This is a genomic window from Agrobacterium sp. DSM 25558, from assembly GCF_900100825.1.
Lineage (GTDB): Bacteria > Pseudomonadota > Alphaproteobacteria > Rhizobiales > Rhizobiaceae > Agrobacterium.
The window spans coordinates 1-57,119 of sequence record NZ_FMUD01000024.1 but is presented as its reverse complement, the minus strand read 5'-3'; the positions used below and the strand labels follow the sequence as shown (position 1 = coordinate 57,119).

Here is a 57,119-nt window from a genome sequence, read left to right as displayed (position 1 = left end):
TTACCGCCAAAAACCAAAAAAACCCGGCATTCCTGCCGGGCTTCAACTAGAAGAGAAAGTCGTCAGGGGTTAGCCATCAATCTGCAGATTGACTGCCTTTGGTCCCTTGCCGCGACGATCCGGTTCAGTGTCGAAGCTCACTTTCTGGTTTTCTGAAAGGGCGGACAGGCCAGAAGCCTGTACGGCAGAGATGTGAACAAAAATATCGGCGCCACCATTGTCTGGCTTGATGAAGCCGAAGCCTTTGTCGGTATTGAAGAATTTAACGGTGCCAGTCTCGGCCATGCATCAGGTCCTTTTCGCTCTGCCTGTGTTCAGCTCCAGGCAGCATTACAGTTTTGCCCGCAAGGGCGTACGGCAGGCAGTTTTTGAAAATTGAGAAAGTGGTCCATCGCGTGGAAAGCTTTTGACGTTCTGCTCAACGTTATTTTGTCCCCGCCGCTCGGAGTATCAGGTCCCCGATGCATTTGTTTATAGGCCTTCCCATGCTCGCAACTTGCCCGAACCGCAACAGATTGCTGTGTTTATTTTGAATTGGCAAGCAAAAGTTTTCACGCTTTTTTCACGCTTCGCAGGGGTGCTGCAAAACGTTTGGGGCATGGCAGGCAGAATTTTTCTCGCGGTCCCGCAGTTGGGAAACGAAAACATCGCTGACAATGATATTTTACGGCTATTTTCGCGTGAAAAGGGTAGAAGTGCGGTCGATATAAAAAGGTGAGAACGCTATATATCGGCTGTTACACGGCCGTTGCGCCTCTTGGAGAGTTCCGGAACCAGTTCCACCAGCAGTATAGCAGCAAAAATGATGGCGCAGCCAATATAGCCTGCGGCTGGAATCGTTTCCTGGAGAAATATAGCAGCAAACAGCGCCCCGAACAGGGCTTCCGACGACAAAAAGATCGCCGCCTGCGGTGCTGTCGTATAGCGCTGCCCGATGACCTGAAGCACGAAAGCCAGACCCGACGACACCAGCCCGACATAGAGGATTTCGGTGATGGAGGAGGCGATGGCTTGGTAGTTGATCGGTTCGACTAACAACCCAATCAACATGGAAAGCACGGCGCAGACCGCAAACTGCGTGCAGGAAAGTGCCAGCGGCCGGTTGCTCTGCATGACGTAGCGACCGGCTAACGTGATCTGGATGGCCCAGAAAAAGGCGCAGATAATGCTCAGTATGTCGCCATTCGTCAGGCGCGAGATGGCACCGCCAGACAGCAGATAGATACCGACAAGCATCATCAACGCGCCCGGCCACACCACCCAGTGTGGGTGGCGGCGGTAGATGGTGACGGCAATGACTGGCACGAAGATGACGTAAAGCGCGGTCAGGAAGCTGGAATTGGTGACTGAGGTCGTCAGCAGGCCAACCTGCTGCGTGGTCGCACCCATGAACAGCGCCAGGCCGACGAGAATGAAAGCTCTGAACTCGCTCCGGCTGGGTGCCGCCTTCATGCGGCGTGTTTCCCTCATCGCAAATGGTAAGACAGCCAGCGCCGCGATGGCAAAGCGCAGCCCGACAAACCAGAAGGGGCCGATCGTATCCATTGCCGTCGATTGCGCGACGAAGCCGCCGCCCCAGATCGCGGCTGCGAGCAAGAGAACGAGATTGGCCTGAATGCGTGTCATGGGATCACCAAATGCAAAAGGCTGCGTTTTGCGCAACCTTCATGACCGAGTCTGTGTTGGATTTGGCGAAATGCCGATTTCGCGTTGCTCTACCAGCAAAGCAGCGGTGCGGCAAGGCAGGTGAAAGGGCGGGGACGCTTGATCAGTCGCGGCGATGACGCGATGAGGATTCCTGGATGCTGTTCATGGTCAGAACGACGCCGCCGATTGCCATGGTCACGAAGCCGGTCACGACAAGAACGATGACGAAAATACGGTCGGAGGCTTTCGAAATAGGAGCCGATGCTATGGAAGACGTTTGGATGTAGTCCACGGCTTCCTCGGCATGGGCGGAGGTTACCAATCCTGCGGCCATGGTGATGATGACGACGAGCGCCGCCAGGGCCATCCATGCCGAAAAAAGCATCCGTTGTGTTCTCAGCCGGTCCGCCGATTTCCGATCATTGAGAAACATTGTCCCGGTCCCTTTTCCGTCTTTCTCGCCAGCTTTTGTGGTGTGTCGCGACGCATTATTCCTGCTTTGCGCGACACGCATAAAAGGGGCTCTGAAGTGGACGTCTTGTGGACCGAATTCAGACAGTCCGGCGTATTTATTGTGGCGATACCAAGGCAACGGTTAACGGGGATTAAACGTCCGTCAAATACCGCGTTTTCCGAAGGCACGAACGGGCTTTAGGCCGCGTGGTTCAAGTATCGGCATAACACACGCTGGCCCATCTGCCGGGGGCCTGAAAAGGCTGGAGCGGGGCGCTCCTAGCAGCTCTGGAAAACGCTGGTTGAAGCTTGTGGGTGCCAGCTCTGGTTTCGCCAGCGCATAGCCCTGCATCAGGGCAACGCCGAGATCCAGGCACAGTTCGATTTCCCGCTCGTCCTCCAGCGCTTCGAACACGGGTTCGATGCCCTCACGCGCAAATTGTTCGACGATCACGCGGATGAGGGCGGCACCTGCAGAGTTTTTGATGAAGTGGCGCGCCCAGGCGGCTTCGAACTTGACGTAGTCAGGCTTGATGAGCTTGACGCGCTCGATGTCGGAATCGCCTGCGCCGTAATCGGCAATCGCCACGCGAAAACCCATGGCCCGCATGTGGCCGGCAAAATCAGCCACCAGCCGTGTATCGGAGGCATTCTTTTCAGCGATTTCGCAGACGATCCGGTCCGGCGACATGCCCGCCTCATGGGCGGAAAGCCGCATGCGCTCCACTTCCTGTCGCATCTTGTCGGGGGTGCGGAAAAGGCCGGGATGAAAGTTGACGAAAATGCGCGCGCGCGACCGTTCCAGCGCGCCGGTGTTGAGAATGTGGATGGTGCGCAAAATGCTGTCGATCGCCTCGATGTCATCGGGGCGCACCTGCGCAAAAAGTTGTGCGGGTGAAACCAGCTCCGAGCCTTGATAGGGCCGGACCAGACCTTCGAACGAGTCGATATCGAAGCGTCCATCCGACAAACGGCGGAAAATCGGCTGAAGCGCGGATTTGAGCGAATAGGGCGCGTAGGTCGTAGACCACGAGCCATCGTCTTCACGCACGAGATTCGAAAAAATGCTTTTCGGTGCCATGGCGTCGTATCCGGAAATAACCCCAACCTCTGGAGCATAGCATGCAAAACGTTAAGAGCCAGTTAAGCATATGTTAAAATATACCGAAGGTACCATTTTCGTGGCATCTACCCTTGAAACCCGGTACGTCTTTCGACATACCACTTGGCGCAGAAGGCGACAGTCGCAAACTTCTGCCGATGTCAATTTCAATAGGACCGATAAAAATGGCCTTCCTTGCCGACATTCTCTCCCGTGTAAAGCCCTCCGCTACCATCGCCGTTTCCCAGAAAGCCCGTGAATTGCAGGCTCAGGGTCGCGATGTGATTGGCCTTGGCGCAGGCGAGCCGGATTTCGATACGCCCGACAATATCAAGGAAGCAGCCATTGCCGCGATCAACGCAGGCAAAACGAAATACACGCCGGTTTCGGGCATCCCCGAACTGCGCAAGGCAATCGCCGAAAAGTTCAAGCGCGAAAACGGTCTGGACTACAAGCCGGAGCAGACGATTGTCGGCACGGGTGGAAAGCAGATTCTTTTCAACGCCTTCATGGCAACGCTTAACCCCGGCGACGAAGTTGTTATTCCAACACCTTACTGGGTCAGCTACCCGGAAATGGTGTCGATTTGCGGCGGTACACCGGTTTTCGTGCACACGACGCTGGAAGGCAAGTTCAAGCTGACGGCAGAGGCGCTGGAAAAGGCGATCACGCCGAAGACCAAGTGGTTCCTGTTCAACTCGCCGTCCAACCCATCGGGCGCTGCCTACAGCCACGACGAGTTGAAGGCTTTGACGGATGTTCTGGTCAAGCACCCGCATGTCTGGGTTCTGACCGACGACATGTATGAGCACCTGACCTATGGCGACTTCAAGTTCGTGACGCCTGTCGAAGTGGAGCCTTCGCTCTATGACCGCACGCTGACCATGAATGGCGTCTCCAAGGCCTATGCGATGACCGGCTGGCGCATCGGCTATGCGGCAGGTCCTTTGCAGCTCATCAAGGCCATGGACATGATCCAGGGTCAGCAGACCTCTGGTGCGACATCCATCGCGCAGTGGGCAGCTGTCGAAGCTTTGAACGGCACGCAGGACTTCATCCCGGCCAACAAGAAAATCTTCGAAGGCCGTCGTGATCTGGTCGTGTCGATGCTAAACCAGGCCAAGGGCATCAATTGCCCGATGCCGGAAGGCGCGTTCTACGTTTACCCATCCTGCGCCGGCCTCATCGGCAAGACGGCACCATCGGGCAAGGTCATCGAAACGGATGAGGACTTCGTGACCGAGCTTCTGGAAACGGAAGGCGTAGCCGTCGTCCACGGTTCCGCCTTCGGCCTCGGCCCCAACTTCCGCATTTCCTATGCGACATCGGAAAAACTGCTGGAAGAAGCCTGCAACCGCATCCAGCGCTTCTGCGCAAATTGCCGCTGATCATTGATCGAACGAAGAAAAGCCCGGCAGCGATGCCGGGCTTTTTTGTTTTATAGACCCAAGAACAACAGCATCAAGAACGTCGCGAAAAGGATGAAATGCGTCATCCCCTCGATGGCATTCGTCTCTCCGTCATTCAGGTTGATCGCTGCCACAATCAGGGTGATGAAGACCATGACCGTTTGCACCGGCGTCATGGCCATGATGAAGGGTTGGCCGGTATAGAGCGCAATGCCTTCCATGACCGGCACGGTTAGAATGACGGTGGAGAGCGAAGCGCCCATGGCGATGTTGACCACGGACTGCATGCGGTTGCGCAGTGCAGAGCGCATCGCGGTCATGATCTCAGGTGCCGCCGAGATGGTGGCGACGACGACGGCCATCAGGGCAACAGGTGCGCCGCTGCCTTCCAGCCCGAAGCTTAGGAAAGCCGACATGAATTCCGCGAGAACACCGATCAGCACCACGCCAACAAGGATCACGCCGATGGAGTAGGACGCGGGACGGTCTTCTTCGTCATCGGCATTCTGTTCGGCGGCTGTCTTTTTTCGCTCCGTGCGGGGATAGCTGTAGCTGAAGAAATAGCTGTGCGGGCCCACCTGCATTTTGAGGAACAGAGCGTAAAGGGCAATCATAGCGCCGATGGTGAACATGGAATAATAGTGCCATTTCGCCTCTGGAATGAATTCTGGCACGATCATGGAGATGCCCATGGCGGTCAGTATCATCACGCCATAGGTACGGGCGGAATCGTCATTATAGGGCTGCTCGCCGTGGCGAAGCCCGCCCAGCAGTGCCGCTATGCCGAGGATACCGTTGATGTCGATCATGACGGCGGAATAGATCGTATCGCGCACCAGGGTGGGGGAGGTGGATTCCTGCATGATGATGGCGAGGATCAGCACTTCCACCGCCACTGCTGACAGCGTCAGGATCATCGTACCATAGGGATCTCCCACCTTGTGGGCCAGAATTTCGGCATGATGCGCCACCCGCATCGACACCAGAATGATGACGCCGATCAATGCTGCCGCGACGATGAAGGATATGGTCTTGCCCTGAGCCATCAGCGCATGCTCGGCCATATAGGCGGCAATGGCGACCGGCACCGCCGCGAGCAACATGCGCTCCTGTTTCAGCGTTGATGCAACTGACATATTCGCCCTTCCGTGTCGTGAGATGTTTATTTTTGCAGCGTTAGACCAATATGCGGGGTTTGCACATTGGGCATTTTGGTAGGATAGTGGATTCAAGGACATGGCAATACTGCCGCGACCCCGTCCTTCAAATGCGCGTTTGCGGCAAAGGTTGCCACCGTCCGTCCATGTATCAGGAGGAAGTGTGCATGACCAAAGTGGTGTATGAGATTGTGGAGCATGATGGCGGCTGGGCTTACCGTATGGACGGTGCCTATTCGGAGACATTCCCCACGCATTCCGATGCCCTCCAAGCCGCGCGCATCGCCGCCGCCGAACAGCAGGTCGGCGACGAAGACACGGAAATCAACTATCAGGATGAAGCCGGTCGTTGGCACGAGGAATACAGTCAGGGCGGTGATAGACCGGAAGCGGAAGTGGTGGATAGCTACGAGGAGCAGCAACCGAACCGTAACGCTGTCTGACTAGGGGCAAAGCGTCACTTCTTGCTGACCAGCGCGTCGCCGTCCGTCGTCCGCAGAAAACCTTTCAGCCCGTCCACAAGCGCGTTGAAGACGGCGCGGCAGCGCGGTGATGTTCGCAGGTTTTCATGCATCGCCACCCATGTGTGCAGTGGTATTTCCAGTTCCGGCAAAACGTGCATGAGGTTTGCGTCACGGCGACCAATGCCGACCTGACACATTCCCACGCCCGCACCCGCCCGTATCATGGAAAGTTGAGCGAGGTTGCTGTCGGCGCGAATGGCGAATGGAATATTCTCCGCATCTGGAATGCTCGGATTGTCTTTTCTCATCCGCTGAAGGATAGCTCTTATAAAGGGTGTTTTCCTGTCGAAGCCGATGAGACGGTGATTGATGAGATCGTCTTTGGACAGCGGAGTACCCATTTTCTGTAGGTAGCCGCTGCTCGCATAAAAGCCGACCTTGAAATTGCCGATGTAGCGCATGACGATTGCATCCTGAACCGGCTCGGTCATACGGATGGCGATATCGGCTTCCCGTCGCAGCAGATCCTCCAGCGTATCGGATAACGAAAGCTCGATCTCGAGCTTTGGATATAACTCCTGAAGTGATGCGATGATCGGCGGAAGGATTTCGACGCCAATGATATCGGACGCGCTGATGCGCACGGCGCCCTCGATCTTTCCGACTTCACCCGAAGCGGCGCGCATGAGGGCGGAGGCGGTTGCCGCCAGATTTTCCGCATAGGGCTTCAACGCAATTGCGGCATCCGTCGGCACGAGCCCGTGCGGGGAGCGAATGAAGAGCTGAAAACCCATGCTTTCTTCCAGCGCGCCAATGTGGCGACCCACCGTCGGCTGTGTGATGCCGAGTTCGCGTGCTGCGGCAGACAACGATCCGTCGCGCAGGACGTTGAGGAAGGTGCGGTAATAATCCCAGCTGATCTCGCGTTCTCTGATCATCGATTTCCGTATAGCCGATCAACACATTTAGACAATTTCGTATAGGGTGTGTCTCGCTCATACTCCAGTCACGAATTCACATGGAGTTTTAGAAATGACAGGCATTCAAGAGACGATCAAGCCATTGGCGCTGGTTCTTGGCGCGCGCGGCGGCATTGGCAGAAATGTCATGGACATGCTTTTGCGCAGAGGCTGGCGCGTCCGTGCGCTTGTGCGGGCCAAGATGCCTGCATCTACCAATTCCTCACAGGAATGGGTGCTGGGTGATGTCATGAATGCTGCCGATGTCACGAAAGCCGCCAAGGGCGCTTCTCTCATCGTGCATGCGGTCAATCCAGCGGGCTATAGAAATTGGGAAACGCTGGTTCTGCCCATGCTGGACAGCACGATTGCTGCCGCAAAAGCAGTGGGTGCACGGATATTGCTGCCGGGAACGGTTTATAATTTCGGGCCGGATGCTTTTTCCTCTCCAACCGAGGACAGCCCGCAAAATGCTGTGACCCGCAAGGGCGGCATTCGCGTCGAGATGGAGCGTCGGCTGCGCGCTGCCGCTACCCTGGAAACCCCGGTGCTGATCGTTCGTGCCGGTGACTTCTTTGGTCCGGGTGCGAATAGCAGCTGGTTCAGTCAAGGGCTTGTCACGCCGGGCAAAAAGATCACGCGGGTTTCCAATCCCAATTCGTCGGGCGTTGGCCATCAGTGGGCTTACCTGCCGGATGTCGCAGAAACCATGGGGCGACTGCTGGACCGTGCCGACGCGCTTGAACCCTTTGCAGTCTACCACATGGATGGATTTTGGGACGGTAATGGGCGAGGCATGTCATCAGCAATAGAGCGGGTGGTGGGGCACAAGGTCAAGGTAAAGCAGACGCCGTGGTGGTTGTTTAAGCTGGCCTCGCCGTTCGTCCCAATGTTTCGAGAGGTTGCCGAAATGCGCTATCTGTGGAAGACGCCGATCAGAATGAGCAATAAAAAGCTCACCGGATTTCTTGGGGTCGAGTCGCAAACACCCATTGATGAAGCCGTACGTGCGACACTCATTTCTCTAAAATGCTTTGAGCCGGAAATGACCAGCACGAAACCACAAGTCGTATCTCATGCATGATATGCAGTGAGAAAAGCCGCGCACCCACATGAGTGCGCGGCCTTTTCGTTTTATGCCAAAGCGGGATAGTCGGTGTAACCCTCTGCGCCACCACCATAAAATGTCTGCTGGTTTGGCTCGTTGAGAGCCGCGTTTTCCTTCAGACGCTGCACGAGGTCCGGATTGGAAATAAAGGCTTTGCCGAATGCGACCGCATCGACCTTGCCGCTTTCGGTGGCGGCAATCGCGCTTTCGCGGTCGTAACCGTTGTTGGCAATCCACAGGCCTTTGCCACCGGCATTGGTGTAGGCAGCTTTCAGCGCATCATAATCGAATGGCTTGTCGCCCTGCTTGAAATCACGCGGACCGCCTGTCGCACCTTCGATGACGTGGATGAAGGCAAGGCCACGGCTGCCAAGTTCGCGTGCGACATATTCGAACAAAGGCTGAGGCTCTGCTTCGAAAATATCGTTGGCTGGTGTGACGGGAGACAGGCGAATGCCGGTGCGGCCAGCGCCGATTTCCTTCGTCACAGTGTCCACGACTTCCAGCAGGAAGCGAGCACGGTTTTCAATCGAGCCCCCGTAAGCGTCCGTGCGCTGGTTGGTGCCGGACTTCAGGAACTGGTCGATCAGGTAGCCGTTGGCTGCATGGATTTCCACGCCATCAAAACCGGCATCGATCGCGGCCCGCGCGCCGGTGCGATAATCCTCGAGAATGACGGGGATTTCCTGTAGCGAAATTTCCCGTGGCTCGGATGTTTCTGCGAAGCTGCCCGTGCCATCATCATTGATGATGTAGGTCTTGGAGTTGGCCTTTATGGGAGAGGGAGCAACGGGCTGGCCGCCATGCGGCTGAAGCGATGTGTGCGAGATACGGCCAACATGCCAGATCTGCGCGACGATCTTGCCGCCAGCCTTGTGAACGCCGTCGGTCACCGCTTTCCAGCCATCGATGGCTTCCTGCTTGTACAGGCCGGGAACGTCGGCGTAACCCTGGCCTTGCTGCGATACAGGCGTGCCTTCCGTGACGATGAGGCCAGCAGTGGCGCGTTGTTCATAATAGGCAGCGTTCAGATTGTTGGGAATAGCACCGGGTGAACGGTTGCGGGTGAGAGGTGCCATAACGATGCGGTTTGCCAGTGCGATGTCGCCTGCCTGTGCCGGTTCGAACAGTTTTGTCATGGGGTTGGCTTTCTCTTCTGGTTGATAGAGAGCGCTTGGGAGGCGCTTATTTTAAATCCAAGCATCGGCCCGAAAACCGCTTCACACTTTTCGGGCCGATGCTCTAAAGCTTCTGGTTCAGATAGGCGAGAAACGCCGCGATATTGTCCTCGTCGCGCTCATAAAAATTCCATTGCCCGACCTTTCGCGACCGTACCAGGCCCGCAGCCTGCAATGCGGCGAGGTGGGAGGATACCGTCGATTGGGAAAGACCGCTGATCTCGAACTGATGCGCGCACACGCCCATGGTAAACGGGTGTGCCTGATTGAAATGCTGGTCCGGCTCTTTCAGCCATTCCAGAAATTTCAACCGCACCGGATGAGCAATGGCCTTCAGGGCGTCTTCGTGGTTCATGTCGTTTCCGTATATCTGTCCATAACGATATTTATATCGACAGTTATCGATATCAAGGGGAGGAGCAAATTTTGATTGTGCCACTGGCAAAAAAAAGGCCGCTGGATTGCTCCGCGGCCTGACAGTTTTGAAGGTCGAAACCTCCAGAGGGGAACAGCTGACCGACGCAAAAGCATCCGCACCAGCTATCTTCAATATGGAAATCTAAGCCGCTCTTAACAAGGGCGTTTTGTTTAATAAACGTCCGGTCGCAGAAAAAATATTGCGGGCAAAAAAAGAGGGCCACCGGATTGCTCCAGGGCCCTTATAAGTGTGAAGGTTATAAAAACCTCCAGAGGGGAACAGCTGACGCGGCGGAACTGGGAGGAAAAGCCGCCGTGTGCATCAGCTGTGTGCGATATGTTGCTTTTTTGGGCAGCAAACAACTCTTTTTTGTGCAGGCCAGCCATGCGTCCGGTGCATCGCTATCATTTGCAGTCATATTTATTTCGCAAATCTTCCTACCGCGACGCGAATCGGATGATCGTGCTGCTTTGGCTAAGTTGTTGTTGCGGTTTATATGTTAGTGAATTTTTCCGCTGCGTATGACATCAGAAATTCCAGTTGCGCGCTTTTGCGACCACGAAGTCTCGGAAAACTTTCAGCTTCGCTGCATTCTTCAACTCGTCGGGATAGCAAAAATACGTATCGAACGAGGGGATATCGGCGGGCAGGGACAACTGTATAAGGCCCGGGTCGCGCCCGACAATATAGTCAGGCAGGCAGGCGATGCCGATTCCCAGCAGGCAGGCCCGCTTGATGGAGGTCTGGCTGTTGATCTGCAGATGTGCGGTGCGGGTGTTATCGGACGAGCGTCCGGCGTTTTCCAGCCAGTTCACGTCGAGAAGATAATTGGGTGCCGGCTCGCCAAACGATATGACCTTGTGATTATCGAGGTCCTCGATCGACTGGGGCTCTCCGTAACGATTGATATAGGAGGGGGCCGCATAGACGTGCATGTGCACGGTGAACAGCTTGCGCTGGATGAGATCCGATTGCTGCGGCTGGCGCAGACGGATGGCACAGTCCGCATGGCGCATGTTCACGTCGATTTCTTCATTATCGAGAATGAGCTGGATCGACATGTCAGGATAAAGCTGAAGGAATTCCTGCACCTTGTCCGTCAGCCAGCCTTGGCCGAGGCCGACAGTAGTGGTGACGCGCAGCTTGCCGCTCGGCTTTTCCGTCGTTTCCGTCAACTGCATCTTGACGGTTTCGAGCTTCAGCAAAACGTCATGCGCTGTTCTGTACAGCAACTCGCCCTGTTCCGTCAGGATGAGGCCGCGCGCATGGCGGTGGAACAGCTTGACGCCGACATCCTGCTCCAGCGCGCTGACCTGGCGGCTGATGGCCGACTGGGACAAATGCAGCTTATCTGCAGCGTGGGTGAAGGAACCAGCTTCGGCAGCCGCATGAAAGATGCGCAGTTTGTCCCAGTCCAATGGCAGAGGCATGCGGTGTTTAGCCCTTCTTATTCAGCGGCAATGGCAAGCGGGGCTTGCGCTGCGAGAAAACGTTCCACCTCAAGAGCGGCCATGCAACCCATGCCGGCGGCAGTTATGGCCTGCCTATATGTATCATCCGTCACATCGCCTGCCGCAAAAATTCCCTCGACATCGGTCGCCGTCGAATCGGGTGCAGTCCACATATAGCCGTTCGGCTTCAACTTTACCTTGTCTTTAAACAGTTCCACCGCAGGCGCATGGCCGATGGCCACGAATACACCGTGGATCGGCATGTCGGTGATCTCACCGGTATTGGTATTGCGGATTTTCGCACCGGTTACCGAAGGCGGCATGGGGTGCTTGGCAGGCGTGCCGGTAATCTCGGCGATCTCGCTGTTCCAGATGATGTTGACATTGTCCTTCGCGAAAATACGTTCCTGAAGGATCTTTTCTGAGCGGAAGCTGTCACGGCGGTGCACGACCGTAACTGACTTGGCGATGTTGGACAGGTAAAGCGCTTCTTCCACCGCCGAATTACCGCCGCCAACGACGATCACGTCTCTGTTGCGATAGAAAAAGCCATCGCATGTCGCGCAGGCGGAAACACCGAAGCCTTGAAACTGCTGCTCGCTCTCTATGCCCAGCCACTTGGCTTTCGCGCCCGTGCATATGATCAATGTATCCGCAGTCCAGACCGCGCCGGAATCGGTTTTGACGGTAAAGGGCCGCCGCGTCGTCTCGACATCCGTCACCAGATCGTTGACGATTTCAGCGCCGACATGGGTTGCCTGCTTCAGCATCTGGTCCATCAGGAATGGCCCCTGGATTGGGTCGGCATAACCAGGGTAGTTTTCCACATCGGTGGTGATCATTAACTGGCCGCCCTGTTCCATGCCGGCAATGAGAACGGGCTCCAGCATGGCGCGCGCCGCATAAATCGCGGCGGTGTAGCCGGCGGGGCCGGAGCCGATGATCAGGACCTTGGTATGGCGGGCAGACATGGAACGTTCCTTTCAAACAGGGGCTGCCAGACATCCGAGCCCAACATACTGGCTCCATCACGATGCGCCCCTTCACTGCCAAGTATTTAAGAGTGTCCAGAGACGATATTCAAGGGCAGCCTTGCATTACCAACAGGGCATAAGGCCATGTACACGTAATTTTGTGTCGCGGCGCGGCAGGATTATTGCGAATCCCGTCGTGAAGAGTAGAAGGAAGCATCAAACTGAACAAGGAAGAGCAGAGTGGCCAGCGTTGACCTCGATGCCATCGATCTAAAAATACTGCGTGAACTGCAGCGCGACGGACGGATGACCAATGTCGATCTCGCAGACCGCGTCGGTATCTCCGCACCCCCCTGCCTGCGACGCGTGCGCAAGCTGGAAGAGGCAGGCATCATCGAAGGCTATCACGCCATGCTGAACGCCCCAAAGCTCGGCTTCGACCTCGTGGCTTTCTGCATGGTGGGGCTGAAGCGCCAGTCCGAAACCAACCTGAAAGCCTTCGCCGCCGCCACAGACCGCTGGCCCCTGGTACGCCAAGCCTGGATGGTCTCCGGTGACAGCGATTACCTGCTGCACTGCGTCGCCGAAAACCTGACCCAGTTCCAGGACTTCGTCATCGAAGTGCTCACGGCGGATGAGCACGTGGATACCGTGCGAACCATGCTGACGATCAGGCAGGTGAAGCGGGCAGGGCTGGTTGGGGTTTAATAGACGTCCCTTATTCTATTCATTGATTTTCAGTTGCCGGGAAAAAATATGGACCTCGACATCACCATCGTAGCAGGCCGCCGTCCTGAGCTTTTGCAGCGGACGCTTGAAAGCTTTTCTCAAAACGCATTCAAATTTCACAACGTCGTCAACGTCTACGCCAATATCGATCCCATTTTTGGCACGGAAGAAGATGAGGCGCGCTGCATCGCTCTGCTTCACCAACATTTCGCGTCACCCGTCATCTACACACCAGAAGCCGCAGGGTTCGGTGCTGCCGTAAAGCGACTGTGGCAGGGTACGACTGCCGACTACGTCTTCCATCTGGAAGACGACTGGATTGCCCTCGACACACTGGACGAGCGGGTAGAGGCAAATTTCAGCGATACCGTGAAGCAAGTATCTTTCCACAGCGCCAGCCAGAATTGGGACATTAGTAAAAGAGGGCATCTGCACCGTGGAAAGCGCTATTGGAAGTTCGCCGGAATAAGAGTGCCGCGAAGCTCCTTCACCAAATTCACCACGTCGCCTTCCATCATCGATGGCACGGTCGCACGCTGCAGCGCAGAACTGATGAACCCGGCCTTCGACCCCGAAAAGCAGTTCTATTCCAACGTGAATAAGGCGTTGGAAACCTACATCGCCAGCTTCGACAACTACATCTTTTCCCCCGCCGGTATTCCTGTGGTAGAAGACACCGGTCGTGACTGGCGCGACCAGCGCGGCATTCAGAAAAAGATCATCAATGCTGCAAGTTCTTGGGTGAGTGAGTAGCTGAAAACGCCGAAGCGATCATAGAAGTATAGAATGGCACAGCTTGATATAGTCGTTGTAAATCTGGCGCGCTCCGTTGAGCGCAGAACAGCCATGACGGCGCTCTTGGACCCGCTTGGACTGCCCTACGGCTTTTTCGAAGCCGTGGATGGAAAAGCCGGGAAACATCCCCTGTTTGATCGCTTCGATCCGCGCATGGCCGAGATTCGTCGCGGATTTACACTGACGCCTAGTGAACTGGGATGTTATGCCAGCCATCACCTGCTTTGGGAACGTTGCGTCGCCGAAAATAGATCGCTGCTGATTTTCGAAGACGATATCGCATTGAACGACAACTTTCTTGCCGCTTATCAAGCAGCCCTAGAGAATATCGACAAATATGGGCTCCTACGCTTCTCCGGGCACAAGGTGCGCCCTTGGACGCAAATCCAGACTGTCGCAGATGGTCTCGATATTGTTCGCTTGAAGATTGGCCCACATGGTACGTCGTGTTATGCGATCTCACCGATTGCCGCGAAAAAGCTGATAGATTCCGCTCGAGTCTGGTTCGAACCTGTGGACTGCCATCTGGATCGTTTTTGGACGCACCATGTCAATTGTTTCGGATTTTCGCCATGGCCAGTCATCCATGCGGCGGAAACAGCGGAGCAATCGGAAATATGGCAGGGCGCTCAGCGGGATAAAAAATCCAGACGGTTTCGAAAATTGCGCGCCTTGTATCGTGCAGGAGACGATATCGGTCGATTTTTCTCCAATTTGAGGTATCTGGGACGATGGAACGACTGAGGCCTAGCACCAGGTTCAGTTCCTATAGATACCTGTGACAACCAACCAAAAGAGCGACCTGTGATCATTACCCGTATTGTTGGCGGCCTTGGCAATCAGATGTTTCAATACGCGGCCGGTAGCGCCCTCTCGCTCGCCAGCGGGCAGCCGTTAAAGCTCGATCTGACGGAAATGGATCGCTACAAGCTCCGCGCGCTGCAACTCGACCAGTTCAACATCAAGGGTGATATCGCAAGTTTAGATGAAGTTCCCGCCAGACAACGAAACAGTCTTTTCGGTCGCATCGTGACATCCATGAAAAACCGAAGCCGCGTTCCGCAAAGGGTGGAAAAATCGGCGCAGTTTGATCCGGCGATCTTACTCATTCGCGAGCCAGTACATCTCACCGGATACTGGCAGACGGAAAAATACTTTGCAGATTATGCTGATATTATCCGTGAGGATTTTTCTTTGAAACAGCCCTACAGCGCGGAACGGCAGAAAACGCTGACAATGATTGCCGAGGCGCAGTCTCCCGTATCGGTCCATGTCAGGCGCGGCGATTACGTAACAAACCCGACGGCCAACTCTATCCACGGCACCTGCGAACCTGAGTGGTACGCGGCAGCCATGCAGAACATGGCATCAACAATAAAGGACGCCACCTTCTTTGTTTTTTCCGACGACCCGCAATGGGCACGGCAAAATCTGGCCACTATCGACAAAATGACATTCATCGAGCCCCAGTCAGATGGCCGAGACGGAGAGGACATGCACCTTATGGCAGCATGCCACTCCCATATCATAGCCAACAGCACATTTAGCTGGTGGGGTGCGTGGCTCAATCCCCGCCAGGACAAACGTGTCATCGCGCCAGCCCGCTGGTTTCGTTCGCAAGCACATGATGATAGGGATTTGGTGCCGGAAAATTGGGAACGGCTTTAGGTCTTATGCTGACACATAGACGGAGATGGCATGAACATCCATGTTGTTGGCGATAGTCATTCTGCGTATTGTTATGAGAATTTTCTCGAAACGCAGATTTATTGGCTAGGCCCCGTTACGATGCACCGTTTTGCAAGAGATGGTTTTGATGTTTTGGACCAGCTTTTGCCGACCTTATCAAAAGAAGATTTTTTGATGGTGGTTGTCGGAGAAATCGATATTCGATGCCATGTTGTTGGCGTCGCGGCGAAGAAGGGTCGGGATGTCGAGGACGTTTGTCGTGAGCTTGCGACAAATTTCGTTGAGAAGTTGACTGCTTACACCGAGAGACACGGTATCAACGCTATTATTTCTCAACCCATGTTCCCAGCGAATCGTCGTCCAAACCCCGATCTCCCTTTTGTGGGAACAGTGGAGGAACGAGTTGAAGCTCATTATTTTCTAAGCTCCTTCTTGTCAGAGCAATGTCGCGTAAAAAATATATCTTTTTTAAAGTTACCGTCCGAGTTTCGGGGTCGCGATGGTTTGCTTGCGCGCAAATATTCCGACGATGGGGTGCACATCGTACCATGTGAGGCCGCACCCCTCGTGAAATCTCTGCAAAAACTGATCGGGAGAAAATGTCGTTTTAAACGAGATATCATTCTCATTTTGAAACGAAGATTTCGCTATTATACGGGTCAGAAGTTAAGGCGTCAGGGTATCCCCAAATCGCAGCCGCTTGAGTTTTTTAACTCTGGCATCACTTCTGAATAGGTCAGCCATTTTTCTTAAATTTATATATTCCGCATCCGAATCGCAGTCCGCTGTAGCTGTCGTGAACCAGCTGATTTAGCACCAACTCACCTTTATCGTTGACGTAGTCAAAGCTCTGCAAATGTAGTTCACCCGAGATTTCAGCGTAGGACAATATTTCGGCAGGCGAAAAGACACGATGCGCGTTGAAATGGACCTGTGAGCGTTCGGCTATCGGAAAACTGATATAAAGAGTACCGCCGGGTTTCAGCATTTTAACGAGATTAGCGATGCCCTTCCGATGCCCGTCCACGTCTACAGGATCGCCATATCGTCCTAAGCCGAAATGTTCGATTGCATGGAGGCAAGATAAGGAATCTGTGATATTTCCGTCGGTTTCCTGGGTGAGGTCCGCTTGCCTGAATTTGATGTTGCTGTGGCCGACTGGTGGTAATGGTTGCACGTCTAAGACCTCAATCTCACGAAAAGAGGCTACATGCGCGACAAATCCGTCGACTCTGGAGCCGACGTCGATGTGGCGCTCCGGTTTTGCTTCGAAAATATATTTTGCCACAAGCAGGTCCTGATGGAAATAGTGGCCCTTCGCGACGCCTGCATTATCGGCAAAATCCTCCAGAATCATGCGTTGTTTGTCTATGGAGCCACCTTGCGAGAGCCACTCTTTTCTATCTCTGTGAAAGCGTTTGAGAAATTTGTAGTTGGCAATTTTTTTGGTGTCGATGCCGCACATGTGCGCACCTTTAACCAATTCTTTAAAGACGCTCATCGTACACATATCGCCGCTTTTTTACGTCTCTCTTAATTTCTACCACCGGAGAGTCGGTCTAAGAGTTTTCTCGTTTTTCTCTTCCATCGATATTTGGGTTTGATGAAATATCGTTCGCATTCCAGCGTGGTCCGATTGCCAGCCGAAGACGTTTCCAGCTTTGCTTGATTTGACAGGATGTTAAACAAATTGTTGTCTTGGAGAACAAGGCTGCGGGCTTCTTCAAGCGCCGGAGTGGCGTTTTCGGCAACGTCCGACTCAATAAGCCTTTTGATAATCTGGATCGACCTTTCAGCATCCTCAATGTCGATTTTCGTCAGAGAATTCTCAGGAACATAGTCTGAGATGTTCGGGCATCCGTAATAAATTGGGTATGTGAGCGAGAGGTATGGATCCGACAGTTTTTCGGTCCAGTAATGCTCGTAGCAACTGTTCTCTATCGCTATGTGGTAACGATAGTCGTTGAGAACCTGAGTCTTGTCGCCGAATCCGTTTATATTCCTGCCAAAGACATCGACCTCATCTCCAAAATAATCCTTGAGTCTCTGAACGAATGCCAATCGTGCGCGATGGCCTTCTGTGTACGCCTTGCTAGAGGAGACAACCGAGATCGATTTGGTTTTTGCCGGTCGAAAAGATTCGAACGTTTTGTAATTCATCGGGTTGGTGCGAAGGTCTCCGTTGTCGTCCCAGGCCCCGATATGCCATGGCAGACCAACTTGCCCTATTTTTACATTAGGGTGTTGGGTCGATCTATCGGTGGTCAGAATGGTGTCGAACTGAGATAAAAATCCAGCATCGTATTGCTTTATACTCCGAGGCTCCGAGGCTACAAACACGCTTCGCTTGGGCTGAATACCTGCGAGATTCGTAGGTATGGCGTCAAAGACAAAAACAACGTCACAATCTTGAAAATCACCTGAAAAAACGAACTCTACATCTCGCCAGGTCGTTATTCCATCTGGCAACTGTCGCTCCCAATGCCACTCAGGGGAAGAGGACACAAATCCAGCTTTTACAGACATTTAAACGCCTTAATTCCGGTAATCGGAGACATACTCAAAGTCTGTCCTCACGCTGGAGTGTTGTTTTCAACAAAAAATTTGTGTGTCGAAGTGATACCCTTCAGCATCGATATAGTCGGCTTCCACCCCATAGCCCTCAACTTCTCCGCGCTCATCAACTTCCTCGGCGTGCCGTCCGGCTTGCTCAAATCATGCTTGATCTCGCCCTCAAATCCAACAATTTCGCAAATCAGCTTCGTTAGATCGAGGATGGAGATGTCTTCGCCACTGCCGACGTTGACATGGCTTTCGTCGGAATAGGTCTTCATCAGGAAGACCAGCGCATCGGCGCAGTCGTCGGCGTGGAGAAATTCGCGGCGGGGGGTGCCGGTGCCCCAGATGGTCATGTCCTTGTCGCCGCGGGTCTTTGCTTCATGCGCCTTGCGGATGAGTGCGGGTAGGACGTGGCTGGAGGTCAGGTCGAAGTTATCGCCGGGGCCGTAGAGGTTCGTCGGCATGGCAGAGATGAAGTCGCATCCGTATTGTTTGCGATAGGCCTGTGTCAGCTTGATGCCAGCGATCTTGGCGATGGCATACCATTCATTCGTGGGTTCCAGCGCGCCGGTCAGCAGGGCGTCTTCGGTGATCGGCTGGTCTGCGAATTTCGGGTAGATGCAGGAAGAACCTAGGAAGAGGAGCTTTTCCACCCCGGCGCGGTAGGAGGACTCGATGATGTTGGCTTCGATCATCAGGTTCTCATAGAGAAATTCTGCCGGGCGGGTGTCGTTGGCCAGAATGCCGCCGACTTTTGCGGCCGCCAGGAAAACGGCTTGCGGTTTGTTGTTTGCCATCCATGCGGAAACCTGCGCCTGGTTGCGCAAGTCCACCTCATCGCGACCAACCGTCAGAATGTCGCAACCCTCTTGCTGCAAGCGCCGAACAATGGCCGAGCCGACCATGCCGCGATGGCCTGCGACCCAAACCCGTTTGCCCTTGAGGTCGTAGAGGCTCATGCTCAAGCGCCCTTCGTCACGATGTCCGATTGCATGATGCGCAGATCTTCCACCACCATTTCCCGTGCCAGTTCACGCACGCTCGTCTCATGTTTCCAACCCAGCTTCTCGTGTGCCTTGGTCGGGTCGCCGATCAGCAGTTCGACTTCGGTCGGGCGGAAGTAGCGTGGGTCGACTTCGACCAGAACCTTACCGGTGTCGGTATCGATGCCCTTTTCGTCGACGCCTTCGCTCTGCCATTTCAGGTTGATGCCAACATCTTCGAAGGCCCATTCCACGAATTGGCGCACGGGTGTCGTTTCACCTGTTGCCAGAACGTAGTCGTCCGGTTGGTCCTGCTGCATCATCAGCCACATGCCGCGCACATATTCCTTGGCGTGGCCCCAGTCGCGTTTCGCATCGAGATTGCCGAGATAGAGTTTTTCCTGACGCCCGAGCTTGATGGCTGCTGCTGCGCGCGTGATCTTGCGCGTGACGAAGGTTTCGCCGCGCAGGGGGCTCTCGTGGTTGAACAGGATGCCGTTTGAGGCATGCAGGCCGTAAGCTTCGCGGTAATTAACCACAATCCAGTAGGCATAGAGCTTTGCCGCTGCATAGGGGCTGCGTGGATAGAACGGCGTAGTTTCGCGTTGCGGAACTTCCTGAACCAGACCGTAAAGCTCTGATGTCGACGCCTGATAGAAGCGGGTCTTCTTTTCCAGCTTGAGTATGCGGATTGCTTCCAGCAAACGCAGGGTGCCGATGCCGTCTGCATTGGCCGTGTATTCCGGTGTCTCGAAGGAGACCTGCACATGGCTTTGTGCGGCGAGGTTATAAATCTCGTCCGGCTGGGTTTCTTGCACGATGCGGATGAGATTGGTCGCGTCCGTCATGTCACCGTAATGAAGGAAAAACCTTGGGTTTTCCTCATGTGGATCCTGATAGATGTTTTCGATACGTCCGGTGTTAAACGATGAGGAGCGGCGCTTGATGCCGTGGACGATGTACCCCTTATCCAGCAACAATTGCGCCAGATAGGCACCGTCTTGGCCTGTGACGCCAGTAATGAGGGCGACCTTCGCTTCGTCAGACATTCAATCCGCTTTCTTCTATCGCACTATGCGGCCTCAAGCGCTCTACGCTTCATTGGCCCTGGATGCTGCTCTTTTAAGCGCACGTTATTTGCTTGTGCGATATCTCAAGTCGAGTGCAAAATAAACATCAGATTTTAGAGGGCATTTCTACCGGCGGCAAATCTCTGCGCTATTTCGACTCATTTCAACTGTCGTGATTTGGCAAATCTCTGTTTGTGTCTGCCGGCAATGAACTTGTCCATGAGCAGCCGGTATTGCTTTGCGAGGCCGTAATACCAGCGCCTCTTATGCGTGTTCCGCCGCTGTCCAGCGCCTGCAACAATCTGGCTTGCTGCGTCCGTGGTGGTAACGGGTGCCGGCCAGAACGAGTACCCATGTCCGGCGCGGGTCAGCCAGTAACGGAAGTAATTGTCCACAGGCGCAAAAATCTCGCGGTGTTCTTCAACGAAAAGCCGTGCGCCTTCGCGTGACCAGACGATGGCGCTTGTCGTCATCGGGAAGTAATGGGCAGCGACAAGTTGGCACGCGTGGCCATCGATGCTGTAGTCAGCGATGGGCGTGGCGATCTTCAGCTTGTTGTTGCCGATATTGATCAGGCGCCATTCCGGATCGACGGCTTCCAGCTCTGGCAATGCCTGTTCCAGCAGCGCGACGGGGTTGCAGAGCGGTAGAGCATCGTCTTCCAGAACAAGCGCATAGTCGGCATCGGATTGAAGAAACTGTTTTGCCACTTTGAGGTGGCTGTAGTAACAGCCGATTTCGCCGCCGACGAGGCTGCGGCCCATATATCGCTCAGCGCGATCGGCATTGTAGTCGCTGACCGTGGCCAGATCGAGTGGACGGCCGTCTACCGCGGATACCCGCTCGAATGCAATGCCGAATGCGGCGAGTTTGTCGCTTATCGATGCAAGGCGGTCATGGCTGCCATCGAGATTGATGACGAAAATTCCAAGAGATTGCATGTCTGGCTTTATATCCTGTCTTGTCCGATATGCGAACGTGATGTCACCATCTTCCCAATATCTCGGCGAAGCCGTCTAGAACAAGCGGTTTCATTCGGCGACAATAGCGGGTGCGAGAATTCAGGAATGCACGCCTTTCCACTTGCACCGATGCGGTAACCAGAACATAAAGACCGCAATGCCTGCAAATGCTGGTTTGCGGGAGATAGAGTTGCCAAAGGCGAAGTTCAGGATAAAGACGTATGCGGGTTCATCAGTATATTTTCGGCAAAGACGGCGGCGCGGAAAAGTTCTTCGTGCATCTCGTTGGTGCTCTGGCCCGGCGCGGCGTGGAGCAGACGGCGGTCATGCGTTGGAACCGCCGTTGGCGCGAAGATGTCGAGGTTCATGCCAAAGTCATCCAGAGCAACTTTCGTAACCTGTCGATCGATCGCATATTGCTTCCAATGAAGGTCTTGTCGATTGCCAAGCGTGACAAGGCGGATGCGATCATCTCCTGGTCGACGCGTGGCGCACGTCTGATGCCGGATTACAAGGGCGGCATCAAGCTGTCTCGGCTTGGCGACTACCCCACTCATCTCGGCTATTTCAAGAACACAGATATTTTGGTGTGCAACACGCCGGGTATTGGCGACCATGTGCGCAAACTCGGCTGGACGCGCGGTGTGGAGGTGATCTCCAACTTCACCGATACCACAACGGTCGCGCCGGTATCGCGGGCGTCCGTCAATACGCCCGAAGGTGTGCCGCTCGTCGTGACCATGGGGCGCTTTGTCAAGCGCAAGCGTTTCCATCTTCTCATCGAGGCCGTTGCGGCTGTGCCCGATGCCTATCTCTGGATTGTTGGTGATGGTGAGGAGCGTGAAGCGCTCGAGGCCGTCACCCGTGAGCACAAGATGGAGGAAAGAGTACGCTTTCTCGGCTGGCAAAAGGATACGAGGCCTTACGTCGCTGCGGCCGATATTTTCGTGATGCCTTCCAGTCACGAGCCGCTTGGCAATGTGATCTTTGAGGCATGGGCGCAAAACCGTGCGGTTATCTCGTCCCGTTCGGAAGGGCCTTCGTGGTTCATGCGTGACGGTGACAACGGACTGCTCGTCGATATCGACGATGTTGCCGGATACACGCGCGCCATCAACCAGTTGATCGCCGATCCCGCTCTTGCAGCAAGACTTGGCGAGAACGGTCGTGCGACGCTGGTCGGTCAGTTCTCTGAAGAGGCCGTGGCCAACGCTTACATTGATCTGTTCAAGCGGAAGCCGTAAGCGCCGCGTAAACCTTGCCGATATTTTCGGCTTCACCGTCTATCGTGAAGTTTTCCGTGACATGTGAGCGGGCAAGACCGCTTGCATGATCGCGTTTCGCCATGTCTTCCATCCACATCGCAACGGTGCGAACCATGGCATCGAGGTCGCCCCGGCTGATGATTTCACCTGTCTGAGGCTCTGCAATCAATTCCGGAAACGCGCCGACGTCAGTGGCCACAACCGGCACACCGGTTGCCATGGCCTCGAGCGGCGTCAGGCCAAAGCCTTCCCAGCGTTGCGGGGCGATGAACAGGTCGAGGGTGCGGTACCAGTCATTGATGTTGGTATGTTCACCAACGAAGAGGATGCGGTCCGCAAGCCCTGCGGCGCGGACTTTGTCTTTCAGGCCATTTTCAAACTCCACATGCGGACCGGTGGCGCGTCCTGCAATGATGGCAGACCATTCGGGTCGTTGCGGCAGCACGGCAATCATGGTGTCGACAAATAGGTCGGTGCCTTTCTGGTGGCGCACCCGGCCGAAGCAACCAGCATATTTTTGATGAGCATCCAGACCGAGGAGCCGTCTCGACAAGGCCTTATCGGCGGCAGGCGAAAAGCGCTCCGTATCGATGCCATGCATGATGACGGTGCTCGGCACCTCCAGATAGGTTGCCGTTTTGCCGTTGGTGGCGATGACCGCATCCATGCGGGAAATCAGGAACTTGGTCCAGCCACTGTGCTTGCGTTGCGACGCTGATGTGAACACCAGTTTCAGCTTCATACGCAAGATATCGCGCATCACGATACCCGGCAGCATCTCTATGTTGCGCCGCGCATGCCACACGCGCGGTTTATTGTCCGGCCCCAATTTCCAAAGCTGCCACAGATCGCGAAAGCGAACATGTGGCAGGCTGTCGGGCAAACCCGGTCCGATGGCCGCCACATCTTGCCCCTGCCTGTTTTGCACGGGCAGAAGCTGAATAATGGTGGATGTTACGCCGGAAAGCCTGCGCTTGAAATTCGGCGCAAGCACCCGGACGTTAGCCAAGTCAATGTAAGGCAAAATCGGATTCTCGGGGGAAGGGAGCTTTCGATCAGCCCCAGTTGATGGAGAGGATTTCGTAGCCGCGTGAGCCGCCGGGTGCATGCACCTCGATGCTGTCGCCCACTTCCTTGCCGATCAGCGCACGCGCGATAGGCGAGGAGATGGAGATACGGCCCTGCTTTACGTCTGCTTCCTGGTCGCCGACGATCTGATAGGTCTTCTGCTCGTTGGAATCCTCATCCACAAGCTTGATCGTGGCACCGAATTTAATCGTCGTGCCGGACATTTTCGAGAGGTCGATAACCTCGGCACGCGCCGTCAAATCTTCAAGCTCGGCAACGCGGCCTTCATTGTGGCTCTGCGCTTCCTTGGCGGCATGGTACTCGGCATTTTCGGACAGGTCGCCATGGGCGCGCGCTTCTGCAATCGCCTCGATAATCCGCGGGCGTTCTTCCTGCTGACGAAAGCGCAGTTCTTCCTGCAACTTGACGAATCCACCCTGAGTCATTGGTACTTTTTCTACCATTTTTTCTTCCTTCGCATTCAACCCGCGGCACCCGCAGACACAAAAAGAAACAGGTTCCGGAGCAAAACTACGGAACCATGTCAAAATCACAATTTGAGCGACTATATCAGAAGACCGCACCAAAATGCCAGATAATTTGAAATCGTCATTTCCGTGTAAAACTCATTGGGGAGATTTGCGCAGAGATTGACAGTTTTTGCAAGAACATATAGTGAACATACTATGAAAAAGTCTATAAAAGAGCGTCTGGCAGTTCTCTCCGATGCGGCAAAGTATGATGCGTCATGCGCCTCCAGCGGCACGACGAAGCGTAACTCGTCCGCAACGGGAGGGCTGGGTTCGACGGAAGGGTCGGGCATTTGCCATGCCTATGCACCGGATGGACGCTGCATTTCGCTGCTGAAGATTCTGCTCACCAACTTCTGCATTTACGACTGTGCCTATTGCATCAATCGCTCCTCCAGCAATGTCGAGCGGGCGCGTTTTACGGTGGAAGAGGTGGTGTGGCTGACGCTGGAATTTTACCGGCGAAATTATATTGAAGGATTATTCCTATCATCCGGCATCATTCGCTCCTCCGATCACACGATGGAGGAACTGGTGCGGGTGGCGAGAGAGTTGCGGGTGACCCATGGTTTCCGCGGCTATATCCACCTCAAGTCTATTCCCGAAGCCTCTGCTCGTCTGGTGGAAGAGGCAGGGCTTTATGCTGACCGTCTATCGATCAATATCGAGTTGCCGACGGATAGCGGTATCGGTCAGTTTGCGCCGGAAAAGCACCCCATCAATATCCGCAAATCGATGGCCGATATCCGTCTGAAGATAGAGGAAGCAGGCGAGCCGACGATCCAGACGAAACGGGTCAGAAAATTTGCGCCTGCTGGACAAAGCACCCAGATGATCGTCGGTGCCGATGGTGCCAATGATACGACTATCCTGTCCACTAGCGCGCGCCTTTATGGCAGCTATGGTTTGCGCCGCGTCTACTATTCCGCGTTCAGCCCGATCCCGGATTCGTCAAAAAATCTGCCGCTCATCAAACCGCCCTTGATGCGTGAGCATCGGCTGTATCAGGCCGATTGGCTCTATCGATTCTATGGTTTCGATATCGATGAAATTGCCTCTACGCAGAAGGATGGCATGCTGGATCTGGATATCGACCCAAAGCTTGCCTGGGCATTGGCAAACCGTCAGCAGTTTCCCGTTGATGTGAACAAGGCGGATCGCGAGACGTTGCTGCGCGTGCCGGGCTTTGGCACGAAGACGGTGAAATCCATTCTGTCGTCGCGCCGCTTTCGACAATTGCGGCTGGAAGATATTGCCCGTTTTGGCGTTTCCCTGAAAAAGGTCAAAGCCTTCGTGGTGGCAGGCGGATGGTCACCGGGCAAATTGACGGAGCGGCCCGATTTGCGCGACATGTTTGCGCCGCAGCCTGAACAATTGTCGTTGCTGTAATGTATAGAGTCTCACTGGAGGGGCGGGGGGATTTTACCGAGTGGCGGGATGCGGCCCGCATTTTCCTGTCGGCCAATGTTGCTCCGCATGAGATCGAGTGGCGGTTTCAAGGTGAGGAAACCGGTCTCTTCGGGTTCGAAGAAGGAGATAGTCTCCCAAAGATCGGCGGTTCCGCTAGCGTGAATGTGCCCGCGGCCTTCATGCCGTTTGCCCAAACTATCATTTGCCACAGTGATCCAACACGCTTTGCTCTACTCTATCGCCTCTTGTGGCGTCTGGCGCAGGACAGGGCGCTGCTGGAGTTCAAGTCTGATCCTGACGTGGCCGAGGCGCGAAAGATGGAGAAGTCCGTTCGTCGTGACAGTCACAAGATGACGGCCTTCGTTCGGTTCAAGGAGGTGCCTTTGCCGCAGGACGTCGTTGGGCGACGACGTTTTATCGCGTGGTTCGAGCCTGACCATTTCATCGTTGAACGCAAGGCAGCGTTTTTCCAGCGACGCTTTACCGATATGGACTGGTTGATCGTTACCCCAAAGGGCTCGGCGCGCTGGGATGGTGAAACGATGCAGACGTCGAGGGCGGCGGCGGAAAAGCCGGATATTTCAGACGACACGGACGAGCTGTGGCGTACCTATTATGCCAATATCTTCAATCCTGCGCGGCTGAAGATCAAGGCAATGACGGCGGAGATGCCGAAAAAATACTGGAAGAACCTGCCCGAGGCGGACCTCATTCCAGACCTCATCTTGAATGCCGAGCGGCGGGTGCTTGAGATGGGTGCCAAAGCAGCGACCGAGCCGCAATTGTTTCACCATCGTCTTCAAGCGGCGGCAGACAGCAGACCAGCGCCTGGTCTTCCAGATGCCGATACGCTGGAGGGATTGAAGCAAGAGGCGCAAGGCTGCACGCTCTGTCCGTTGCACTGCAAGGCAACGCAAACGGTGTTCGGTGAGGGTCCAGCCAATGCTGACGTCATGGTCGTCGGCGAGCAACCGGGTGACTTCGAGGACTTGGCCGGGCGTCCCTTTGTCGGTCCGGCGGGCAAGGTGTTCGATCAGGTGCTAGGTGAGACCGGCCTGGATCGCAAGGCAATGTATGTCACCAATGCCGTCAAACATTTCAAATATGAGGCGCGCGGAAAGAAGCGCATTCACCAGCGGCCGGATGCCGGCGAAGTCCAGCGTTGCCGGTGGTGGCTGACGCGTGAGATCGATCTAGTGCAGCCGAAGCTCATAGTGGCCATGGGCGCGACGGCGGTTTTTTCCTTGACGGGCATGAAAGAAAAACTGTCGGATGTGCGCAGCAGACCCATGCCGATGGATGGCGGCAAGATGCTCTTTGCGACTGTCCATCCGTCCTATCTCCTGCGCATTCCTGATGAGCAAAAGAAGACAGAAGAGATGCGGCGGTTTCGGGAAGACATGCAAAGTGTTCAAAGACTTATGGACATCGGCAGAGAAACTGATTCCCGCGTTTCACATATTGGATAAGGTTATCGCACCTTGCGGTCATTGGCGGCTTTCACGAAATCAATGAAAGCTCTGAGCGGTGCCGGGACGAGCCGTCTGCCGGGATAATAGAGAAACGGGCCGGAGAAACTTTGCCACCACGGCTCAAGCACCGGTGCTAGCACGCCGCTGTCGAAATAGGGTTGCAGCCAGTCTTCGAAGAGCATGATGATGCCGGAACCCGCGATGGCCGCATCGACGGCGAGATCCGTTGCGCCGCCGATCCTGACGATCAACGGCCCGTCGGCCTCGATCAACAGGACTTCGCCATCACGCTCGAATTCCCATGGCGGTATGACACCACTGGCAAAACGGCCTCTGATACAGGCGTGTTTCAACAGGTCGCGGGGGTGGTCGGGGCGGCCAAATTTCTCGAGATAAGCGGGCGAGGCGGCGGTAGCCAAACGTTGGGTGGTTGGCCCAATCGGCACGGCAATCATGTCTTGCTGCAGGCGTTCGTCATAGCGGATGCCCGCGTCACAGCCTGCGGCCAGAATATCGACGAAGCTTTCATCGGTGATGACCTCAAGGCGGATGTCAGGGTAGGCGGCGAGAAACTGGGGTACCAGATCAGGCAGGATCAGCCTTGCTGCGCTGACTGGCACGTTGAGCCTGAGCGTGCCGGCGGGTGTGTCGCGAAAGCCGTTGACGACATCCAGTGCCGCCTCGACTTCGGTCAGCGCTGGTGCCAACCGGGCGAGAAGCCCTTGACCAGCCTCTGTGGGCAAGACACTGCGCGTGGTGCGGTTCAGCAGACGAACGCCAAGCCCGGTTTCGAGACGGCGCACCGCTTCGCTGAGGCCGGAGGCGCTGCTGCCGTTAAGCCGTGCCGCCTCGCGAAACCCGCCTGCGCGTGCCACTGCGACAAAAGCATTCAGATCATCAAGATCAATCTTCATTGTTCATATTCCCGCACAGCCCGTCCGGATTGTATCCTATTCTCTTGCATATCGACAGCGGCTATCTTCTCTCCAACATCAGGAGAACGATCATGACGAACATCGACAAGGCCGGATCATTCAAGCTCGGCAACCACACGGTCAAACGCCTCGGCTATGGTGCCATGCAATTGGCCGGTCCCGGCGTGTTTGGCCCGCCGAAGGACCATGACGGCGCACTCGCCGTTCTGCGCGCCGCCATCGAAGCCGGTGTCAACCACATCGATACCAGCGATTTCTATGGGCCGCACATCACCAATCAGTTGATCCGTGAAGCACTGCATCCCTACACGGACGATCTCGTCATCGTCACGAAAATCGGGGCCAAGCGTGGCGAGGACAAATCCTGGAACCTGGCATCCTCGCCGGAAGAGCTGACCAGCGCCGTGCATGACAATCTGCGCAACCTTGGTCTCGATGTCATGGATGTCGTCAATCTACGCGTCATGTTCGACGTGCATGGACCGGCAGAAGGCTCCATCGAGCCGCTGCTGACGCCGCTTGCCGAGTTGCAGCGTCAGGGTCTGGTGCGCCATATCGGGCTTAGCAACGTCACGGCGGCACAGGTTGAGGAGGGTCGCAAGATCGCTGACATCGTCTGCGTTCAGAACATGTACAATCTGGCCCATCGCCAGGACGACGCGCTGATCGACAGCTTGGCAGAGAATTGCATTGCCTATGTGCCGTTCTTCCCGCTGGGCGGCTTCAGCCCGCTTCAGTCTTCGGCCCTGTCGGATGTCGCGGCGCGTCTGAAGGCAACGCCGATGCAGGTCGCGCTTGCCTGGCTGTTGCGCCGCAGCCCTAACATTCTGCTGATCCCCGGCACATCATCCGTCGCTCATCTGCATGAGAACCTTAAAGCCGCTGATCTCGATCTGCCGGATGATGTCATGACCGAACTCGACGGTGTGGCTGCTGCGAACGCGGCGCGTTAACATCGCTTTATGAAACGAGAAAGGGCGCGTCACCGACGCGCCCTTTCTGTTTTTGAGATAAATTATAGGCTTATGCGAAGTAGCTCTGCAAAGGCCGCACATCCAGGCTGCCCGCTTTCAGGGCCTTGATGGCGAGTGCTGCGGATTCAGCACCGGACATCGTCGTGTAATAAGGCACCTTCTGCATCAGCGTCGCGCGGCGCAGCGACTTCGAGTCGGAGATCGCCTTGTTGCTGTCTGTGGTGTTGATGACCAGCTGGACCTGACGGTTGCGGATGGCGTCTTCGATGTGCGGACGGCCCTCCTGAACCTTGTTGATCTTTTCGGCATTGATGCCTTGTTCGGCAAGGAAGCGCTGCGTGCCGCCGGTTGCCAGAACCCTGAAGCCGATATCCACCAGAATGTGGATGGCGGGCAGAACCCGTTCCTTGTCATCATCGCGCACGGAAACGAACACCGCACCGGAGCGTGGCAGATCAACGCTTGCACCCAGCTGCGCCTTGGCAAAGGCCAATGCGAAGTCGGTATCGAGGCCGATGACTTCACCGGTGGAGCGCATTTCCGGTCCCAGCAGAATATCGACGCCGGGGAAACGCGCAAACGGGAAGACGGCTTCCTTGACGGCAATGTGCTTGAGGTTGCGCGGGTCCGGCTTTTCGCCGTAAGCCGCAATCGCTGCATCCAGCGTTTCGCCAGCCATGATACGGGCGGCGATCTTGGCAATCGGCGCGCCGATGGTCTTGGCAACGAACGGCACGGTACGCGAGGCGCGCGGGTTCACTTCCAGCACGTAGATCGTGCCGTCCTTGATGGCATATTGCACGTTCATCAGGCCACCGACATGCAGCGCCTTGGCAAGCGCTGTCGTCTGGCGTTCCAACTCGTCCAGCATGTCCTCGGAAAGCGAGCGCGATGGCAGCGAGCAGGCGCTGTCGCCGGAGTGAATACCGGCTTCTTCGATGTGTTCCATGATGCCTGATACGAAGACGTTCTCGCCATCGCACAGCGCATCCACGTCCACTTCAACGGCGTTCGTCAGGTAGCTATCGAACAGCAACGGGTTCTTGCTCAGAAGCGTGTTGATCTGGCCGGTCTTGTCGTTGGGGTAACGCTGCTTGATATCCTCAGGCACGAGGCCGGGAACCGTATCCAGCAGGTAGCTTTGCAGCATGCTTTCATTGTGAATGATCTGCATGGCGCGGCCACCGAGAACGTAGGATGGGCGTACGACCAGCGGGAAGCCGATTTCGGAGGCCACGACGCGGGCCTGCTCGACGGAATAGGCGATGCCGTTGTTCGGCTGCGCCAGATCGAGCTTCATCAGCAGCTTCTGGAAACGGTCGCGGTCTTCGGCAAGGTCGATCATATCGGGTGCCGTGCCAAGGATCGGGATACCGTTCTTTTCGAGCGCTTCGGCCAGCTTCAGCGGTGTCTGGCCGCCGAACTGTACGATGACGCCAACCAGCTCGCCCTTTTCCTGCTCAGCCCGCAGAATTTCGATCACGTCTTCGGCCGTCAGTGGCTCGAAATAGAGGCGGTCTGACGTGTCGTAGTCGGTGGAGACGGTTTCCGGGTTGCAGTTGATCATGATGGCTTCGAAGCCCGCATCCTTCAAGGCGAAGGCGGCATGGCAGCAGCAATAGTCGAACTCGATGCCCTGGCCGATACGGTTCGGGCCACCGCCGAGAATGACGACCTTCTTGCGGTCGGAAACCTGTGCTTCGGAACGAAGTTCGCCCACAAACGGTGTCTCGTAGGTCGAGTACATGTAAGCGGTAGGTGATGCGAATTCGGCAGCGCAGGTGTCGATGCGCTTGAAGACCGGGCGCACGTTGAGGCTGTTGCGAAGTTCCGCCACTTCCTTCGGACGCTTCTTGGTCAGGCTGGCAAGGCGGGCGTCGGAGAAGCCCATGGCCTTCAGCGACCGCAGGTTTTCCGCGTCCTGCGGCAAACCGTGTTCGCGCACACGCGCTTCCATGTCCACGATGGCCTTGAACTGGGCGATGAACCATGGGTCGATCTTGCTGTTTTCATGCACTTCGGCTTCGGACATGCCCATGCGCAGGGCTTGTGCGACCATGCGCAGACGGTCTGGCGTTGGTGTGCCGATGGCGGCGCGGATAGCGTTCTTGGAGCCTTCGCCTTCTTCGTAGCCGGGGATTTCGATTTCATCGAGACCGGTGAGGCCGGTTTCCATGCCGCGCAGCGCCTTCTGCAGGGATTCTGCAAAGGTACGGCCAATCGCCATGACTTCACCGACGGACTTCATGGCCGTGGTCAGAATTGGCGATGCGCCGGGGAATTTCTCGAAGGCGAAACGCGGGATCTTCGTGACGACATAGTCGATGGAGGGCTCGAACGATGCAGGTGTCGCGCCGCCGGTGATGTCGTTGTCCAGTTCGTCCAGCGTGTAGCCAACAGCGAGCTTGGCCGCGACCTTGGCAATCGGGAAGCCGGTGGCCTTGGAGGCAAGCGCGGACGAGCGCGAAACGCGCGGGTTCATTTCGATGACGACCAGACGGCCATCCTTCGGGTTGACGGCGAACTGGACGTTCGAGCCGCCGGTTTCCACGCCGATTTCGCGCAGAACCGCAATCGATGCATTGCGCATCATCTGGTATTCTTTGTCCGTCAGCGTCAACGCAGGGGCGACCGTGATCGAGTCGCCGGTGTGGACGCCCATCGGGTCGATGTTTTCGATGGAGCAGATGATGATGCAGTTGTCCGCCTTGTCGCGGACCACTTCCATTTCATATTCCTTCCAGCCGAGAACCGATTCTTCGATCAGCACTTCGGTGGTGGGCGAGGCATCGAGGCCGCCACCGATGATTTCGAAGAATTCCGAGCGGTTATAGGCAATGCCGCCGCCGGTGCCACCCATAGTGAAAGAGGGGCGGATAATGGCGGGCAAGCCGACGACATCGATGGCCTGCGCGGCGATGGCCATGGCGTGGCTGATGTAGCGCTGCTTGCGGTCCGTCTCGCCGAGGTTCCACTGGTTTTCGAGGTTGTCGAGCGCCTTGTCCAGGTCCGCGCCGGAAAGTTTGGCTTTCAGTTCTGCGCGGGCGGCTTCATGCGTCTTGCGGTCTGTGTCCTTGATGTCGGTGGCGTTGGCCAGCATCGACTTCGGTGTTTCAAGATTGATCCGCTTCATCGCTTCACGGAACAATGCGCGGTCTTCGGCCATGTCGATGGCTTCTGGCTTCGCACCGATCATCTCGACATTGTAGCGGTCCAGCACGCCCATGCGCTTCAGGGAAAGTGCTGTGTTCAGCGCGGTCTGGCCGCCCATTGTCGGCAGCAGCGCGTCCGGGCGCTCCTTGGCGATGATCTTGGCCACCACTTCCGGCGTAATCGGCTCGACGTATGTCGCGTCCGCCAGATTGGGGTCGGTCATGATGGTTGCAGGATTGGAGTTGACGAGGATGACGCGGTAGCCTTCCTCTTTCAGCGCTTTACAGGCCTGTGTGCCGGAATAATCGAACTCGCATGCCTGACCGATGACAATCGGTCCAGCGCCGATGATAAGGATGGATTTGATATCTTGGCGCTTCGGCATGGCTCTCGTTCCGCTTTTCGTGTTGCGCAAAAAACGGCCAAGGTGAAACTCACCGGCCGCGGGCGCAATTCCAATCTTTTCAGGCTAGAAGCGGCTTATAGGCAAATGTTTTGGTGAACGGAACCCCGAATCTTCGCTTTCCGACAGGAAAGTTGGCTCTGCATATAACTGTGTTGCGGGCTGATCCTTTTCGCCAGTAAAAACGTAGAGATATTTGAATGAATTACCTCCGTTTCCAAATCACAGAGCAGGGCATTTATGATTACCGTTCATTATCTCGAAAACTCCCGTGCGCACCGCATTCTCTGGCTGCTTGAAGAGCTTGGTGTCGAATACGACGTGAAGACTTATGCGCGCGGTCCCGACATGCGCGCCCCGAAGAGCCTCAAAGCCGTTCACCCCCTCGGCAAGTCTCCGGTTATCGAGGATGGTGGAAAGATTTATGCCGAAAGCGGTGCCATCATCGAATATCTGCTGGATACCTACGCAAACGGAGCGTTCCGGCCAGAACACGGCACGGATGCATATAGACGTTATTTCTACTGGCTGCATTATGCCGAGGGTTCGGCGATGCCGCTGCTGGTGATGAAACTGTTGTTTTCCCGCATTCCGCGTCAGGTGCCATTTTTCCTGCGCCCGGTGGCCAACATGATTTCAAAAGGCGTGGCCAGCCAGTTCGTCGATCCGCAACTGGCGGATCATACTGCCTATTGGGAAAGCGAGCTGGCGAAAGACGGCCTGTTTGCGGGCAGCGAACTCACCGGCGCGGATTTTGCCATGAGCTTTCCGGTAGAGGCGGCGATGAGCCGGGTGGATGGCATCAACGACCGACCGGCCATCCGCCGTTATCTCGAAACGATCCGCGCGCGCCCTGCCTATCAGCGCGCCCTTAAGAAAGGCGGCGCTTATGTTTACGCCAACAGCTGACTTGCCGGAACGCTTTGAAGGTTCTAGCGTTTAGGCAAGTCACTGAAGGGGAGACACATATGCAGTGGAGAGGGCGTCGCCAATCCGACAACATCGAAGACAGGCGCGGCATGTCGTCCGGCACGGGCGGTGGCGGCTTTCGCCTTCCGACAGGTGGAGGTCGTGGCGGCGGCATCGGTATCGGTGGCCTTGTGGTCATTTTGCTGATCAGTTGGGCGCTGGGTATCAACCCGCTGACGCTTCTGTCTGGCGGTGATGTCTCTACCGATAGCGGCAGCCAGCAGACGACGGGTACGCGCCCGCAGGGCCAGTCCAATGACGAGACGACGGCTTTCGTTCGCACCGTTCTGGCTGAAACGGAAGACACCTGGACCAAGATTTTCAGCGCCTCCAACGAGACCTATGAGAAGCCAACGCTGGTGTTGTTCGGCGGACAGGTTCGCTCCGCATGCGGCACGGCATCGTCGGCCAGTGGTCCGTTCTATTGCCCTGTCGATCGCAAGGTTTATCTGGACACGGATTTCTTCCGTGAGCTCGACAAGCGTTTCGGCGCATCCGGCGATTTTGCCCAGGCCTATGTCATCGCGCATGAAGTGGGTCACCACGTTCAGAACCTGACGGGCGTCCTGCCGGAATTCAACCGTCAGCGTCAGTCCATGGGTGAGACCGAAGCCAACAAGATGTCTGTTAAAGTCGAGTTGCAGGCGGATTGCTATGCCGGTATCTGGGGCAAGTCCACGCAGCAGAAGGGTATTCTGGAAGCGGGCGACCTGGAGGAAGCTCTGAACGCCGCGCACCAGATCGGCGACGACACGTTGCAGAAGAAGTCACAGGGCTATGTCGTGCCAGATAGTTTCAACCACGGCACGTCCGCACAGCGCGCAGAATGGTTCAAGCGCGGTTTCCAAAGCGGTCGTGTCGAGGACTGCGATACGTTTTCGGCTGATATTTGATTGAGTGCAAAGGGTTAGCCGAACCCGCAAACCTCTCGTCCGTCATGGTCGGGCTTGACCCGACCATCCACCACCCGCTGAGCGACATGGATCCTCGGCTCAAGGCCGAGGATGACCCGAGGGTGGGTCTATTTCACTCCGTCAGCGAATGATCAGCGCCGTTACGAACATCCCAAGTGCAAAGATCGTGTGCGCCACGAGGTTCAGGACGCGTACCTTGTTCGGGTTGGGTGTCTTGGACGCTGCCCAGCCGATGCCGAGGCCGGGCTGGAGCAGAAACCAGCCAGCACCGACCGTGACGATGCCGACGATCCACGGCAGAAGAAACGTCGGCGTGGCAAACCAACCCGCAGGTACGATCAACGCAAGCAAAACCCCGTAGATGATGCCAACGGCATAATGCGAGATCCAGCCGAGCGCGACTTCGTGTTCGTAATGTGCTGCTTTCGCGATGTTGTCATGGAACATGGTGCCCTTTCGCAAATGCCAGAACCACCGTCCCACAGGTCCCCAGTTCGGGGCGGGCTGATGGAAGACCCTGTGCAGAATGATTGCCCAGATATCCATGAACACCGTGCCGCCGATGCCCATCGCGACCCCACGCCAGATGATTTCCCAAAACATGACGTCCTCCCTCCGACTCACAATTGTGTATTGATAAGGTGTAGGCTTTTGGCCGTGTCTACAAGGTCGGTTTGTTCTGGGGGGATGGATGCAGCAGGGGCTCGTTCTCGGCATGTCGAAGTAGTGAATGGGTCGCCGTAATATTCTCTTCCTTCGGCGTTCCGCACGTCTCCCCCTTCCGTCATCCCGCACTTGTGTGGACGAAATGTGGTTTACTTGTTGCATTGACCGGGATGCGCATCCCGGTCAATGCAACAAGTAAACCACATTTCGTCCACACAAGTGCGGGGTGACGGGCGTGAAGGAGCTGACGCCAAAATATCTCCCAATTTAAACGGACATCAATGCATCATGTGCCGGATGACGGTGGCGAGTGTGTCGCTGTTACTCCTCCATAGTCGCCACGCTTTTGCTAACAAAAAAGGCGTGACCGTTATTCCGGTCACGCCTCTGGTCTTCTTATATGGCCGCGAAATCAGGCAGCGCGGCTGTAGCCGTTATTGCCACGGGCGTTTGCCAGCTGGAACTGCTCCAGCAGAGCGTTGAGCGCTGCTGCTTCCGAGGCCAGGCCATGGCTGGCTGCCGTCTGTTCCTCAACCATAGCAGCATTCTGCTGCGTGCTCTGGTCGATTGTGTTGATGGCCGTGTTGATCTCCTGCAGACCGGTGGATTGTTCGCGGGATGACAGCACGATGGCATTGATGTGCTGGTTGATTTCCTGCACTTCGGCCACGATGGTTTCCAGCGCCTTGCCGGCGTTGCCAACCAGAGAAACGCCTGCTTCCACTTGGGTTGTCGAGGCGCTGATGAGAACCTTGATTTCCTTGGCGGCGTTGGCGGAGCGCTGAGCAAGTTCGCGCACTTCCTGTGCAACCACGGCAAAGCCCTTACCTGCTTCACCGGCACGCGCCGCTTCGACACCGGCATTCAGTGCGAGAAGGTTGGTCTGGAAGGCGATTTCATCGATGACGCCGATGATCTTGGAGATGCCGGACGATGATTGCTCGATACCCTCCATCGCCTTGACGGCATCACCCACCACGACGCCGGATTGTTCGGCATTGGTGCGGGTACGGGCGACCAGACGGCCGACTTCTTCGGCACGCTTTGCCGAATCCTTGACGGTGGTGGTGATTTCTTCAAGCGCTGCTGCGGTTTCTTCCACCGATGCGGCCTGCTGCTCGGTGCGCTTGGCAAGATCGTCGGCAGACTGGCGGATTTCGCTGGCACCGGCGTCGATGGCGCGTGCGTTGTGGCCAACATTGACGAGAGCGCCGTTCAGCTTGCTGATGGATCCGTTGAAATCCTCACGCAGTCGGTCGATGCGCGCCACGAATGGCGTACTGATGCGGTAATTCAGGTCGCCATCCGAGAGATGGGCGAGACCCTTGGCAAGCGAGTCGACCGCAAACTGGATATCGGCGGTGTCCTTGGCAGAAAGCTGTTCGCGCTCGCTCCGCTCTTGTTCCGAAAGGCTGCGTGTCTGTTCGGCGTCGCCTTCCAGGCGAAGACGCTCCTGCGCATTGGTGCGGAAAACGGCAACGGCAGCCGCCATGGAGCCGATCTGGTCCTTGCGTTCCTGTCCGGGAATTGTCGCATTCAAATTGCCGGCCGCCAATGCGTCCATGGCCGATGTCATCTGCGTAACAGGCTTGATGACAAGGCTGTTCACGAGGAATGCCAGAAACGCGATCATGCCAGCGACAGCCAGAATGGTGGCAATAACGGCGGCGATACGGAACTGCGAGATGGACGCAAAAGCCGTGTTGCTGTCGATGACGAGGCCCACCGACCATTCGACACCGGGAAGACCGGGGACGGGAATGAAGCTGGTGATCTTGTCAGCACCGCCGATTTGGGTCTGCGAAACGGCCTGGGAAATCTTCGGCGTTGCGATCGGGAAGAGGTCGGCCAGCGTCTTGTTGATCATGGCTTCGTCTGGATGAATCAGGATTTTGCCATCCTTGTTTACCAGAAACGCGTAGCCTTCATTGCCCGCATCGACAGAGCCGATCATGGAAACCAGTGTCGTCAGCAGGAAGTCACTTGCGGCAACGCCAACCAGTTTGCCGTCACGCTTGACGGGCAGGGCGGCGCTGACCACCAGCTTGCCGGTGGTGGCATCCGTGTAAGGCTCGGTCAGAACGGTGGAGTTGGCATTGACGGCAGCCTGGTACCACGGGCGCTGGCGTGGGTCGTAGCCTTCGCGCATCTTGGTCGATGGGAAGTTGTTGAACACACCGGCTTCATCGCCGAAGTAGGTGGATTTGAACTCGCGTGCCAGCACATCATTGTGCAGGGCAAGCTCCAGCTTTTCCTGGGTCGTCGCCGTTACCATCGACGCGCCGACCATTTCGGTCATCATCACGCGGCCGTTCAGCCAGTTGGCAATGCTCTGGGCGGACTGTTTACCGGCAGCGTTGATTTTATCTTCAACGAAATGGTTGGCCGCATCACGCTGCAAGCCATCAATATAAATGGAAAAACCCGCGAATGCTGCAACAACGACGCAGGACGCCGCGACGACGATCCGCGTCATCAAGTTGGATTTTTTGGACAATTTCTGGACCTTAAAGGAGACCGGTGGAACCGGATTGTGATGGAGACATGCCTCTTGGCGTGTGTGGCGTGCCTCATGCACCCAGAAATATTGTTGCTTTTTGCGCCGTACCATTACTGGTCGAGCGTAAAGAAAGTTTGAGTTTTTAAAGCATGTACTGCTATTTTTAAGGTAAGTAACTGTTTCATTTCGTTAATCTTTTGTATTGATCAGATTTTGTGCTTCTGCCGCATTCTTGCGCAATCACAACAAATATCCTATCAGGTGACGCGCCGCTCTCCTCACTCTTTGCAGGAAAGCGGCTTTTGTTTTTTTGAGGTGATACATGTCTTCGTCGGTCACGGCTTACAGCACCCCTGTGGGTGCCAACTCGTGGACAGCGCATTTGCGGGCAACGCTTGCGCTGGGAATTCCTTTGATCGGCGCTCAGTTGGCGCAGCTTGGTATCCATACCACCGATATGATCATCGTTGGCCAACTCGGGGCCGAAAAGCTGGCGGCCATGGTGCTTGCTGGCCAGTTCTATTTCGTCGTCTTCATTTTTGGTTCGGGCTTTTCCGTTGCCGTCGTTCCCATGGTCGCGAATGCTTACGGGCAGGGCGATGCCACGTCCGCGCGCCGCGCCCTGCGCATGGGCATGTGGGTGGCGACCGTCTACTGGCTGCTGACGGTGCCGCTGTTTCTCAGCGCCGAAAAAATCCTTCTGGCGCTGGGCCAAAATCCCGCAGTGTCTGCGCAGACCGGTCAATATCTGGCCGTTGCGCAATTCGGGCTTCTGCCAGCGCTCCTGTTTTATGTCATGCGCGGTCTGGTCAGCGCCATCGGGCGTGCCGGGATCGTTCTTTACGTCACCATCGCCATGCTGGTGCTCAACGGTTTTCTTGCCTATGCGCTGGTTCTCGGTCACTTCGGGTTTCCCGCGTTCGGCATGATTGGAGCGGCGTTTGCGGCTGTTATCGTCAATGCCTTCAGTTTCATCTTCATCGTCGTCTATATCCAGACACGGGACGAAACGCGGCGATATGAATTGTTCGTGCGGTTCTGGAAACCGGACCTGCATGCTCTGTGGGAGGTGATCCGCCTCGGGCTTCCCATCAGCGTCACGATTCTGGCCGAAGTCACGTTGTTTTCGGCCGCCTCCGTTCTCATGGGCCAGATTGGAACCCTGGAACTGGCAGCGCACGGCATCGCACTACAACTGGCGTCGATCGCTTTCATGATACCACTCGGGCTGGCGCAGGCGGCAACGGTGCGCATCGGCGTGGCACATGGGCAGAATGATTATCCCAACCTGGTGCGGGCCGCGATAACCGTCTATGGCGTGGCATGTGTCATCGCCGCCTGCGGTGGATTGCTGTTTGCGCTGGCACCGCAATATCTGGCCAGCTGGTTCCTTGACCCCAGCCTTCCCGGCGCGCCGGAAGTGCTGGCCTATGCCAGCACGCTCGTCATCATCGCCGGTGTGTTTCAGCTGGTTGATGGCATGCAGGCGGTTGCGGCGGGTCTGCTGCGCGGCTTGAAGGACGCGCGCGTGCCGATGATTCTGGCGCTGATTTCCTACTGGCCCATCGGCTTGGCGCTGGCGTGGATCGCGGCCTTTCCGCTTGGCTTCGGCGGCCCCGGTGTCTGGTTCGGCTTCGTGATTGGTCTATCGACTGCTGCCATTCTTCTCACGACGCGCTTCTACCTCATGGTGAAGCGCGAAATGCAAACGGCCCGCTAAAAGCGGGCCGTATAGCGTCTATAATTTTCTGAAGCTGATCAACGCTCAGTAAGTGCCGGTTCGCCCTTCTTCTCACGAAGCAGGTTAACGAAGCGGCGGAACAGATAGTGGCTGTCCTGCGGGCCAGGCGATGCTTCCGGGTGGTGCTGCACGGAGAAGACCGGCTTGCCGGTGACGCGCAGGCCGCAATTGGTGCCATCGAACAGCGAAATGTGAGTCTCTTCAACGCCATCAGGCAGCGACTTGTTGTCGACTGCGAAGCCATGGTTCATGGAGACGATTTCCACTTTGCCGGTCGTGAAGTCCTTGACCGGGTGGTTCGCGCCGTGGTGGCCCTGGTGCATCTTTTCCGTCTTTGCGCCAACTGCCAAACCCAGCATCTGGTGGCCAAGGCAGATACCGAAAACCGGCAATTCCGTCTTGATGAGGTCCTGAATGACTGGAACGGCGTAGACGCCGGTCGCCGCTGGGTCGCCCGGGCCGTTGGACAGGAACACACCATCCGGCTTCAGCGCCATGATGTCTTCGGCGGATGTCTGCGCAGGTACGACGGTGACCTTGCAATCAAGACCCGCGAAAAGGCGCAGAATGTTGCGCTTTACACCGAAGTCGACGCAGACGACATGATACTTGGCATCGGCTTCATCGAGCTTGCCATAACCTTCGTTCCAGACCCAGGGTGTCTCGCTCCAGACGGATGACTGGCCGGATGTGGCTTCAATGGCGAGATCGAGGCCTTCGAGGCCGCTCCAGGCCTTGGCTTCCGCCTTCAACGCTTCGATATCGAAAACGCCGTTCGGGTCGTGGGCGATGACGGCGTTCGGCGCACCGTTTTCACGGATCCAGGCGGTCAGCGCGCGGGTGTCGATGCCGCAAAGGCCGACGATGCCGCGAGCTTTCAGCCATGTATCCAGATGCTTGGCAGCCCGGTAATTTGACGGTTCCGTGATGTCAGCCTTGAAGATGACACCGACCGCGCCGCGCCGCGCCGCAGGCGTCAGGTCTTCGATGTCTTCTTCGTTGGCACCGATGTTGCCGATATGCGGGAAGGTGAAGGTGACGATCTGGCCGAGATAGGACGGGTCGGTCAGAATTTCTTCATAGCCGGTCAATGCGGTGTTGAAGCAGACCTCGGCCTGAGCCTTGCCGGTTGCGCCGATGCCGGTTCCCTCGATCACGGTGCCATCGGCCAGAACGAGCATGGCGGTGGGTTTGCGGGTTGTCCAGGGTGCTGTCTCGGTCATCTCGTTTCCCGTTTCTGCCGCTTGCGCCCGCCTCTTGAAAGGCAGGTGTAAAGCGGTCATCTTTTTTCGCGGATAAGGGCGCGCGAAAGCCTTCGCGTCGTAACCTTCGTTAAAATCCTGTGCAGGTGCCGGAAAATAACGAAAGGGGCGCAAAGGGTCAACCGCGCCTTCAAGAATTACCCCGAATTTAAAAGCAACCGATTCAATGGTTTATGTAAATGATTTGCCGATACCCGGTTGCTCGTTTATGTCACGGCCAAATTTATGAAGGAAATGTCTGGCTGGGATATGCCGGTCGAGACGGCTTTTCCAAGGAGAGACACATGATCCGCGATACCTTCGCCGACGCTTTGAAAGACGCCATGAAAGCCCGCGAACCACGCCGGCTTTCGACAATCCGCCTCGTTCAGGCCGCGATCAAGGATCGCGATATCGCCAATCGCGGCATTGGCAAGGAGCCCGTGTCCGATGAAGAAATTCTGCAGATCCTGGCAAAGATGATCAAGCAGCGCGAAGAGTCCGCCGGTATTTACGACAAGGCCGGTCGCGCCGAACTCGCAGAGCACGAGCGCGAGGAAATCGTCATCATCAAGAGCTTCATGCCGGAGGAAATTCCAGAAGAGAAGGTGCGCTCGATCCTCCAAGGCGTGATCACCGAAACCGAAGCGTCCGGCCTGCGTGACATGGGCAAGGTGATGGCTGTTCTCAAGGAACGTTATCCCGGCCAGATCGATTTCGGCAAGGCCTCCGCCCTAATCAAGGAACTGCTGAAGTAAAACCGGGTCCATAAAAACGTAAAGGCAGGACACATGTGGGTGTCCTGCCTTTTATGTCTGGGCGCGCTTGCTAAGAAGCGCATAGTCGGGCGCGATTGGGGGGAATCGCCCGGACATTCCAGCATTACGCTTACGCTCGGCATCATGCCGATACGCGTAAATTACGCCGTTTGACGCCCGCCATCAAATTACAAAAACGTAATGTTTTGCAGGGTTTTTCTGCCGCAAATTTGCCGGAAGTTCGCGCCTAGCCGGTATCGCCGGGCAATGTAAGGCAGCTTCAACCGTTGTTGCTTTTTTGCTCACGCACATAGTGACGCAATATTGCGTTCATGCGTGTCTGGTAGCCTTTTCCCGTGGCTTTGAAAAAGTCGATTACCTCTTCATCCAACCGGATGGAAATCGATTTCTTCGTCGCGGGAATCACCAGTTCAGCCTTCGACCAGTCGACATCGATCCATTCTGTCCAATCCGGATCGTCACGCATCGCACGCTCGATATCCGCATCGGTCATGGCATCGACGCGCGCCCAGTCGGTTAAACTTTTCTCACCACGCGCACGCTTGCGCTTGATGTCATCCAGGGTAACGGTCGTAATAGAGTTGTTGCTCATTTTTTCGCGCAGTGCGCGCCGATATGATCCGATATTTATCGCCTCTCATCGTATATACAACGGCAATCAGTCGATCTGTTATGGGGCATATGGCGAGTGTTCGCACTTCTCCGTTTCTGCTGGATCTCATTTCGAAACGCGGTTGTTGCAAAGCGAGAACCGCATCTTCAAAGTCGATCCGATGTTTCTCGATATTGATGTGACGCTTTTTCTCGTCCCATTCGAACGAGATAACTTCTGTCGTTTCATCAGTCATGAGTGTCCTTGTCGAATTCGGGCACTCATGCGCCATTTGATAATACAAATGTATATACAGCCGCATATACAGTCAAGCCTGTGAATAACGGGCACTGTTCGTTTCTGCCCTTGGTAATCGGAGCTCGCTGCGCTTATATGAAAGACTGGCCGAAAACAGGCAGTGACTTCAGGACAAAATGCGCTTTTCAAACTCATTTCTCGACGAGATACGTGACCGGGTGAACATCTCTGATGTCATCGGCAGACGTGTGACGTGGGACAGGAAGAAGAGCAATGCGTCCAAGGGTGATTACTGGGCCTGTTGCCCGTTCCACGGCGAGAAGAGCCCGAGCTTCCATTGCGAGGACCGCAAGGGGCGGTACCACTGCTTCGGTTGCGGCGTATCCGGAGATCATTTCCGCTTTCTGACCGATCTCGACGGCATGGGTTTTCCCGAAGCCGTGCAGCAGATTGCCGATATGGCGGGCGTTTCCATGCCGCAGCCGGATGTGCAGGCGGAGCGGCGCGAGCGCGAGCGGGCATCGCTTCAGGACGTCATGGAAATGGCGACGCTGTTCTTTCAGGACCAGTTGCAGACGTCGGTCGGTGCGCGGGCGCGGGCTTATCTGCGGGATCGGGGTTTAAGCGGTCGCACCATCGAGACGTTCCGATTGGGGTTTGCGCCGGATAGCCGCAACGCCTTGAAAGAGCATCTGGCAGGCAAGGGCATCACCAAGGAACAGATGGAGGCCTGCGGGCTGGTGGTGCATGAGAATGTGCCGGTGTCCTATGACCGCTTCCGTGACCGCATCATGTTCCCCATCCTGTCATCGCGGGAAAAGGTGATTGCGTTTGGCGGCCGCGCCATGGCTGCGGATGCTATGGCGAAGTATCTCAATTCGAACGAGACCGAGCTTTTTCACAAGGGCAACGTTCTTTACAATTTTGCCCGCGCACGCCGCGCCACGCAGACATCAGGCACGGTGATTGCCGTCGAAGGTTATATGGATGTCATCGCGCTCTATCAGGCGGGTGTCGAAAATGCCGTGGCACCGCTTGGCACCGCGCTGACCGAAAACCAACTCGACCTGTTGTGGAAAATGTCGACACAGCCGGTTCTGTGCTTCGATGGTGATGGTGCGGGCATTCGCGCCGCCAGCCGTGCCGCCGATCTGGCGCTGCCACACATCAAGCCTGGCCGTTCCGTGAGCTTTGCATTGCTGCCCGACGGTAAGGACCCGGATGACCTCGTGCGCCACGAGGGCAGGGCACCATTCGACCGGGTGTTGTCGGAGGCCAAGCCGCTGGCCGCCATGATCTGGAGCCGCGAGACCGCATCGGTGACGTTCGATACTCCGGAAAAGCGCGCCGAACTGGAAAACCGTTTGCGCCAAATCGTATCCGTCATCGGGGATGAAAGCGTGCGTCGCTTTTACCAGCAGGACATGCGCGACCGGTTGAATGCGTTCTTCCAGCCGCGGTTTCAGCGTGGCAATGCGCCCAATAGAAACTTCTCACGCGGCGATGCTGGCAATGGTCGCAACGGCCCAAAAGGTCCGGCGCGAGGAACCACGACAGGTGCCGGAAGCATATCGGATCGTCTCAGTCAGTCCGGTCTGGTGAAAGGCTATCTTGCGGCTCCGGCGTTGCGTGAAAGCGTGCTGGCACTGACCATCGTCAATCATCCGCAGCTTCTGCTGGAGGAGTATGACGAGATCGCAGCAATCGATTACGAAAACCGTGATCTGCAACGACTGTGGTCGCAGGTGCTGACCTATGCCGCAGAAAATGCGACTGAGTTGTCGCGGGATGGTTTGATGGCACGGCTGGAGGCGCAGGGTTTCGATGTGCTGCTGAAAGCCATGAACCAGCAGGTGCGCAATGCACGGCTTTGGACCGCAACCGAGCAGGCGGCGCCGGAGGATGCGCGCGAGGGCTATACGCAATCGCTGTCTTTGCACAAGCGCACCAAGGCGCTGCGTTGGCAGAAGATCGAGCTTGAGCGAGAGGTTGCCGACGCCACCGAAGAGGGTGACGGCGAGCGTATGGTGCAGTTGATGCGTGCCCTGTCCGAGGTTCAGCTGGAAATCGGGCGCATGGAAAATCAGGAGGCGATCATCGATGGTTTCGGGGTCATGTCCGGCAGGGTCAAGGGGGCAGCTTATAGCCATGGTTAGTGCTTTTGCGCGGGTAAAGGCTTGTCTTTTACGCAGATCGACCTAAATAGGGGATAAGTCGGTGAAGGCCCGCAAAACGTTGTCGCAATCGCGGCTTTTTTGGTTTTTAACCCTCGCTCGGGCCATAAAGGCTTGACGTGACGGGAAATAGCGGGAATCACCATTTCAGGAACAGTAAGGTGGAATTGACCTTGGCGGATCGAAACTGCAGGAAAAAGCATTTCTGGATGCACAGTCTTGGTATTCCGCCAGTGGTAGCCGTATTTAATCGGCAGTTAAAGATCACTCCGTTAGGTGTTTAACAGTGATTCGTCGCCAGTGCCGGGTGCCTTTCGAGGCAATCAGGCTTGCGGCGAAGCGGATGTTAGCGTCAGGGAAAGCGACGAGATAGATGGCAACCAAAGTCAAAGAAAACGAAGAAGCAGAAAACGAACGCGATAGCGCTACGGATGGGCCGCTTCTCGATCTTTCAGATGACGCGGTCAAGAAAATGATCAAGGCCGCGAAAAAACGCGGCTACGTCACTATGGATGAGCTGAACGAAGTTCTGCCGTCGGATCAGGTTGATCCTGATCGCATCGAAGACATTATGGCGATGCTCAGTGAGATGGGCATCAATGTTGTCGAGGACGAGGACGCTGAAGAGGCGCCTGCGGAAGCCGAAGACAAAGATGCCGAGGATGAAGAAGCCGAGGGTGGCGAACTTGCGCCGTCCGCTGGCACTGCGCTCGCCACAGCCAAGAAGAAAGAGCCGACAGACCGTACCGATGACCCGGTTCGCATGTATCTGCGCGAAATGGGCTCGGTCGAGCTTCTGTCGCGTGAAGGCGAAATCGCGATTGCAAAGCGCATTGAGGCTGGCCGCGAGACGATGATCTCCGGCCTGTGCGAAAGCCCGTTGACGTTCCAGGCGCTGATCATCTGGCGCGACGAACTCAACGAAGGCACGACGCTGCTGCGCGAGATCATCGATCTCGAAACGACCTATTCCGGCCCTGAAGCCAAGGCTGCGCCGCAGTTCCAGAGCCCGGAAAAGATCGAGGCTGACCGCAAGGCTGCCGAAGAGAAGGAAAAGGTTCGTCGTCTGCGCAATCCGGGCGGTGAAGACGATGTGACCAATGTCGGCGGCGAAGGCCTTCCGCATGAAGAGGAAGAAGAGGACGACGACGAGTCCAACCTTTCTCTGGCTGCGATGGAAGCCGAATTGCGTCCGCAGGTCATGGAAACGCTGGATACGATTGCCGACACCTACAAGAAGCTGCGCAAGCTTCAGGACCAGCAGGTCGAGGCACGTCTTGCTTGCACCGGCACGCTGTCCACCGGCCAGGAACGTCGCTACAAGGAACTGAAGGATCAGTTGATCACGGCTGTGAAGTCGCTGTCGCTGAACCAGAACCGCGTCGACAGCCTTGTCGAGCAGCTCTACGACATTTCCAAGCGTCTGATGCAGAACGAAGGTCGCCTTCTGCGCCTCGCCGAATCCTATGGCGTCAAGCGTGACAGCTTCCTGGAGCAGTATCACGGTGCAGAGCTCGATCCGAACTGGATGAAGTCGATTGCCAATCTGGCCGCCAAAGGCTGGAAGGAATTCGCGCGCGAAGAAAACAACACGATCCGCGATATCCGTATGGAAATTCAGAATCTGGCGCAGGAAACCGGTATTTCCGTCGCTGAATTCCGCCGCATCGTTTCCATGGTCCAGAAGGGCGAGCGCGAAGCGCGCATCGCCAAGAAGGAAATGGTCGAGGCCAACCTGCGTCTGGTTATCTCGATTGCCAAGAAATACACCAACCGTGGTTTGCAGTTCCTCGATCTTATTCAGGAAGGCAATATCGGCCTGATGAAGGCGGTCGACAAGTTCGAATACCGTCGCGGTTACAAGTTCTCGACCTATGCGACATGGTGGATCCGTCAGGCAATCACCCGTTCGATTGCCGACCAGGCCCGTACCATCCGTATTCCGGTGCACATGATCGAAACGATCAACAAGATCGTTCGTACATCGCGCCAGATGCTGCATGAAATCGGTCGCGAGCCGACACCGGAAGAACTGGCTGAAAAGCTGGCCATGCCGCTTGAAAAAGTCCGCAAGGTCCTGAAGATCGCCAAGGAGCCGATCTCACTCGAAACCCCCGTGGGTGACGAAGAGGATTCGCATCTGGGTGACTTCATCGAGGACAAGAACGCGCTTCTGCCAATCGATGCTGCTATTCAGGCCAACCTGCGCGAAACCACGACCCGCGTTCTGGCCTCGCTGACCCCACGCGAAGAGCGCGTTCTGCGCATGCGCTTCGGTATCGGCATGAACACGGACCACACGCTGGAAGAAGTCGGACAGCAGTTCTCGGTGACCCGCGAACGTATTCGTCAGATCGAAGCCAAGGCTCTGCGTAAGCTCAAGCACCCAAGCCGTTCGCGCAAGCTGCGCTCGTTCCTGGACAGCTGAGTTTTCGTCAGTGGAAGACATCAAACCCGGTCAGTTTCTGGCCGGGTTTTTCTTTTTTCGGATGGTGATTGCACCGGAAACCGCTATCTCTAGCAATCAAAGGACATGATGCCCTGATGGTAACGACCGGCAAGAACAAATGGTGGCAGGGGAGCTGGACAATCCCGCTCTCGATCATGCTGCATGTTCTTATCGGCACGACCTATCTGCTGTGGCCGGGACCTACGCCAGCACCCGCCGAGCCGGAGAGCGTCAGCGTGGAAATGGTAGAGCCACCCAAAGAGGAACCGCCACCAAAACCCGAAGAGAAAAAGCCGGAAGAGAAGAAGGCCGAAGAGCCTCCACCGCCGCCTGCGGAAGAAAAGCCCAAGGAGGAGCCTCCACAACCGCCTGCGCCATCGCAGATGCCAAACGTGGCCATTCGTCCCGGTCCAACGCAGATGGATGAACGCGATGAACCTGGCCAGCAGGACGCCGGCGGTGAGGAGCAGAAGACACCGGATAAACAGGAGGAGACCCCACAGCCTGCGGCCCCACCGTCTCCAGATCCGGTTGAAACCGAACCGGCGTCCGAGCCGCCGCCCACGGCACCGGCTGCGGAGCAGGGGGAAATACCGGCTGCTGACGCGCCCGTGCCTGCCGATGCTGCCGCCGTGGCTGTTCCGATACCCAAGCCGGAGGTGACGCCGGCACCTGCGCAGCCCGCAAAAGCGCCGCCTGATGGTGAGGGTGATCCCGCGCTCAAGCCTGCGAAAAAGATACTCGTCGGTGCAAAGCGCCCCGGTCCAATGTTGCGACAGATCATGGGCAACCTGCCACCCCGCGAAAGGGTGGGGCAATTGTGCGTTGCCGAGGCGATGGCGCAGATCAAGGAAGACAAAAAAGGCCATTATGACGGGCTGGAGCCGCATACGGGCAAGAACTATCCGATTGTCGGAAATGTGATGGACGCTAAAGGCGCATTCAATGTCGGCACGCAGTGGTTTCCCATCGATTACCGCTGCGAAGTCGATATCGATAATTACCTCGTCACCGACTTTCGATACAGAATTGGCCCGCAACTGTCTCCCGACGATATCAAGCGGCTAGGGCTGGTCCTGCGTTAGCAGCGCCGTTCAAGCAGCAACCGTCTTATCCACCAACCGCCCGATGGTGGCCATCAAAGCCTCTTCATCATAGGGTTTGCGGATGACAGGAACGTGAGAAAACTCCGGCGGGATCATGATGCCGTCGGCATAACCGGTTGCAAACATGAAGGGAATGTTGCGACGCAGAAGCTCGTAGGCCACGGGAATGGATGTGTCCGAGCCGAGATTGATGTCCAGAATGGCGACATCGGGTGTCTGGCTTTTCAGCTTATCCAGCGCCGCTGCTGACGATGTTGATGTCTCGATGTTGGTTACACCGTGGGATTCAAGCATGTACTCGACATCCATGGCGATAAGCATTTGATCTTCAACAAGAAATACCCGCAATGGTTCCTCCGCGGAATAAGGTGTGTAATCATTGTGAATGCCGACCGCAGCATCATGCGTCGCGGAGGAAGGCCCGGCCGTTGCATGGCGGGCAGGCAGCACGATTTCGGCTTCGATGCCGTGCGTGTGGTAGGTAATCTTGCTTTTGCCACCCAGATCATAGGGCACGCTGCGGCTGATCAGGGCTGAGCCGAAGCCGGTTCTGGTTGGCGGTGTAACGGTTGCAGACACCGTCTCGCGCCACGAGATCACGCAATCGCCGACATCGTTCAGCTCCCACGAAATCGAAAGCTTACCGCCGGCCAGCGCAAGTGCGCCGTACTTTGCAGCATTGGTGGCCAGCTCGTGCAGCACCAGTGCCATAACGGAAAATGCGCGTGAATCCAGTAGGATATTCGGGCCATTGGCTTCAATTTCACTGTCAGGCGAGCGATGCGGCGATAGCTCCGCGTCCAGCAGATCCCGAAGCAACCCGCCGCCTTCACCGCGCACCACTTGGTCATGCGCAAAGGACAGCGCCTGAATGCGTCCCTTCAAGGCGGAAACATATTCCTGAAGTGTACGGCCTTCCTGCGTGGGATTGCCGACCAGTGATTTGATGATGGCCAGGACGTTTTTGACGCGGTGGTTCAACTCTTCGTTCAGCATACGCTGGCGCACTTCCGCCTGCGCACGCTCACCGGCCATCAATTCGCTGTGGCGGAAGGCGACTTCCACGAGGGCGACTCGGGCGGCTTCGGCAATCTGCCGGTCTTCTTCCGTCCATGGCTGCGCCTGCTTGTGAACGGTCTCTTTCCACAGCGCGAAGCTTTTGCGGGGCGTCAACCGGTCGCCCAGCGGGCCTGTTTCATAGGATTTATCGGGGTTACCACCCCAATTCAGTGTCTGGACCAGCTCGCGCCGGAAGAACATCAGGTAGTCGTTCTTGACCTGAGAGAGCGGAACGGCCAGCACGCCGGCAACGTCGCCGGAAACGCTTTCCGCTTCCGGCAGATGGTGGATCAAAGCGTGGGTCGCCCAGACACGGCCTTCTGAAACGGAACTCACCAACCGCCCCAGCTGCGGTGCCAACAGCTCCGGCGGCGCATAGCCAATGCTGAACCAGCGCTCGTTCATCCACACACCGACACCATCGCAGGGCAGAAGCCTACTAAAATCAGGCAGGTTCTCGACCAGCAGCTCCTCGACATTGTTGTGATGGGCGGCAAGACGCAGGAACTTGTCGAGTGACGCATGTGCGTCATAGGCGGTGGCCAGCTTTTTCTTTTGCTTCAATGCCTGGAGATGCAGTGAGAAAAACTCTCCGAACATCTCGGCTGCAATCCGCATGGGCATCGGCAAGATGCGCGGAGAATAATGATGACAGGCAATCAGGCCCCACAATTCACCATCATTGATGATGGAGATGGACATGGAGGCCGATACGCCCATGTTGCGCAGATATTCGCAATGAATGGGGGAAACGCTGCGAAGATGCGAGAAGGACAGGTCCAGCGGCTCGCCGGATGCATCGATCACGGGTTCGATTGGGATACGCTCGCCATTGGAATCCGAGATGATGCGCAGGGTGTTTTTCAGATAGAGCGCACGTGCCTGCTGGGGAATGTCGCTGGCCGGAAAATACTGACCCAGAAAGCTTTCCAAGGCAGGCTGCTTGGCCTCTGAGATGACTTTACCAGCACCATCCTGCTCGAACCGGTAAACCATCACCCGGTCATAACCCAGCATCGCCTTGACCAGTCGCGTGGTCCGGGAAATCAGGCTGTCGACATTATCAGCTTCGCGAATGCGGTCGATCATCAGCTGGGCTGTGTGCAAAGGCTGTGATTCGTCACTGGCCGGTTCAAGCTCGATGATGGAAACCGATTTGTATCGGTGTATCGCAACATCGAATGTTTTTCCGTTCGGCAGTTTGACCTTGGGAAGCATGGCCGGGCGGCTGCTGTTTGCCGTCACCGTCAGTGCATTTCTCAAATCGTGGACAAGATCGTTGCCGAAAAACTCTTCAATCGGTCGACCGATAATGTCGCCAGGCAATCCCGTGATCTCATTCCAGTTTAGGGAATGGCGCAGCACGGTGCGCATGGCACTATCACACGCGACCAGACAACCATGCGGCTGAATATAGCCGGGAATGTGAATAGGTTCGATGTCGCAGTTTGTAAGATCGACCTGCTGAACTGGCGACGTCATATGTTGGTCTTTCGATGGCAAGCTGTGGCGATGTATGTCTGGCTTATTGCTTTCAATAAACGATTTTGCACTAAAAGAAATGTATCGAACAACTGTATCGGAACTTGCTGACGGATATTGTCGTTTCGTACATCGGCATAGTCGAACATTCTTTATATGGTTCCCTTGTGTGCCCGTTACGTTTTAATTTTAAACGTGGAAAGGCTGCACAAAACATCGCTTGATTACATCAAACGTATCAACCTCATGTTTGGTTCCAGACCTGAAAGCAAAAATCACAGTGCCACAAACATCACTCACTATCACCACACGCGGGCAGGGGCTTTACGAGTTCACGGCCCAAGCCAAAGCCTTCATAAAAGCATCTGCTCGGGACGAAGGCCTTCTTACCGTCTTCGTACGCCACACATCCTGCTCGCTGCTGATTCAGGAAAATGCCGACCCGGATGTGCAGCGTGATCTGAAGACCTTCTTCGCGCGGCTCGTCCCGCCATCCAGTGATCCCTCCATGGCCTGGGTCGTTCACACCATGGAAGGGCCGGACGACATGCCAGCGCACATCAAATCGGCACTGACGCAGGTGTCGATCGGCATTCCGGTGTCCGGCGGCAAGCTCGTTTTGGGAACATGGCAGGGCATCTATCTTTTCGAACATAGAAACCAGCCACATGAACGGCAGATCGTCTTGCATCTGTCGGCTTGAGAGCGGCATCTCGGCAGTTTGCCGCCATGAATACAGGCTGAACGGTTGGTTCGGAAAACATTCACACGCCGCTGATTATCGTGATGACAGTCGACCGGTATGCCAGACATTCCGGCGAACGTGAGGAAACGGAGTATGACAATGATCAGCACATTTGCAAAAGCAGGCGTTGCGGCCCTTATAGCCCTTGGTGGTATTTCTGCGACTGCATCCACAGCGTCGGCAGGACCGGACGTTCAATACCGAGTTTACGTGCAGGATGGTTATCGTCACGGCGGCCCCCAGGGCTGGGGTCGTCCGGATCGCGGCCGCGATCGTGACCGTTGCGCACCTTGGATGGCCGAAGAAAAAGCCAGCCGCATGGGCCTTCGCCGCGCCCGCGTTGTTGACGTGTCTCCGCGCCGCGTCGTCGTTGCCGGTTTTGATCGCCAAGGTCGCGACCGTGTGGTCTTCGCAAACGTCCGTGGTTGCCCGGTCATCCGCCGCTAACTGTTAGATCCAACCATTGAACCAAAGAAAACCCCTCGCCGTAACTGCACGGCGAGGGGTTTTTTCGTTGTGGAACCGGGGTGAAAAGAGGCGCAGTTTTGCGCCTCCTCTTCTCATTGCTCCAATGCGAATGTCACGTTGACATTGACTTTATAGGTGTTTTCACCGGCGGCGATCGGTACGCTATCGGATTTTTCCATAGCGGCAGCCCGCATCATGGTCGGCGGAACAGGCATAGGCCGCTGCATGTTCTCGCTGATTTCGAGAATATGTCCGAGTTTCACACCGGCTGCTTCCGTCAGCGTCTTCGCCTTGGCAACGGCATCCGCTACCGCTGCCTTGCGCGCTTCTGTCACGGTCGCATCGGGTTTGTCATTGGTAAAGGCGATATCGCCACCCTGATTGATTCCAAGCTTGACCGAGCTGTCCAGAATCTCGCCCAGCTTGGCAAGATCACGCACCCGCACCGTCAAGCCATTGGTGACCTGATAACCAGTGATTTCAGGCGGAACATAAACGCCGTCCTTCGGCTCGAACTGCTTGTAAAGCGGCTGCACGGAAAAATTGCTCGTCTGCAAGTCCCGGTCGGCAATGCCTGCGGATTTCAGAGCAGCCTGAACCTCTTTCATGGCCTTGCTGTTTTCGGTCAGCGCCGCCGCCGCCGTTTCCGCCTGCTTCACCACGCTGAACGACAAAACCGCCATATCCGGTGCCACCGCCGCGTCACCTTCTCCCGAAACGCTGATAACAGGCTCACGCTTCGTGCTTTCTTGGGCCGATACGGCCATGGGCAGAACGGCAAGTGCGGTAAAAGCGCCAAGCGCCACGGTGCGTGCTAGTATCGATGTCATTGAAGCTCCTCTTATTTTAGCGTCCCTGCTGCCGGTGTCGCAGGAGATTATGGGACTAATACGGCATAGTTTGCCCATGCGACCATGACAACGGCTTGTCGCATCCAAAAAATTCCGCTAAAGCCAAATCCGCGCCGGGTTGAACCATTGCAACCCCGCATTCCGACCCGCTTCACGCAATCGGAAGGGCCTGTAGCTCAATGGTTAGAGCCGGCGGCTCATAACCGCTTGGTTGGGAGTTCGAGTCTCTCCGGGCCCACCACACATCTTCTGACATTCCCACGTCTTCTATCCCAGACTTGCCAAGATCGCGCCTTAGCGGCTTGTATCTGCATCACCTCTCATGTCAGAGGATAGGACTGCGTGGAGACTGATAGATGATGAGAACGATATTGGCCGGACGGTTAGGGGCAGGAGTGGTATTTGCGGCTTCCCTTTTTGCGTGGGGCGCGGCCAGTGCCACGCCTGTGCTGGTGGTCGATACGGCAAGCGGTCAGGTCCTTTATCAGGAGGATGCCGGGGTGCCGTGGTACCCGGCGTCGACGACCAAGCTCATGACGGCACTGGTTGTTTTCGAGGCGCTTCGGTCCGGTGAGGTGACATTGACCACGCCGGTCATGATGACGCGCAACGCGACGAAACAGGCATTTCTGGAATCAGGCCTCACCTTCGGGCGCACGATGACCCTTGAGGATGCGCTTTTTGCAGCGCTGACGGCCTCGGCAAACGATGTTGCTGTCGCCTTGGCGGAAGCGGTGGCTTCCGATGAAAGCCTGTTCGTTCAGCGAATGAATGCGCAGGCCACGCGCCTTGGCATGACGGGAACGCATTTTTCCAGCCCGAACGGCCTGTTCGACCGCAGCAATTATTCGACGGCACGTGATCTTGCGATTCTCGGAATGGAAATCGACCGGGTATTTCCGGAATATAGTCGCTTCTTTCAAGGCTCCGCCGTCGTCATTGATGGTAAAGAGGTCAAATCCAACAATGCTTTGCTGACGCGTTTCAGCGGCACTGTGGGAATGAAAACCGGGTTCCTGTGTGCATCGGGCCGCAATTACGTCGGCCTTGCCACGCGCAATGGCAAGCGCGTGATGGTGGTCGTTCTGGGTGCCACGACGGAGCGGGAACGCAACGAACGTTCTGCGCAATATTTGACCCAGGCATTTGACGGCCAGTTGACGGCATCAGGGTCTGTGGAGGCGGTGCAAAACCGTCCCGAGGTCGTACCGCAGGATATGCGCATCCGTCTCTGCACAGACAAAAGTGCTGCCTATGAGGCCGAGCGCGAAGCGCTTTATCCGATGGGATTGCCGGGCCACGAATCGTTTCTGCACGATCAGATCGCAGGGCAGGTCCGCACCATAACCACTTGGCCGAGCGATACCGCGGTCGACGTGCCCCTCCCGAAACCACGTCCATTGCAGCCACAACCGGCAACCGGTTCCGCAGGATAAAAGCTTCTCGCGAATGCAGAACATTGGAGGAAATGTCATGGCCCTGGAAGTACCGACCGTAGCCAGTTTGATTGCCGAAGAAGAGGCCTTGAGGCTTGATAGCTTCAATTATGATTTCGCCTGGATATTGGGCAGCCACCTCAGGCAGCAGGCGGCGTCTTTGAAGCTGCCCGTCGCCATTGAAGTCAGGCATGGCACAGATGTCGTTTTTGCGAGCCTTCTCCCGGGTGCGACAATCGATAATTTCGGCTGGACCAGCCGCAAATGCGCAGTCGTTCACCGCTTCCACCGCAGTTCATTGCGGGTTCGGCTTGAAGCGGAAGCGAAGGGCTATGATTTCAACGCGAAATTCGGTCTGCCGGTGTCCCAATTCGTGGCCAGCGGCGGTGGATTTCCCCTCGTTTTGCGCGGCGGAACGCTGATTGGTTCCGTGGCGGTCAGTGGACTGCCAGATGTCGAGGATCATGCAATGATCACCGCCAGCTTGAAAGAACTTCTGCCAAACTGAGCCGTCTTGCGGAATAGGCGTGACAGGTCACCGAGTTTCGCTATGATCTATGGTTGCGTAATGGGAGTGCCTGATGAGCGTTATGGTTGACAAGATGAGCGCCCGACGCGGCGGGCCGCTTGCCGTGGTCGGACAGGTGCTTCTGGTTTCGCTTGTGGCCATCATCGGCTGGAACATCGCGCTGCCGGGGCTCGATCCGTCATTCATGGCGGCGCGCACAGCGGATGGCATTCCCTCGCAACTTTCTCTCCTTGCTCTCGGTGTCGGGCCTATTTTGACAGCGCTTGCGCTTGGGCAAATCATCCGTCTCATCGTTCCCCGTGTCGAAAACAGCCTGGTTCTTGTTCTCGGTGAGGGCGTGGTCGCGCTGTTGCTGGCCGCTTCGCAAGCCTATGCCATTTCGGAAGCGATGTCGGCGATGGGGATTTTGGCTGATGATAGTCGTTTTGGCCCGTTGGGCTTCGTCGCTTCGCTGCTTGGTAGCACGGCTGTCCTTTTGTTTTTGTCGAGACGCGTGATTCTGCCGAGCCTCGTTGCCGGGTTCTGGATTTTGTGGCTCCTGCCAGCCTTGATGGGTCTGCCTGCCCAGTTTTCCTTATCGTTTGATCTCCTGCGCACGGGCGTGGTGACCGGTTCGCAGCTTTTGGTAACGTTAGTCGTCATCGCCGTTGGCGCTGCACTGAGCATATTCGCCACGCGTGCGGTCATGATCAGCTACGATAAGTCCGCTCCCGACGAAACGGTGAAGCGGCATGTCCCCTTGCTGAACATCGTCGTCTGGCCTCCGCTGCTGGCGGCAAGCGCCGGTGGCTATCTTTTGACGCCGCTTGCGTTTCTAGCGCCGGATTCATTGCCGGATGCCAATTGGCTCAAGGTTTACGTTCTTGCCACGACAGCCATTCTCATCCCGATTTTCGTCTTTTATTATCGTCGTTTGTTTTCCCGCAACGGCGTTATCTTGCTTACGCCCACGCTGCTGATGCTTGCCGCCGTGCAGATCGTGCTGGTGCTGGGTGGTGCGTTCGTTTTGGAAAAGCTGGCTATGCCGGTTCCGCTCAGTGGCACGACCTTGCTGGTGCTGGTCGCCGTCGGCTATACGCTCGCCGAAGCCCTGCGCAGGCCGCGCAGCACGGTTGGCGTATAATCACGAAAAGGTGTTGTCGGCGGATCGAGCCTTGGCATTTGAGGCTTTGATCGCTCAACGGCATTGCGTGTAGCTTGACACGGAGTGCCCGCCGCCGCATCGGTGCTCGGATATTCAGATTGATTGGGGGAGATATCATCTTGAAAAAATTGACGACCGAAGCGCAAGGCATGCAGCGCCTATGATCGTTGGCATCGTTTTAACTGCGATCTTGATGCTTTTTTTGATCGCCTATCCCAAACGTCTCAAGCCGGTCGTTATCGGGCTTGCGGTCATCTGGTCAGGAACCGCAGCCTGGATTTTATTTGATGGATTGCGGTCCGGCGAAAGGGTGAAGGCGATCATTGCCACGGCCTCGTTCGATCCAACCTGCACAGAGGCGAATGCGCCTATTCGGCTGAGCTTTCAGAACACCAACAATGTTGCCGTGCGTCGTCTGACCTATACGCTGGAAGGTTTCGAGGCGGCATTCCGAGCTTCTGTTTCCTTCGATCCCTATCAGGTCAGCGAGCGTCGGATCGAGGCGAATGAAACCTATGCCGCGTGCCGTCCATTCCGGTTGCGCAACAACGAGACGGTCGATCCCAAAAATCTCGAGTGGCGGGTCACCATCGATTCGGCTGAGTTCGACTAGACATAAGGCGCATCGAGCCTGCTCTCACGATTTTTTGATGGTCGATTTCCCGTCCAAAAAATCCACTAATAAAACTGGCTGGTAACGGCCGCGCTGTTTTTGCGTGCACGGGAGATGCGCTTTCGCCCGTGGCCATGCAACCCTGGCGCTCTTGTATGTGTCTTCTGGCGGTGCCACTTGAGCGGCAATTCTTGAATTGCTCCAGAAGGTTGCGTTTTGGTTTCTGTATCTCGTGTTTTGAAAATAGGCGTTCTTTGCCTCGTCGCTTTGCCCGCATCCGTCGGCGCGCATATGGGCATCAATCAACTGACGGGCAATTTCCATGAGGTTCTGCCGGGTGAGCTTTACCGGTCCGCGCAGCCAAGCGGTGCAGACGTGACGAAATACGCGCAGCAATTCGGCATCAAGACCATCATCAATCTTCGCAACGAAGACCGCAAAGACTGGTACCGCGACGAAAAAGCCGCCGCAGATGCCAATGGCGTCAAGCTTATCGATTTCCCCCTGAGTTCCAGCAAGGAGCTTCCTCAAGATCAGGCTGAAGAACTGGTGCGCATCATGAAGGATGCGCCAAAGCCCATCCTCATCCACTGCGAACACGGTGCCAACCGCACTGGTCTTGCTTCCGCCATCTATGTCGGAGCCGTGGCCAAGAAAAGCGAACAGGCCGCCGAATTCCAGCTTTCACCCTATTACGGGCATGTGCCAATCAAGGGCGTCGGGCGCTATGAGATGTACCAGTCCTGGGATGATTTCGAAGAGACGATAGGGTTCTAAAACATCTCCTCCGTCATCCCGCACTTGTGTGGACGAAATGTGGTTTACTTGTTGCATTGACCGGGACGCGCATCCCGGTCAATGCAGGCAGGAGGCCGTATTTCCGCACCGGTTTGAAAGAGCCGACATCAAGCAAGGCCCTGCCTGCTCCCTTTGACCCCGAACGGTTGATCGGGCTTTCGCCCGCACCACAAGACTGGGAGCAAGGCCATGATACAGGAACTTACCGTTGTTGGTATCGACATTTCCAAAGCCCGCTTCGATGTCTGCGCGTATCCTGCGGGAAAGCACTGGAGTACAGGCCAGGCA

At 56.2% G+C, this 57,119-nt stretch carries 52 protein-coding genes and 1 tRNA gene; 27 read left to right on the top strand and 26 right to left on the bottom strand.

Going from position 1 to position 57,119, the window contains the following annotated elements:
* Positions 1–69: 69 nt before the first annotated feature.
* From DSM25558_RS19015 to DSM25558_RS18995, 4 genes are all read right to left on the bottom strand, one after another.
* Entirely contained in the window at positions 70–285 is a 216-nt protein-coding gene (locus DSM25558_RS19015; protein WP_042617292.1) for a cold-shock protein, read from the bottom strand.
* A gap of 438 nt (positions 286–723) precedes the next feature.
* Positions 724–1,626 carry a DMT family transporter gene (locus DSM25558_RS19005; protein WP_077106296.1) on the bottom strand — a complete coding sequence of 301 codons (903 nt, stop codon included), beginning with the start codon at positions 1,624–1,626 and terminating at the stop codon, positions 724–726.
* Between the two features lie 142 nt (positions 1,627–1,768).
* Complete coding sequence (locus tag DSM25558_RS19000; RefSeq protein ID WP_143240165.1) at positions 1,769–2,032, bottom strand: hypothetical protein; 264 nt, start codon at positions 2,030–2,032, stop codon at positions 1,769–1,771.
* 231 nt (positions 2,033–2,263) lie between these two features.
* Positions 2,264–3,181 carry an EAL domain-containing protein gene (locus DSM25558_RS18995; RefSeq protein ID WP_077106253.1) on the bottom strand — a complete coding sequence of 306 codons (918 nt, stop codon included), beginning with the start codon at positions 3,179–3,181 and terminating at the stop codon, positions 2,264–2,266.
* Positions 3,182–3,387: 206 nt separating this feature from the next.
* Between DSM25558_RS18995 and DSM25558_RS18990 the strand changes: the two genes are divergently transcribed.
* On the top strand, positions 3,388–4,590 hold the full coding sequence (locus DSM25558_RS18990; protein ID WP_077106252.1) for a pyridoxal phosphate-dependent aminotransferase: 1,203 nt from the start codon (positions 3,388–3,390) through the stop codon (positions 4,588–4,590).
* A 50-nt stretch (positions 4,591–4,640) separates the two neighbouring features.
* Here DSM25558_RS18990 and DSM25558_RS18985 read toward each other — a convergent pair whose 3' ends face one another.
* Positions 4,641–5,747: a calcium:cation antiporter gene (locus DSM25558_RS18985; RefSeq protein WP_077106251.1), complete on the bottom strand. Its 1,107-nt coding sequence runs from the start codon at positions 5,745–5,747 to the stop codon at positions 4,641–4,643.
* Positions 5,748–5,935: 188 nt separating this feature from the next.
* On the opposite strand from DSM25558_RS18985, the gene DSM25558_RS18980 reads away from it, so the two are divergent.
* A complete protein-coding gene (locus tag DSM25558_RS18980) occupies positions 5,936–6,211 on the top strand; it encodes a DUF2188 domain-containing protein (RefSeq protein WP_077106250.1) in 276 nt (91 codons plus the stop codon).
* A 14-nt stretch (positions 6,212–6,225) separates the two neighbouring features.
* Here the strand turns inward: DSM25558_RS18980 and DSM25558_RS18975 are convergent, their stop codons facing one another.
* Positions 6,226–7,170 (bottom strand): LysR family transcriptional regulator, encoded by a 945-nt coding sequence (locus tag DSM25558_RS18975; protein ID WP_077106249.1) that lies wholly within the window; start codon positions 7,168–7,170, stop codon positions 6,226–6,228.
* Positions 7,171–7,273: 103 nt separating this feature from the next.
* Here DSM25558_RS18975 and DSM25558_RS18970 point away from each other — a divergent pair, with 103 nt between their 5' ends.
* Positions 7,274–8,275, top strand: coding sequence for an NAD(P)H-binding protein (locus DSM25558_RS18970; RefSeq protein WP_143240168.1), 1,002 nt, complete (start codon positions 7,274–7,276; stop codon positions 8,273–8,275).
* Positions 8,276–8,325: 50 nt separating this feature from the next.
* Here the strand turns inward: DSM25558_RS18970 and DSM25558_RS18965 are convergent, their stop codons facing one another.
* The 4 genes from DSM25558_RS18965 to trxB form a co-directional block, all read right to left on the bottom strand.
* Complete coding sequence (locus DSM25558_RS18965; RefSeq protein ID WP_077106247.1) at positions 8,326–9,438, bottom strand: alkene reductase; 1,113 nt, start codon at positions 9,436–9,438, stop codon at positions 8,326–8,328.
* 103 nt (positions 9,439–9,541) lie between these two features.
* Complete coding sequence (locus tag DSM25558_RS18960; RefSeq protein WP_077106246.1) at positions 9,542–9,832, bottom strand: ArsR/SmtB family transcription factor; 291 nt, start codon at positions 9,830–9,832, stop codon at positions 9,542–9,544.
* A 590-nt stretch (positions 9,833–10,422) separates the two neighbouring features.
* Positions 10,423–11,319 (bottom strand): LysR family transcriptional regulator VtlR, encoded by an 897-nt coding sequence (locus DSM25558_RS18950; protein WP_077106295.1) that lies wholly within the window; start codon positions 11,317–11,319, stop codon positions 10,423–10,425.
* Positions 11,320–11,342: 23 nt separating this feature from the next.
* A complete protein-coding gene (gene trxB, locus DSM25558_RS18945) occupies positions 11,343–12,317 on the bottom strand; it encodes a thioredoxin-disulfide reductase (protein ID WP_077106244.1) in 975 nt (324 codons plus the stop codon).
* 243 nt (positions 12,318–12,560) lie between these two features.
* Between trxB and DSM25558_RS18940 the strand changes: the two genes are divergently transcribed.
* Genes DSM25558_RS18940 through DSM25558_RS18920 form a run of 5 tightly spaced genes read left to right on the top strand, consistent with a single transcriptional unit; the run spans position 12,561 to position 16,268 of the window.
* Positions 12,561–13,028 (top strand): Lrp/AsnC family transcriptional regulator, encoded by a 468-nt coding sequence (locus DSM25558_RS18940; RefSeq protein ID WP_077106243.1) that lies wholly within the window; start codon positions 12,561–12,563, stop codon positions 13,026–13,028.
* A 48-nt stretch (positions 13,029–13,076) separates the two neighbouring features.
* Complete coding sequence (locus tag DSM25558_RS18935; RefSeq protein ID WP_077106242.1) at positions 13,077–13,802, top strand: glycosyltransferase family 2 protein; 726 nt, start codon at positions 13,077–13,079, stop codon at positions 13,800–13,802.
* A gap of 33 nt (positions 13,803–13,835) precedes the next feature.
* The gene (locus tag DSM25558_RS18930) at positions 13,836–14,588 is read left to right on the top strand and encodes a glycosyltransferase family 25 protein (protein ID WP_077106241.1); all 753 of its coding nucleotides are present in this window, start codon (positions 13,836–13,838) and stop codon (positions 14,586–14,588) included.
* 60 nt (positions 14,589–14,648) lie between these two features.
* Positions 14,649–15,512: an alpha-1,2-fucosyltransferase gene (locus DSM25558_RS18925; RefSeq protein WP_077106240.1), complete on the top strand. Its 864-nt coding sequence runs from the start codon at positions 14,649–14,651 to the stop codon at positions 15,510–15,512.
* Between the two features lie 30 nt (positions 15,513–15,542).
* Positions 15,543–16,268, top strand: a complete 726-nt coding sequence (locus tag DSM25558_RS18920) for a hypothetical protein (protein WP_077106239.1) — start codon at positions 15,543–15,545, stop codon at positions 16,266–16,268.
* A 1-nt stretch (position 16,269) separates the two neighbouring features.
* Here the strand turns inward: DSM25558_RS18920 and DSM25558_RS18915 are convergent, their stop codons facing one another.
* The 5 genes from DSM25558_RS18915 to DSM25558_RS18895 all read right to left on the bottom strand — a co-directional run bounded on the left by DSM25558_RS18915 (position 16,270) and on the right by DSM25558_RS18895 (position 21,086).
* Positions 16,270–17,034, bottom strand: coding sequence for a DUF268 domain-containing protein (locus DSM25558_RS18915; protein ID WP_077106238.1), 765 nt, complete (start codon positions 17,032–17,034; stop codon positions 16,270–16,272).
* 32 nt (positions 17,035–17,066) lie between these two features.
* Positions 17,067–18,059 (bottom strand): glycosyltransferase family 10 domain-containing protein, encoded by a 993-nt coding sequence (locus tag DSM25558_RS18910; RefSeq protein ID WP_083716573.1) that lies wholly within the window; start codon positions 18,057–18,059, stop codon positions 17,067–17,069.
* A gap of 47 nt (positions 18,060–18,106) precedes the next feature.
* Positions 18,107–19,051, bottom strand: a complete 945-nt coding sequence (locus DSM25558_RS18905) for a GDP-L-fucose synthase (RefSeq protein WP_077106236.1) — start codon at positions 19,049–19,051, stop codon at positions 18,107–18,109.
* A gap of 2 nt (positions 19,052–19,053) precedes the next feature.
* Positions 19,054–20,124, bottom strand: coding sequence for a GDP-mannose 4,6-dehydratase (gene gmd, locus DSM25558_RS18900; protein WP_077106235.1), 1,071 nt, complete (start codon positions 20,122–20,124; stop codon positions 19,054–19,056).
* Between the two features lie 179 nt (positions 20,125–20,303).
* On the bottom strand, positions 20,304–21,086 hold the full coding sequence (locus tag DSM25558_RS18895) for a glycosyltransferase family 25 protein (RefSeq protein WP_077106234.1): 783 nt from the start codon (positions 21,084–21,086) through the stop codon (positions 20,304–20,306).
* A 242-nt stretch (positions 21,087–21,328) separates the two neighbouring features.
* Between DSM25558_RS18895 and DSM25558_RS18890 the strand changes: the two genes are divergently transcribed.
* The gene (locus tag DSM25558_RS18890; protein ID WP_077106233.1) at positions 21,329–22,351 is read left to right on the top strand and encodes a glycosyltransferase; all 1,023 of its coding nucleotides are present in this window, start codon (positions 21,329–21,331) and stop codon (positions 22,349–22,351) included.
* Here DSM25558_RS18890 and DSM25558_RS18885 read toward each other — a convergent pair.
* Both DSM25558_RS18885 and greA read right to left on the bottom strand, forming a co-directional pair.
* Positions 22,335–23,396: a glycosyltransferase family 4 protein gene (locus DSM25558_RS18885; RefSeq protein ID WP_244554255.1), complete on the bottom strand. Its 1,062-nt coding sequence runs from the start codon at positions 23,394–23,396 to the stop codon at positions 22,335–22,337. The two genes, DSM25558_RS18890 and DSM25558_RS18885, sit on opposite strands and share 17 nt — an antisense overlap.
* Before the next feature lie 31 nt (positions 23,397–23,427).
* Positions 23,428–23,904: a transcription elongation factor GreA gene (greA, locus tag DSM25558_RS18880; protein ID WP_067645116.1), complete on the bottom strand. Its 477-nt coding sequence runs from the start codon at positions 23,902–23,904 to the stop codon at positions 23,428–23,430.
* Positions 23,905–24,126: 222 nt separating this feature from the next.
* Between greA and DSM25558_RS18875 the strand changes: the two genes are divergently transcribed.
* Positions 24,127–25,359: a putative DNA modification/repair radical SAM protein gene (locus DSM25558_RS18875; protein ID WP_077106232.1), complete on the top strand. Its 1,233-nt coding sequence runs from the start codon at positions 24,127–24,129 to the stop codon at positions 25,357–25,359.
* Positions 25,359–26,849 (top strand): UdgX family uracil-DNA binding protein, encoded by a 1,491-nt coding sequence (locus DSM25558_RS18870; RefSeq protein ID WP_077106231.1) that lies wholly within the window; start codon positions 25,359–25,361, stop codon positions 26,847–26,849. Before DSM25558_RS18875 ends, DSM25558_RS18870 begins: the two co-directional genes overlap by 1 nt.
* Positions 26,850–26,851: 2 nt before the next feature.
* Here DSM25558_RS18870 and DSM25558_RS18865 read toward each other — a convergent pair whose 3' ends face one another.
* Positions 26,852–27,766 carry a LysR family transcriptional regulator gene (locus DSM25558_RS18865; RefSeq protein WP_077106230.1) on the bottom strand — a complete coding sequence of 305 codons (915 nt, stop codon included), beginning with the start codon at positions 27,764–27,766 and terminating at the stop codon, positions 26,852–26,854.
* A 92-nt stretch (positions 27,767–27,858) separates the two neighbouring features.
* Here DSM25558_RS18865 and DSM25558_RS18860 point away from each other — a divergent pair, with 92 nt between their 5' ends.
* Positions 27,859–28,740: an aldo/keto reductase family oxidoreductase gene (locus DSM25558_RS18860; RefSeq protein WP_077106229.1), complete on the top strand. Its 882-nt coding sequence runs from the start codon at positions 27,859–27,861 to the stop codon at positions 28,738–28,740.
* Positions 28,741–28,810: 70 nt separating this feature from the next.
* Here DSM25558_RS18860 and carB read toward each other — a convergent pair whose 3' ends face one another.
* Positions 28,811–32,299: a carbamoyl-phosphate synthase large subunit gene (gene carB / locus DSM25558_RS18855; RefSeq protein ID WP_077106228.1), complete on the bottom strand. Its 3,489-nt coding sequence runs from the start codon at positions 32,297–32,299 to the stop codon at positions 28,811–28,813.
* Positions 32,300–32,557: 258 nt separating this feature from the next.
* Here carB and DSM25558_RS18850 point away from each other — a divergent pair, with 258 nt between their 5' ends.
* Both DSM25558_RS18850 and DSM25558_RS18845 read left to right on the top strand, forming a co-directional pair.
* A complete protein-coding gene (locus DSM25558_RS18850) occupies positions 32,558–33,226 on the top strand; it encodes a glutathione S-transferase (protein WP_077106227.1) in 669 nt (222 codons plus the stop codon).
* A gap of 59 nt (positions 33,227–33,285) precedes the next feature.
* Positions 33,286–34,179 carry a KPN_02809 family neutral zinc metallopeptidase gene (locus DSM25558_RS18845; protein ID WP_077106226.1) on the top strand — a complete coding sequence of 298 codons (894 nt, stop codon included), beginning with the start codon at positions 33,286–33,288 and terminating at the stop codon, positions 34,177–34,179.
* A 141-nt stretch (positions 34,180–34,320) separates the two neighbouring features.
* On the opposite strand, the gene DSM25558_RS18840 is transcribed toward DSM25558_RS18845, so the two are convergent.
* Both DSM25558_RS18840 and DSM25558_RS18835 read right to left on the bottom strand, forming a co-directional pair.
* Positions 34,321–34,803 carry a DUF2938 domain-containing protein gene (locus tag DSM25558_RS18840; protein WP_077106225.1) on the bottom strand — a complete coding sequence of 161 codons (483 nt, stop codon included), beginning with the start codon at positions 34,801–34,803 and terminating at the stop codon, positions 34,321–34,323.
* A gap of 475 nt (positions 34,804–35,278) precedes the next feature.
* Positions 35,279–37,363 carry a methyl-accepting chemotaxis protein McpU gene (locus DSM25558_RS18835; protein WP_077106293.1) on the bottom strand — a complete coding sequence of 695 codons (2,085 nt, stop codon included), beginning with the start codon at positions 37,361–37,363 and terminating at the stop codon, positions 35,279–35,281.
* Positions 37,364–37,688: 325 nt separating this feature from the next.
* Between DSM25558_RS18835 and DSM25558_RS18830 the strand changes: the two genes are divergently transcribed.
* Positions 37,689–39,086: an MATE family efflux transporter gene (locus DSM25558_RS18830; protein WP_077106224.1), complete on the top strand. Its 1,398-nt coding sequence runs from the start codon at positions 37,689–37,691 to the stop codon at positions 39,084–39,086.
* A 38-nt stretch (positions 39,087–39,124) separates the two neighbouring features.
* Here DSM25558_RS18830 and carA read toward each other — a convergent pair whose 3' ends face one another.
* Positions 39,125–40,330, bottom strand: a complete 1,206-nt coding sequence (gene carA / locus DSM25558_RS18825) for a glutamine-hydrolyzing carbamoyl-phosphate synthase small subunit (RefSeq protein WP_077106292.1) — start codon at positions 40,328–40,330, stop codon at positions 39,125–39,127.
* Positions 40,331–40,653: 323 nt separating this feature from the next.
* Here carA and DSM25558_RS18820 point away from each other — a divergent pair, with 323 nt between their 5' ends.
* Complete coding sequence (locus DSM25558_RS18820; RefSeq protein ID WP_077106223.1) at positions 40,654–41,106, top strand: GatB/YqeY domain-containing protein; 453 nt, start codon at positions 40,654–40,656, stop codon at positions 41,104–41,106.
* A 280-nt stretch (positions 41,107–41,386) separates the two neighbouring features.
* Here DSM25558_RS18820 and DSM25558_RS18815 read toward each other — a convergent pair whose 3' ends face one another.
* Positions 41,387–41,719 carry a BrnA antitoxin family protein gene (locus DSM25558_RS18815; RefSeq protein WP_077106222.1) on the bottom strand — a complete coding sequence of 111 codons (333 nt, stop codon included), beginning with the start codon at positions 41,717–41,719 and terminating at the stop codon, positions 41,387–41,389.
* The gene (locus DSM25558_RS18810) at positions 41,682–41,975 is read right to left on the bottom strand and encodes a BrnT family toxin (RefSeq protein ID WP_077106291.1); all 294 of its coding nucleotides are present in this window, start codon (positions 41,973–41,975) and stop codon (positions 41,682–41,684) included. Before DSM25558_RS18810 ends, DSM25558_RS18815 begins: the two co-directional genes overlap by 38 nt.
* Before the next feature lie 178 nt (positions 41,976–42,153).
* On the opposite strand from DSM25558_RS18810, the gene dnaG reads away from it, so the two are divergent.
* The 3 genes from dnaG (at position 42,154) to DSM25558_RS18795 (ending at position 47,685) form a co-directional block, all read left to right on the top strand.
* Complete coding sequence (dnaG, locus tag DSM25558_RS18805; RefSeq protein WP_077106221.1) at positions 42,154–44,133, top strand: DNA primase; 1,980 nt, start codon at positions 42,154–42,156, stop codon at positions 44,131–44,133.
* Between the two features lie 391 nt (positions 44,134–44,524).
* Complete coding sequence (gene rpoD, locus DSM25558_RS18800) at positions 44,525–46,579, top strand: RNA polymerase sigma factor RpoD (RefSeq protein WP_077106220.1); 2,055 nt, start codon at positions 44,525–44,527, stop codon at positions 46,577–46,579.
* Between the two features lie 116 nt (positions 46,580–46,695).
* A complete protein-coding gene (locus tag DSM25558_RS18795) occupies positions 46,696–47,685 on the top strand; it encodes a DUF930 domain-containing protein (protein WP_077106219.1) in 990 nt (329 codons plus the stop codon).
* Positions 47,686–47,694: 9 nt separating this feature from the next.
* Here the strand turns inward: DSM25558_RS18795 and DSM25558_RS18790 are convergent, their stop codons facing one another.
* Entirely contained in the window at positions 47,695–50,247 is a 2,553-nt protein-coding gene (locus tag DSM25558_RS18790) for an HWE histidine kinase domain-containing protein (protein WP_077106218.1), read from the bottom strand.
* Between the two features lie 280 nt (positions 50,248–50,527).
* Here DSM25558_RS18790 and DSM25558_RS18785 point away from each other — a divergent pair, with 280 nt between their 5' ends.
* Together DSM25558_RS18785 and DSM25558_RS18780 are read left to right on the top strand one after the other, a co-directional pair.
* Positions 50,528–50,950 carry a secondary thiamine-phosphate synthase enzyme YjbQ gene (locus DSM25558_RS18785; RefSeq protein WP_077106217.1) on the top strand — a complete coding sequence of 141 codons (423 nt, stop codon included), beginning with the start codon at positions 50,528–50,530 and terminating at the stop codon, positions 50,948–50,950.
* Between the two features lie 141 nt (positions 50,951–51,091).
* The gene (locus DSM25558_RS18780) at positions 51,092–51,439 is read left to right on the top strand and encodes a hypothetical protein (RefSeq protein WP_077106290.1); all 348 of its coding nucleotides are present in this window, start codon (positions 51,092–51,094) and stop codon (positions 51,437–51,439) included.
* A 113-nt stretch (positions 51,440–51,552) separates the two neighbouring features.
* Here the strand turns inward: DSM25558_RS18780 and DSM25558_RS18775 are convergent, their stop codons facing one another.
* The gene (locus DSM25558_RS18775) at positions 51,553–52,290 is read right to left on the bottom strand and encodes an SIMPL domain-containing protein (RefSeq protein WP_077106216.1); all 738 of its coding nucleotides are present in this window, start codon (positions 52,288–52,290) and stop codon (positions 51,553–51,555) included.
* 186 nt (positions 52,291–52,476) lie between these two features.
* Here DSM25558_RS18775 and DSM25558_RS18770 point away from each other — a divergent pair.
* The 6 genes from DSM25558_RS18770 to DSM25558_RS18745 all read left to right on the top strand — a co-directional run bounded on the left by DSM25558_RS18770 (position 52,477) and on the right by DSM25558_RS18745 (position 56,810).
* Positions 52,477–52,552, top strand: a tRNA-Ile gene (locus DSM25558_RS18770).
* 115 nt (positions 52,553–52,667) lie between these two features.
* Positions 52,668–53,747 (top strand): D-alanyl-D-alanine carboxypeptidase family protein, encoded by a 1,080-nt coding sequence (locus DSM25558_RS18765; RefSeq protein ID WP_143240164.1) that lies wholly within the window; start codon positions 52,668–52,670, stop codon positions 53,745–53,747.
* A gap of 37 nt (positions 53,748–53,784) precedes the next feature.
* The gene (locus tag DSM25558_RS18760; protein ID WP_077106215.1) at positions 53,785–54,255 is read left to right on the top strand and encodes a heme-degrading domain-containing protein; all 471 of its coding nucleotides are present in this window, start codon (positions 53,785–53,787) and stop codon (positions 54,253–54,255) included.
* A 73-nt stretch (positions 54,256–54,328) separates the two neighbouring features.
* Positions 54,329–55,399: a hypothetical protein gene (locus DSM25558_RS18755; RefSeq protein WP_077106214.1), complete on the top strand. Its 1,071-nt coding sequence runs from the start codon at positions 54,329–54,331 to the stop codon at positions 55,397–55,399.
* 214 nt (positions 55,400–55,613) lie between these two features.
* Complete coding sequence (locus tag DSM25558_RS18750) at positions 55,614–56,033, top strand: hypothetical protein (RefSeq protein WP_244554254.1); 420 nt, start codon at positions 55,614–55,616, stop codon at positions 56,031–56,033.
* 216 nt (positions 56,034–56,249) lie between these two features.
* Positions 56,250–56,810 (top strand): dual specificity protein phosphatase family protein, encoded by a 561-nt coding sequence (locus DSM25558_RS18745; RefSeq protein WP_077106212.1) that lies wholly within the window; start codon positions 56,250–56,252, stop codon positions 56,808–56,810.
* Positions 56,811–57,119 lie beyond the last annotated feature (309 nt).

Coding starts and splice junctions, on each gene's coding strand:
- DSM25558_RS18875 (WP_077106232.1), top strand. CDS start 24,127: ATGAAAAAGTCTATAAAAGAGCGTCTGGCAGTTCTCTCCGATGCGGCA.
- DSM25558_RS18845 (WP_077106226.1), top strand. CDS start 33,286: ATGCAGTGGAGAGGGCGTCGCCAATCCGACAACATCGAAGACAGGCGC.
- DSM25558_RS18915 (WP_077106238.1), bottom strand. CDS start 17,034: ATGAGCGTCTTTAAAGAATTGGTTAAAGGTGCGCACATGTGCGGCATC.
- DSM25558_RS18910 (WP_083716573.1), bottom strand. CDS start 18,059: ATGTCTGTAAAAGCTGGATTTGTGTCCTCTTCCCCTGAGTGGCATTGG.
- DSM25558_RS18765 (WP_143240164.1), top strand. CDS start 52,668: ATGATGAGAACGATATTGGCCGGACGGTTAGGGGCAGGAGTGGTATTT.
- greA (WP_067645116.1), bottom strand. CDS start 23,904: ATGGTAGAAAAAGTACCAATGACTCAGGGTGGATTCGTCAAGTTGCAG.
- DSM25558_RS18895 (WP_077106234.1), bottom strand. CDS start 21,086: ATGCAATCTCTTGGAATTTTCGTCATCAATCTCGATGGCAGCCATGAC.
- DSM25558_RS18860 (WP_077106229.1), top strand. CDS start 27,859: ATGACGAACATCGACAAGGCCGGATCATTCAAGCTCGGCAACCACACG.
- DSM25558_RS18830 (WP_077106224.1), top strand. CDS start 37,689: ATGTCTTCGTCGGTCACGGCTTACAGCACCCCTGTGGGTGCCAACTCG.
- carB (WP_077106228.1), bottom strand. CDS start 32,299: ATGCCGAAGCGCCAAGATATCAAATCCATCCTTATCATCGGCGCTGGA.
- DSM25558_RS18850 (WP_077106227.1), top strand. CDS start 32,558: ATGATTACCGTTCATTATCTCGAAAACTCCCGTGCGCACCGCATTCTC.
- DSM25558_RS18865 (WP_077106230.1), bottom strand. CDS start 27,766: ATGAAGATTGATCTTGATGATCTGAATGCTTTTGTCGCAGTGGCACGC.
- DSM25558_RS18775 (WP_077106216.1), bottom strand. CDS start 52,290: ATGACATCGATACTAGCACGCACCGTGGCGCTTGGCGCTTTTACCGCA.
- DSM25558_RS18985 (WP_077106251.1), bottom strand. CDS start 5,747: ATGTCAGTTGCATCAACGCTGAAACAGGAGCGCATGTTGCTCGCGGCG.
- carA (WP_077106292.1), bottom strand. CDS start 40,330: ATGACCGAGACAGCACCCTGGACAACCCGCAAACCCACCGCCATGCTC.
- DSM25558_RS18905 (WP_077106236.1), bottom strand. CDS start 19,051: ATGAGCCTCTACGACCTCAAGGGCAAACGGGTTTGGGTCGCAGGCCAT.
- DSM25558_RS18870 (WP_077106231.1), top strand. CDS start 25,359: ATGTATAGAGTCTCACTGGAGGGGCGGGGGGATTTTACCGAGTGGCGG.
- DSM25558_RS18935 (WP_077106242.1), top strand. CDS start 13,077: ATGGACCTCGACATCACCATCGTAGCAGGCCGCCGTCCTGAGCTTTTG.
- DSM25558_RS18965 (WP_077106247.1), bottom strand. CDS start 9,438: ATGACAAAACTGTTCGAACCGGCACAGGCAGGCGACATCGCACTGGCA.
- DSM25558_RS18930 (WP_077106241.1), top strand. CDS start 13,836: ATGGCACAGCTTGATATAGTCGTTGTAAATCTGGCGCGCTCCGTTGAG.
- DSM25558_RS18750 (WP_244554254.1), top strand. CDS start 55,614: ATGCTTTTTTTGATCGCCTATCCCAAACGTCTCAAGCCGGTCGTTATC.
- DSM25558_RS18890 (WP_077106233.1), top strand. CDS start 21,329: ATGCGGGTTCATCAGTATATTTTCGGCAAAGACGGCGGCGCGGAAAAG.
- DSM25558_RS18980 (WP_077106250.1), top strand. CDS start 5,936: ATGACCAAAGTGGTGTATGAGATTGTGGAGCATGATGGCGGCTGGGCT.
- DSM25558_RS18960 (WP_077106246.1), bottom strand. CDS start 9,832: ATGAACCACGAAGACGCCCTGAAGGCCATTGCTCATCCGGTGCGGTTG.
- DSM25558_RS18790 (WP_077106218.1), bottom strand. CDS start 50,247: ATGACGTCGCCAGTTCAGCAGGTCGATCTTACAAACTGCGACATCGAA.
- DSM25558_RS18990 (WP_077106252.1), top strand. CDS start 3,388: ATGGCCTTCCTTGCCGACATTCTCTCCCGTGTAAAGCCCTCCGCTACC.
- DSM25558_RS19000 (WP_143240165.1), bottom strand. CDS start 2,032: ATGCTTTTTTCGGCATGGATGGCCCTGGCGGCGCTCGTCGTCATCATC.
- DSM25558_RS18995 (WP_077106253.1), bottom strand. CDS start 3,181: ATGGCACCGAAAAGCATTTTTTCGAATCTCGTGCGTGAAGACGATGGC.
- DSM25558_RS19005 (WP_077106296.1), bottom strand. CDS start 1,626: ATGACACGCATTCAGGCCAATCTCGTTCTCTTGCTCGCAGCCGCGATC.
- DSM25558_RS18820 (WP_077106223.1), top strand. CDS start 40,654: ATGATCCGCGATACCTTCGCCGACGCTTTGAAAGACGCCATGAAAGCC.
- DSM25558_RS18840 (WP_077106225.1), bottom strand. CDS start 34,803: ATGTTTTGGGAAATCATCTGGCGTGGGGTCGCGATGGGCATCGGCGGC.
- DSM25558_RS18760 (WP_077106215.1), top strand. CDS start 53,785: ATGGCCCTGGAAGTACCGACCGTAGCCAGTTTGATTGCCGAAGAAGAG.
- DSM25558_RS18810 (WP_077106291.1), bottom strand. CDS start 41,975: ATGACTGATGAAACGACAGAAGTTATCTCGTTCGAATGGGACGAGAAA.
- trxB (WP_077106244.1), bottom strand. CDS start 12,317: ATGTCTGCCCGCCATACCAAGGTCCTGATCATCGGCTCCGGCCCCGCC.
- gmd (WP_077106235.1), bottom strand. CDS start 20,124: ATGTCTGACGAAGCGAAGGTCGCCCTCATTACTGGCGTCACAGGCCAA.
- DSM25558_RS18755 (WP_077106214.1), top strand. CDS start 54,329: ATGAGCGTTATGGTTGACAAGATGAGCGCCCGACGCGGCGGGCCGCTT.
- DSM25558_RS18920 (WP_077106239.1), top strand. CDS start 15,543: ATGAACATCCATGTTGTTGGCGATAGTCATTCTGCGTATTGTTATGAG.
- DSM25558_RS18795 (WP_077106219.1), top strand. CDS start 46,696: ATGGTAACGACCGGCAAGAACAAATGGTGGCAGGGGAGCTGGACAATC.
- dnaG (WP_077106221.1), top strand. CDS start 42,154: ATGCGCTTTTCAAACTCATTTCTCGACGAGATACGTGACCGGGTGAAC.
- rpoD (WP_077106220.1), top strand. CDS start 44,525: ATGGCAACCAAAGTCAAAGAAAACGAAGAAGCAGAAAACGAACGCGAT.
- DSM25558_RS18780 (WP_077106290.1), top strand. CDS start 51,092: ATGATCAGCACATTTGCAAAAGCAGGCGTTGCGGCCCTTATAGCCCTT.
- DSM25558_RS19015 (WP_042617292.1), bottom strand. CDS start 285: ATGGCCGAGACTGGCACCGTTAAATTCTTCAATACCGACAAAGGCTTC.
- DSM25558_RS18815 (WP_077106222.1), bottom strand. CDS start 41,719: ATGAGCAACAACTCTATTACGACCGTTACCCTGGATGACATCAAGCGC.
- DSM25558_RS18975 (WP_077106249.1), bottom strand. CDS start 7,170: ATGATCAGAGAACGCGAGATCAGCTGGGATTATTACCGCACCTTCCTC.